The following is a 42047-nucleotide window of genomic DNA, read 5'->3' as shown; positions in this document are numbered from 1 at the left end:
CTCATGCCTTTTTCCTAACAACCTTCAAGCCATACAGCGCCTAGGATCGGCGCTGTGGGACAGGCTCTAAATAGCACTGACCCATGAAAAGCGGCACGATTCTGATATTCTATGGCCTGTTCCTGATTGTTGCCGGAATGGCTGGCTTTCTCTCCAATCCTGAAAAGGCGAAAACCGCCCTCATGTCAGGTGGGACTTTCGGGCTGATCCAGATCGTGGTCGGAACGATTTCCCTCAAAGGATGGAAGCCCGCCCGCAAGCTTGGGATCGGGATCTGCGCCTTCCTCGCACTGACCTTCACCTGGCGCTCCATCGTCAGTTGGATGGCGGTCGCCGGTGGTCAGAGCGAGAAGATCTTCGCCGCCTCACTGATCTCAACCATGCTCGCAGCGAGCATTGTGGCGATCATTCTCCTCATCAAACAGAAACCCAGCGCTGCCTAGAGCAGCCTTTTGCTTGAGCCGATCACTCTTCGCCTGCCGGATCCGGCGGAGCTTCGGTGTATCCACGGAAGAACTCGTCTCCGTCCCGCTGGGTGTGGATCAGGTCGTCGTCGGTTCCCAGCAGCTTGTCGCTTCCTGGCGAGACGATCTCCATCTGCTTTCCAGAAAGCGCATGAAAGTAGTAAGGCGTGCCCCAGCGGTCCATCAACTCGCCTTGGGCATTGAGTGAGGGATGCTTTTCGGAAAAGAACACGAGCGACTTCGGGTTATCCCCCATCAGTGCCGCCATCACCGAAGCATTGTCCGCAGCGACGGGATTTTCCTCGAAAGCCATGCGATAGAACGAAAGGACCTCGCTGAGCTTCTCCAGATCCTGCTCCGGAGACTCCTCGACGTCGCCCATCCCATCCGCGATCGCAATAGACTCCAAGAAAACATGGTTGCCTTCATCCGTGTGTTGCACGCGGGGATCATTTAGAATGCCGGTGTCGTAAGGTTTCCGACCATCAAGCGTCTCGCCTTCCGACCCTTGGCGAACGATTGGCTCCGAGGTCTGCACCCCCCCATTGGCACGCGGGCCGGACGGCAATGCTTCCTCGACCAAGGGAGACTCGCCATCGGACTGCGAGTCACGATTCCTCTCCCAGAAGAACAAGCTCCCAGCCGCCACAATGACGACGGCAACGGCAAGACTGACCTTTCGCCGGCTCAAGTGAGCGAGAGGAAGTCGAGCTCCGCCGAGGTCAATGGATCGGCAAAGCCATTGTTCAGGTTCGGGAAAATGGTCGCCAGATCCGTGCTGGAAACGCCGAACCATTTCGCCAAGCGACCGTAATACTGATCGGTTGAGACCTGTGGCACCCAGCGACCACGCACATTGTTGCCTGGCACATCATTCGCACCACTGATCGCCAGCTCCGGGAAGAAGCCGTGGATCTTGAGATCGGAGAGTGAACCTCCGGGCGCAAGGGCATCCTGAACGGCGCCGCCGCAGCAGAACACGTGGGTTCCCCAGGCATGGTCGGTGCCGGAACTGTTAGGCGTCCAGGTCCGGTTGAAGTCCGAACCTTCGAAAAGCGTCGCCATGTTGATGTCGAAATCCGGCTGGGCATCCGCAATCGCCTGCATTGCCTGCATGTAGCATTCAACCATCATGTCGACATCGCGCAACAGCGCGGGAAGGTTGTCATTGATGTCCGCATGGTTGTCGAAGCCACCCTTGTTGAAGAAGAAGATCTGCCGGTTGTTTCCGAGGCACTTGCGACCGGCGATGAGTTTGCAGATCATCAGCAACTCACGAATATCGCCTGGAAGCCCGCTTGTATTCGTCAACGTCGTACCGACCCGCTGATTGTAAACGTTCAAAAAGATATCCTCGAGATGGCGGCCCGTCGGTGCCGTCACGCCGACCGGTGTCATGATCGCATCGGCCTCCACCGTCGCCGCACCGATGGTCTCCTCGTTGTCACGGGCGCTCTTCACCACGTTGTTGTGACCTTGCTCGATCACATGCTCGTGCTCGTAGTTCATGATCCCTTCAAAGGCATTGAGCCGTCGTCCGGTATCGTTCGACCGATACACCCCACCCGACAAACCTGATCCATAGCCCGAACCATATCCATCAAACGAAACCGCGCCCGACCTCGAAACCGCATACTGGGGAACGCTGCCACCGGGCGCGACCAGCAGGTCGGTGGTTCCCGCCGCCGTCATCAGCATCGATGTCAGACTGTTCTCGTTGATGCCCTGCGTAATGTAGGGAGCTTTCTGAAAAAGGTCCGCCACTCGTCCGGCCCAACCCGAGATGAAGGGATTCTGCGGAATCGAGGAGAACCACTCATTCACCTGATCCGAATGGGAGAACAGTTGAATCGGCTTGGTGAGATCGTCGTATTCACTCTTCGAGATCCCCGGCGCAATTGGAACCGCAAGTGTGCCGCAGTTCGCAATCATCGCCAGCTGGCCGCTATTGAAACGATTCGCCATGAACTGACATTCGGGATGAAGGCCATAGACATTGGTCGGGTAGCTGTCCCCATTCACCTCCTTGACGTTCAGGACGGTCCCCGCAGCGTTGATGTCGGCCTCTGGCACCGCGACGAACTGCCGATCGGCATCGTAGTTCGCCCGGCCCGGATGGTCATTCATCGGGATCAGCAGATTGTTGGCATCACAGCCACCACTCAGGAAGAGGCAAATAAGTGCCTTGTAATCACCCATGCTGCCACCGCTCGGCGCGGCGCTCGCCTGTCCCATCAGTGTCATGTTCGCGATGGTCGAAGCCAGACCACTGAGACCCAGACCCGCGGTGCCGGTTCGAGTCAGGAACTGGCGGCGGTTCATCGCCGTGGGGCGATGGATGTTGAATGAGTGAAAATGCTTTTTCATGGCCTTGGTGGAGTGGGACAGCGGGAAAACGGAAGATGGTGGATGGCGTCTATTTCTTGACGAGGAACTCAGGGCATTGGGACATCAGATAAAGGGCGAGCCTGAACTTGTCGCGACGTTCGGCCGGGGTATCCCCGTCACCATAACTGTCAGCCACCGCGTGGATGATCCATTCGCGCGGATTCCGGGCGTCGTTGAGGTCATTCATCAGATCCCCGTCGTCGGCGAATGGGGCACGCGGCGAGATCCCATCCTTCTCCGGATCCTCATCGTCACTTTCGTCGTAGGGATAGCGTGCCTTCAACAGCCCGGCCGTCATCCGGTGATCCAGCTTGTCGATCAGATCCTCAGCTTCCAACGAACTGGCGCTGCGTCCCTCGGCATCAACCATACCCTCAGCATAGAGCATTTCAGCCCAGCGCTCGAAGTCGATGCGGATGCGATCGTGGTGATCAACATCAGTTCCCTGGCTGTTGTTCGCCGGCACCGTGAGCCCGAAAGCCTCCCGCTGGTTGCGACTGCTACCACCCAGTTCCTCAACATCCTCACCGTCAGTCCGATTGTTCCGGCTCGTGTCCCAGTCCCAGACGTAGTCCCAGATGTAGTTGTGATTGCTCACCACTTCGGTTTCGGTCGCGAGCTGAAGTTCCGGCGCCACCAACGCGGCTGCCTGAACAATGCCGGTGGTGAAATCCGGGAGGTAGAAGTTGAATACCGTCTCCTGCGAAAAAGGAGACATGGAAAGATTGCTGCTCGTATCCCCAATCTGGAAAAGGCAGTTGAGCCGGAAGTTGTCCGCTTGATGCGCCGGGTATCCGTATTCAGCGATGTAAGGAATTTCATTGGCATCAGCGAACGGAGACACGGCATAGGTCCCCGGATCGTAACCGCCATCAACCGTCGGCCAGCTCCCATTGAACGGCTCAAGCGAGAACGGAGGCAGCGTCGGATCTTCCTTCAATGGCAGCAACGAATGCGCCTCAAAGGTGCGAAGTAACTGAATGAATGCCTCCATCGGCGGCTTCTTCATGCCGAAAGAATGGCTCGGCGGCATCTCGCCCGGCCCACTGAAATCTCCATCACCATTCAAATCTCTTCCTTCGACGAACTCCGGATTCCTCGCTTCGGGGTCCAGGAGCACCGCTTTGCAGACTTCGAGCATGTTGCCCTCACTCGCTTTGAAAGCCTCGGAAACCCGATACAGGTATGCCGATGATGGATTGCTGGTCACCATCCGCTGGATCAGACGACGAGCGATGAATGGCGGTGTTGAGGCATGACTCGACGCCGCATCACCGGCCGCGCCGGAGAAATCGGAACTGGCATCGCCATCGACCTTGCCTCCGAACCAATCCATCGCCGCCTCGATATCCGCGACGCCCATATCGATCATGCTCTGATCCGTGAACGAGTCGCCTTCCGGCACCAGCAAACCGGTATTGTCAATGACCCGTCCTCCCGCGATCGTTTTCACACCGAGATCGTGGTAGGGAATCCGTACTCCTCTGACCGTTTCATAACCGAACATCCGCATCGGATAGTTCCACTCATGCCCGACCCAGCGGTTCCCACTGCCCCAGGTGAAGGAGGTGTTATAACCGATGCCATCATCACCATCCTGCTGGTCGCCATCACCGTGGTCGTTGATCGTGTCGAAGACCTCACCAGCATCTGCGAAGGGCCCTGAATCTTCGATCCCCCATCCATACGAACCTTCCCTGAAGCCCTGATTGTTCCACCCGTCGATCGCGCTCCGGTTGTTGTAAGTCCGACGGCTCACATTCTGACCGGTAAGAATCCGGGCAAACTCCTGGATGTCATCATTGGTATAGGTCGAGGAGGCGCCCGGAGGCGTATTCGGATCCCCCGCTGTCTGAAGGCGTAGGCTTCCATCCGTCCACATGTTGAACAGGCCAATGCTGAATAGCTGCATGTCCTCGCGAGCGAGGTTCTCGTCCGGAAAGACATCGATGACCCCGTCACCATCCGTATCATAGGCGGCACGGTTCTTGATGCTGGATAGCCAGTTGCCCATGACCGGACTCCAGTTCACCCAGCCAAGAAGATCCCGAAAATAGACCTGCTCATTGGATTCCAGCGATCCACTGCCGTCGCGATCGCTCGGAAGACCATAGTAGTTGAGCATGTCCATGTAGTTGGAAGCCGCATACTGGCGATCCCGGATCGAACCGAGATTATCCGAAACGACGAGAATCTGCTGAATGGCGAAGCCCCACTTGTGACGCAGCTGATCCTTTGCATTGATCATCATCATCCAACTGGCCCGGCGACGGTTCCGCTCTCTTGGTCCATTGTTCCCGAGGTCGCGTTTGACCTTTCCAGGATCGTCATCCATCCATCCGATCCAGTCCGTATCCGTCGGGAAACGACCGACCGGATACCATTGGTTCGCCCAGAAATGGGGGTGACTACTCGGCATGCCCGGCGCTGGACCATTCGTCAAAGAACGATCGATGTAGGGCCAACTCGCCGGCACCGATTCGACATCCGGCAGGCCATCCGCATGACCGTCCGGTTGACCGGTGGTCCAGTCATTCCATTCGTCGGCATCCCATAGACCCCGGAGATTGAACTCCATGAAGTCCGCCGCCAGATTGTAATCGAGCAAGAAGGTTTGCTGCATCTTGCACTGCTCCTCGATCCACTTCGCGAATTCCTCGGTCCGATGATACTCGGGATTCCCTCCCGTGGTGCGCTCGGTCTCGATGGCATCGCGAATCGCCTCCACTTCTTCCCATGCCGCACCAAAGGTCGCCTGGTTCAGGAAACGGACGATCTCTCGCTCCAGCGCGTCTCCCTCGAGCTTGGCCAGCGGAGCGGGCTCATCGGGTGGCGTCGGGGGATCGATGGATCCCGTCGCAGGCTCAAGAAATGCCATCACCTCCCCCGCCGCGTTGTCATCGGTGTGAAGATTGACATAGATCCGGGTCTGGCCGTTCTGATTGAAGAAGGAGTCGATGATCGTCTGCCGCGACGGCCCACCGGTCGCGGGAATCGGAGTCACCGCCTGGGTTTTCGTGAGGTCCCAATCGTAAGTCAGAAAATGTCCTAACAGCGCTTCTCCGGGACTCTCGACGATGTCGTGGATTGGAGGAGTCCCCGTCTCGGCGTCGATCTCCTTGTGAAAGTGGGTATCCACCTGGGGCGTGGAAAGATTGGCGAAGTTGTCGTTCCGCAGGATGAAGTTCCGCTTGTCTCCCCTCAGATAGCCGCTGACCGAGCCGTTCGCCGAAGTCGATCCCGGAACCGCGTTGAAGTCCTCTTCGTAGGCTCCGACAAAAAGAATGTTCACATCCGACGGCATGTCGACGATCTCCGCCTTGGCAAGAGCCGAACCCGGTGCGGGATCGTAGTCGGGGGAGCCCGCGACGATCGTGCAGCTTACGGTTTCAGGATACTCGTGGATGTTGTCCTTCATCACCGTCACCTCGATCTCCACACTTCCACGGCCCGCTGGAATCGTCACCGTCCCATCGGCATTCTGCGCGCCCGGCATCTCGATGGCCGTGAAGTCGATTCCAATCTCGGCGCTGGCCTCAGTACCATCCCCAACCGTCGCACCTGCGAGGTCGTAAGCCACCGTCACCGGATGCAGCCCTTTGCTGCGGGCAAGCCGAAAACGGATCTTGTCGGACGAGGTCCCGGTTTGAGTCCCCAAAGCCCCCAGATCAACGATATTTCCCGGAATCAACGGTGGATCTAGTAGCTCTACCGCCTGGTCATCCAGAGCAAGAGCCACTACCATTTCCTTGTCGGTCGCTGGGTCGAAAGCGAGCAGCTCAACCAGCCGGTCACCATCATTGCCACTGCCAGTGCCGTTGGCATTGAACGGATCGAAACCAAACGCCGCCAGAGCTTCGTCGGACTCCGTCGCGTCGTCGATTCCGTCGCCATCCGAATCAAAGTCCCCACCACTCATCGGACCGTGAACCTGCACCCGACCGAACTTGGTGGCGCCATCACTGAACAAGGCCGCCGCGTTGTGACTGGCGAATGACTCCGCTGGAGAAAGATGCGCCCCTTCGACCGGGACAGGTGATCTTCCCAAATCGGGACCCGACCATTTCACACCGAAGTGACTCAAGCCGCTCTCATGGACATGCAGTGACTCGAAACGGTAGCGCTGGCCTGAAACAAGTGCGATGCCAAGAGCTGTCTGAGCCGGGTCCACAATGGCACCAGCTTCAAGAATCCCGCTGTCGGAAACGACGCACTCCGCGATCATCTTGTCGGGATTCTCATCGGCAAACAAGCGGAAGACCGAAGGCCCACGGCTCGACAACTCAAAGCTGAAGTCCCCCGAAGCGGGTGGTGTTAGATAGCCGCTGAATCTTGATGAGTAGGCCTCGCCGTCTTCTTCTGCCGTATTGAGCTGCGGCTGCCACTGGGTGCCATCGCCATCGGCATCATCTTCCATCAGCGCCGAAAAATGCGCATCCAGATTCTCCGGGATCTCCGCAAGCCCCTTCCAGATGTGGCGGGTCGCCGCTCCCGTCACCAAAGGTTTCGCTGGATCCGAAAAATCAGCAGTCAGTTTTCCGCCAGTTCCGCGAAGCACCAGCGCTTCGTCAGCCTCCCCTTCGACCTCAGTCCATTCAGACAAGTCGTTGGAGATATGAAAACTGTATTTCTTCGCGAAAGAGGAACTCCAAGTGAAGATCGCCTCATTCGGTTTGAAGGTGAAAGCGACCATCTCAAAACAGTCGTCACGATCGTTCGGATCGGTGTTCGCCTCGGACTCGGCATAATTGTTTCGCCCATCGCCATCCGGGTCAGCGGAAGCAGCCCCGTCAATATGGCTCAAGCCACCGAAGTGCTTGAATTCCCAGGTGTCCGCCAGTTTATCGGAATCCGTATCAAGATCTCCCGGCGCTATCGCTGAAGCGCTATGCAAAGCCATGACAAGGCTGATGGCGCAAGACACGCACGCTGGGTTCCCACTTCGACGATCAATCATGGTATTAGCTGAAAGCTGATTTGGCGCCGGGGGACGGTCGTTAAGATCTCCTACATTTTTCTGCGTGAGGCAATCGAAAAGCAACGAGTTAGAAACTCAGTCCCGATTTTCCGACTTTGGAAATCCCACAAGCCGCTGAGCTTCAGCGAGAAGGGACGCAGGACGCTTGAATGGCGCGTGCCCCCGATCCGCCCAGACCAATCGACCTTCGGCGTCGATCAGGACCGTCGCATGCAGGGGGCCACCCTCAAAATCATCGTAGACGCCAAAGCCCCGGAAGGCGCTCATATCTGAATCCGCAAGCACCAGAAAAGGAAACTCTCCATCCGCTTTGTAAGTCTCACCTTCGCTGAGCTCAATGCTTTGCTGCAGCACTTCCAGCGTGTCCGAACTCACCGCGACAAACTCAATGCCCGCTTTGCGAAAGCTCTCGAAGTAGGGTTTAAAGACGTTCAACTGTTCCAGGCAATAACCGCACCGAACCCCTAAGAAAAAGTTCAAGACGACTGGCTTGCCTCGGAAATCCTCGAGGCGGTGCACGCGCCCAAGGGCATCACGCAGTTCGATCGTCGGCGCCATCGGCGGCTCCCACATCACGGGACCGAGAGCCTCAAGATCCATCACCGGCGGAACGGCTTTCGCGGCGAGCACCCAAGGTTGGGGCAGCTGCATCTCTTCCGCCAGCGGCGTGAGATCTTCAATCACCGGTAGCCCCTTGTCCGCCTTTCCGGCCAGCACTCGAAAACGTCGATCCATTCGAAAAAACGCTTCACGCTTTTGACCGAGTTCGAAAGCAAGCGCCATGTATTTCGCCACGTCGACCACCTGATCCGGGTGCTGCTCCATCGCTCGCGCCGCCAGAACCAAGGCGTCTCGCTTGAGACCCAGTTCGGCGGCCATCGCCATCAGCAGGTCGTGATTGATCCAAAGTTCGTCTTCTCCCACCAGAATCGGCTTCGGATCATCCGCAAGCTTGGTGGAAACACAGATCTGAAGCGACTGCCCGGCACTGGTGATGAGTTCTTCGACTTGATTCGAGACCCCCTCCCCCAGCGCTTCCCGATGCAAGTCCTTCAACGAATCCACGGCTTCCCCGGCACCCGGTTCGGAGTTGTTGAAAAGCCGACAAATCCCCAACCAGAAAAGCCTGCGTGCCCGACTTTCAAAGCCTGCCGTCGCGTCGCTCAACGGACCGTTCTCCAGTTCATCCTCGAGCTGCTTCCAGAGCCTCGCCTTGGCGTAGGCTTCAATCCAGAGTTGATGACCCAGTTCGGGAAGATCCACTTCCTTCGCATCAGGAAAAGACACCGACCCGCGTGGAAACGTCATCAGGTTCCTCGCCCAGCGAACCGCTTCGTCAATTCTTCCCATACCCGTGAGGACCCTGACAAAGGCCTCGTAATTCCGGCCGAAGTTCTCAGCTTCCCAAGGCATGAGAAGATGCTCTTCCAAGTATCTCTGATCCACCCGCAGCGCGGCCTCGTAAAAAGCAAGCGCCTCGTCCGAGCGTCCAGCTCCAACCAATGCCTCCCCCGCGTAACGCCACACTTCAGCCACATCCTCCGCCTGCTCGACGGCCTCCTTCGCAAAGGGCACTCCGCGGTCAGGGCGTTCGCCCAACCAAAGGAAAACTCCGTAGTGCCTCGATGGATGCCCCGGCGCCACTTCCGCCAATTGCTCCACCAGTTGCTCGACGCCAAGTCGCGAGGTGATGGAAACGCCAGCGCGATACTGGTCGAGGACCAACTGCCGGAGCATGAACGCCTTCGCCTCCACGAGTTCGGGATACTCGATCACCAAATCCTCCAACGCACGGATTCGGGCCGCGCTGCGTTGAGTTGTGTCGTCCCCCGCTTCCGAGGCCCGATCATCCCTCAGCCCGTAATAATCGGCGAGGATGCCGACCCATCGCTGCTCCAAGGCCGGACGATTCGCATCGGTTCGGTCAAGGGCTGCCTTGGCGAAAACCCTCGCCCTGCCAGGTCGCAGTTCGTTCGCCATCGCCAGCCCCCAGTAGCCCATCGCGCCATCAGGATCCAGCTGGACCACCGCCCGAAACGCTCTCTCCGCTTCGCGGTACCACAGCGCATGCAGCAGGGCCACGCCGCGATCAAAGTGTGCCTGCACTTCGTCGACCTCGCTCTCAATCGGAAAGGCCACGGCCTGCGCACCAATGCGATCATCATCCAGACGTGGCTTCATCGAACCGGAAGGCCCGGCGAGCAGCGCTTCCTCCAGCGTCTTTGGAGACTCCGCATCGAGGCTTTCAAGAAGCGGGGCCAGGCAACGGAGATTGTAGCGACGGAATGTCGGCTCTTCGGCCATGGCCACCGCACTTGCCGCAATCAGCAGTCGTCCAATCCAAGTTCTCAAGTGCACGCAGTTCATGAAATCCCATGACAAGTCGCACAGCCACGCCTTCCCCACAAGAACACCTGCACCTTACCCGCCCATGGATCTGGGATTTCTGACGGATTCCGTTTCGCCCGGCCCCGGAGGAGGAGACGAGGTGGAAATCTCTCCCCAGGCTCTTTGAAGCGGTGGAAAGTCACAAAACGGCGGCGGAATACTTGCCAGTCGGGCACGCTCGTCCTATGCCCTCCCCCGCATGGCCAAATACCGCGTTCTCGTTTCGGACCCTATTTCGGAAATCGGCGTCGCCGCCCTCGAAGCCCATCCGGACATCGATGTCGATTTCATGCCGGACCTTGGCTCAAAGAATGCCGAGAAAATCCCCGGAATGATCGGCGACTACGATGCTTGGATCGTCCGCTCCCAAACCAAGCCAGATGCGGCCCTGATCGCCAAGGGCACCAAGTTGAAAGCCATCGGCCGCGCCGGCGTCGGAGTCGACAACATCGACCGCCAGGCCGCCACCGACCACGGCGTGATCGTGATGAACACGCCAACCGGCAACACCATCTCGACCGCCGAGCACGCCTTCACCCTGATGCTCGCCACCGCCCGCAACATCGGACCCGCCCACGCCGAAGTGCTCAAAGGCAACTTCAAGGCAGCCCGCAAAGCCTACCAGGGCATCGAACTCAACGGCAAACGCCTCGCCGTCCTCGGCATGGGCCGCATCGGCAGCGAATTCGCCAAACGTGCCCAGTCCTTCAACATGCAGGTCGTCGCCTACGACCCCTTCCTCACCCAGGCCCGCGCCGACCAACTCAAGGTGGAGCTCGCCACCACTCCTGATGAAGCTTTGAAAGGAGCCGACGTCGTCACCCTCCACGTGCCGATGACCGATGAAACCAAGCACATCCTCAACAAGGAACGCCTCGCCCTCATGAACAAGGGCGCGCTGGTCATCAACTGCGCGCGCGGCGGCCTGATCGATGAACCCGCCCTCAAAGCTGCGATTGAAAGCGGACACATCGCCGGCTGCGGACTCGACGTCTTCGAAGACGAGCCGCCCTCCGCCGATCACATCCTTTTCTCTCTCGGCAAACACGTCACCTTCACGCCCCACCTCGGTGCTTCGACCAACGAGGCCCAGGAAAATGTCGGCATCCAGGTCGCCGAACAAATCCGCGACTTCCTCACCACCGGCGAGATCCGCAACGCGATCAACATGCCCTCGCTTGACGCTGCCGCGCTGGCCGAAGTCGGGCCTTATCTCGATCTCGCCGCCTCGCTCGGCAAACTCCTCGCCAAACTCGGCCCGGAAAATCCCGACGCCCTGCGTGTTTCCTACCACGGACCCCTCGCCAAAAAGGATACCGCCCTCGTTTCCCGCACCGCGCTCGCCGCGCTGCTCGAATCCTCCCGCCCGGACGGCCAGGTCAACCTCGTCAACGTCCCCGCGATTGCCGCCCAGATGGGACTCGACCTCGTCGAAAGCACCATCAACGCGAAAACCGAATACAACGAACTGCTCGTCGTCGAGCTGCGCAAAGGGGAAACCCGTTACCGACTCGCCGGCACACTCATCGGGAAAAGCCCCCGAATCGTCGAAATCGACCACCTCTACGTCGATACGAACATCAAGGGCCACTTCCTGATCGTGAACAACGACGACCGCCCCGGCATCGTCGGCGCGCTCGGCACCCTGCTCGGCGACGCCCAACAAAACATCGCCAACCTGTCGCTCGCCCGCAACAAGTCGAACGGCAACGCCCTGACGGTCATCGAGGTCGACGAACCCCTCTCCGAAGCCCTGATGACGGCGATTCGGGCCATTCCGGGGGTGCTCTCCGCCACCGGTGCCACTCTCTAACCCGTCCATTCCGGGCACATTTTGCCGCCTTTCCCAGATATCCCCTCATTCCTGCCACACTTTCACGTTGCCAAGCCCCCGGCCACACTCCTACTTTCTCCACATCGACATGAAAAAACTCCTTATTGCTGCTACAGCCATGATTGCCCTCAGCGGAATTGCTGCCGCTGACATTCAGGCCCCTCCAGGTCACGCCTACAACTCGACCCGCAAGCTTGGCCGTGCGGTAAGTAACATTCTTTACGGACTCATCGAGATCCCTGAGCAAATGGTCCGCAAAGGCAATGCCCAAGGTCGCTACTCCGAGTATTCCTTCGGGATCGTTAAAGGCACCAACAACGCGCTGCAACGTCTGGGCTATGGCTTCTACGAGCTCTTCACTTTCACTTGCCCAACCTATCGCGGTACCTTCAAGCCACCCTATGAGACCGGTGGCATGGACAATCGTCAGGAGATGAACCCGACCGATGGCCTCTCCGAGTTCCCACCAGAGCTTGGTTTCGAGACCTACTTCAGGCACACCCGCTCCCAGACCTACTAAGGCTTCCGGGCACTCCAACTTTCAAAACCCCAGCTGCGGATTTCCCGCAATGCTGGGGTTTTTATTTTCAGCCATACAAACCTCGAAACCTCACTGGAATTCAAAGCTCAACGCCGATTCTCTCCGAGCGCTTCGATTTCTTCAAAGAAAACCGAGCCTTCGGCGTCACTCCCAGTAGTCATGCCTCTTCGAATCCTACTTTGCCTCATTCTCGTCAGTGGACTTCATGCCGAGAATCGCATTTGGAAAAGCGCCGACGGTAGCTCTTCGTTCAATGGCGAATTTGTCTCCATGGATGTGAACCGGGTGACGGTTCTGCGCACCGATGGCAGGTCGGTGACTTTCGACATCGACAAGCTTTGCGAAGAAGACCGCAAGTGGCTGGCCGGCAAGAGTTCAACCGAGGCGCAAGAAAATGCGCCCATGCCCGAAGCCGACGCGGTGTTCGATACCCTCTGCTTTGGCGATAGCCGCAAGGAGGTCGAAGCCAAGCTCAAGGCCAGTGAGATGCTCGAGACCGCCGTCGACGAAACCTTCTTCGGCCGCTTCGGACTCAACGGAACCTTCAGAACGAAAAAGAAAATCGGCGGGCTCTATTGCGAGCTCTTCTTCGATTGGACCAAGGCGGGCAATCTCAAGGAGATCAGTCTCCAAACCAAGCCCCAGGACGTCGGAACCTACGACGATCTCCTCCGCAACAACTGGAATCAACTCGCCGAGCTTCTCATCATGCTTCATGGGAAACCCCTTCAGAGAGCCGAATATCCTGATCACGAGGATCTTCAGAACGATGCTCTGCTCGGGTCCCACCTCTGGCGACTCGAGGGAGGCGGCAGCGTGATCCTTGGCACTTCGATGCAAGCAAACCAATACATGGTCATCGTTCGCTTCACGACCGAGAAAATCGAGCCTGTCCTGGTTCCCTGAAGCTCCCTCAGCCCTGCGGCAGAGGAGATGCGATCTCTCTGAAATTTCCGTCAGCGAAGACGTCCATGCCCTGCCGCCAAGCTTCCCAAGCCATTCGGTCGGTGGATCTGATTCCGTGGGCTGAACTCACCCGCGGCCGTAGAGCGGCCCGAAGTTCTCGCATGCACGGAAGTCCGCTCCCTCACGGTTCTCCGTGCCAAAAGCGGTCCAGGCACTGGGCCGAAAGACTCGCTCCTCCGCAACATTGTGCATGTAGACCGGAATGCGCAGAATGGAAGCAAGCGTGATGAAGAGGTGACCAACGTGACCCGCTGTTAGAACACAGTGATTGGCACCCCAGTGGTTCATCACATCGTAAGTCGAGGAAAAGGCTCCCCTTCCCGTGAGGATCGGCGCAAACCACGTCGTCGGCCAGGTCGGGTTCGTTCGATTGTCGAGGACATCATGGACATTTTCAGGCAACTCCACGGTGTGACCTTCCGCGATCTGGAGACAGGGGCCCAGTCCGGCCACGAGGTTGATCCGGGTCATGGTGGAAGGCATGCCTCCCCGTGTCTTGAAGCGGGTGCTCATTCCCCCACCAGGAAAGTACTCGGTGATCGAGGGATGCCAGGTGGTCGCCTTCAGGCATTTCTCCACTTCCTCATCGGTAATGTCCCAGAAGGGCTTCATGGTCGCCTGCCCTTCGGCCTGCTGTTCGCCGGTCCCATCGAGAGCCGCGGGGCCGGAATTGATCAAGTGAAGCAGGCCGTCCTCCGCATCGCCCTCGAGTTGATACCCATCGCAGGCATCCGCAACCGCGGCCGGGCTCCAGTAGGTCCGGAGATCCGCAAAGATCTGGGCGGTATTGGTGAGCAGGTGACCGAACAACATCGTGGCACCGTTCAAGGCGTCGTTCTCCGTCGCGAGAATGTAAGGAGCACGCTTCCCATTCCAGTCGAAGGAGCTGTTCAGAATCGCCTCCATGAAATCGCCATTCGGGAAGTGATCCGTCCACTGCCGTTGCCCTTGGAATCCGGCAGCGATGGCCTGATGTCCCTGCGCCTGTTCTCCAAGACCCATTTCCGCGAGCTTCGGGTTGCCAACCATCAGGTCGCGGGCGATGAGGGCCATCTTGACGCTGGTCTCCCACTCGCCGTCGAGCTGCTCGCGGGGGCGGGTGGTTTCAGGCGAGTTGTAGTCCTTGCCCTCAGGACACTTGGCCTTCACCCAAGTCAACGCTCGCTCATATTCCTCACCGTCGAACCATCCTTTCTGCAGGCGACCGACGAACTCGGTCATGTCGATGGCTTCAACCCGCATGCCGAGCCATTTTTCCCAGAATGACTGGTCGACGACCGAGCCGGCGATGCCCATCGAGGTGCCACCCATGGAAAGATAGGACTGGCCGCGCATGAGGGCAACAGCGAGGCCGCAACGCGCGAAATCGAGGAGCTTTCCACGCACGTCAGCCGGAATTTCGGACTCATCGGCGGCCTGCACATCGCGACCGTAAATACCGAAGGCAGGAATCCCCTTCTGTGTGTGCCCGGCGAGGACGGCCGCAAGGTAAACCGCTCCAGGACGCTCGGTGCCATTGAAGCCCCAGATGGCCTTGGGCACATGGGGGTCCATGTCCATCGTTTCCGATCCGTAGCACCAGCAGGGTGTGACGGTCAGCGAGACACCAACACCTTCGCGGCGGAATTTCTCCGCACACGCGGCAGTTTCCGCGACGCCCCCGATACAGGTATCGGCGATCACACATTCAATCGCCGTTCCGTCAGGATAGCGGAGTTCGTTGGCGAAGAGTTGAGCGACGGACTTGGCCTGCTGCATGGTCCGCTCTTCGAGGGACTCGCGCACGCCGCCGAGGCGACCATCAATCGTCGGACGGATACCAATTTTCGGATGGGTGGTGAAGGCTGAGAGGTTCATGGATAGGTTTGCGTGCTAAGGATCAATATCGGGTTGATGAGGTTTTGCCGTCCTGGCTGTTAGACTCTGACGGCCTGCTCACCGTGTTCGTGATGAATGCGATAGGTACGGATGCCGTAGATCGCGATGACGACAAAGCAGATGAACGGCAGGATGAAGGAAGCCCGGGTGGATGAGAGCAACTCAAACTGCTGATCCATGATCCAGCCCTGCATCGGTGGCATCAGGCAACCGCCACCGATTGCCATGATCAGTCCGGCAGAGCCCAGTTTTGCGTCGTCGCCGAGACCATCGAGAGCGATGCCGTAAATGGTCGGGAACATGAGCGACATGCAGGCGGACACACCGATCAGGCAGTAGAGACCCGCCATGCCCTGAATGAAGATCGTGCCCAAAACAAGTAATCCGCCGCCAACCGCAAGCCCAAAGAGGAGTCGTCCGGGACTGAAGTATTTCAGGATGTAGGTGCAGATGAAACGTGAGGACACGAAGATGATCATCGCGATCATGTTGTAACCTTGAGCCACTGCGTTGGTGAGACCGAGTTCATTGGCGGCGTACTGGATGATGAAGGTCCAGCACATGATCTGTGCACCGACATAGAAGGCCTGCGCGATCACTCCTTCGCGGTAACGTTTGTTGCGGGTCAGTCGACCAATGGTCGCACCCGCATTCAGCTCTTTATCATCTTCCCCGGCCAGCTTCGGAAGCTTTGCCAGCGCAAAAACGACCAGAACGCCCAACACCACAAGACCAAGGACCGTGTAGGGACCGATGATCACGTTGAGATCGCTCTGCTGGATGGCCGTAAAGGCCTGAGGATCTCCCTCCAGTAGCGTTCGACGCTCGTTCTCAGTAGCGGGATCAAGCCTGGCGAGGATGAAGGTCTTCGCCACAAACATCCCGGTGAGCGAGCCGAGTGGATTGAAGGCCTGAGCAAGATTGAGGCGCCGAGTGGCGGTGGACTCATCGCCCATCGATAGGATGTAGGGGTTCGCGCTGGTTTCCAAAAAGGACAGCCCGCAGGTCATCACGAAATAAGAGATCAGGAAGGCCCAGAAGGCCATCATGTGTCCGGAAGGAATGAAGAGCAGGCAGCCTACGGCATAGAGCGTCAGTCCTGTTAGGATACCCGCCTTGTAGGAGAAGCGCTTGATGAAGAGCGCGGCGGGAATCGCCATGAAGCAGTAGCCACCGTAGAAAGCGAACTGGACCAGCGAGCTTTCAAAATTGCTGATCAGCAGGATGTTCTTGAAGGCCGCCACCATCGGGTTGGTGATGTCATTCGCAAAGCCCCACAGGGAAAACAAACTCGTTACCAGGATGAAGGGGAGAAGGAAGTGGGCTGCGATGACCTTGGTCCTGCTGCCGGGCGCTTGTGAATCGCTCATGGGTTTTGGATGATGGGGAACTCCGAAAAAATCGAAATGGGTTGATTGATGCTTGGCTGGAGACGCCGGCGTGTCGGCACCGCCTCCGGACGGAAACCGTAAACCTTGGAAGCCGATCAGAGAATGGATTGAATTGACGAATAGATGGATATTTCTGACTTTTATTCGTGCCATCCAACACCCCTCACCCACCATTCATTTCAGCTGACACTCACGAGGGACAGTATTTGTTCCTCGATCGCAGACCGCTGGGAAATCCGAGCATGGCACTGGTCTGCGCCGGGCGAGAGGTCTGCAAGCCGGACTACCTGATTGAACGCGCCAGCTTCGAATATCACGTCATTGAGTTCGTGGTCAGCGGCACGTGGACTTTGGAGTGCAGGGGAGGCACCAGGGAGCTGAAGGCGGGAGCACTTTTCACTTATGGGCCCAAGGTCGAATACACGATGGCCGCGGGAAAGCGCGGTGAATGGATCAAATATTTCGCCGCCTTTACCGGAAGCTCTGCCGCGCGTCTGCTCGCTGAATCCGGCCTCACCATGGGCGAAGTACGATATGCACAACCCCGCCGCTGGATCCATCAGTTGTTCGACCAACTCGTCGACAGTGCCAACATGCCCCCGGACGATGCTTGCGAGATCGCCAACCGAATCACGGAGTTGATTCTGCTACGGACCCACTTGGATGGACGGGAAAGCGAGGATGCTTCCGGAGCGAGCGAAAAGACATACGTTCGATGTCGTGCCTTCATTCGAGATCACTATTTGACGGTTGGTTCGGTGGCCGAAATTGCCGCTGGCTGCAATCTCGATCCTGCCTATCTGGCACGCCTGTTCAAACGGCACTCCAAGGAGCGTCCGCTGCAGTTGTTGAATCGGCTCAAGACCCAGCATGCAGCCGACCTCATCATGCGGCGAGGGTTCGGAGTCGCTCTAGCAGGTCAAGCAGTCGGATTCGGCGACCCTTATCACTTTTCGAGAGTCTTCAAACGGGTTCACGGCATTTCACCCGGAAACCTGCGCTCTTCTTCATCATAGGCGTGTGCGAAGGGCTTGGCGCACAGCGGATTCATCCCCACCACCTGCAGCGGGAAACTCCAGTTCCAGCGCTTCGGAAAATCGATCAGCCAATGGAAGATCCCGAGCAGTATCAGTGAGATCCCGCCGGCATAAAGATGGAAGGTTCCCGTCCACGCCGACTTGATCGACGGATAACCAAGCGTCGCACACGTCCATCCCGCGAGGATCAGGCCAGCGCCGATTCCGAGAAACAGCCCGACAGTGCGAAGATGGGGCTCGGCCTGCCGTTTCAGATAGTCCCCGGCAAAGGCCCCGCCGAGCGTCAGCGCCGAGGCGGAAACGATGCAAAGCAAGCCCTCGGGATCAAAGTCCTTTCGATAGAGCTGTCCGGAAAGCAAGTGCCGGTCGATCCACCCGTTAATAGAGCCTTCCGGCGTCAGAACCCCGGCCCCATGGCCGGGAACGGGGACCAGCAGCTGCAGCACCGCGACCCCAAGCATCACCCCCACAAGAATGATCACCCGGGTCGATCGGGTGGCGACAAAGGTCCACACCAGAGCCGCAATCGCATAGGCCACCCCGATCTGACCAAGCACGCTGGCGACCCTCAGCTTGTCGAATTGGAAATTCAGCAGGCCGTTGTAGATCATGCCGAGAAGGACCAGCAAAAAGGCCCGCCGGAGAATCCCGAGGGCCACCCCTTTGCGCGCGGCTCCTCGTTCAAGCTTGTTGCCCACCGACCACGGAATCGCCACGCCCGAAAGAAACATGAACAACGGAAAGATCAGGTCGTAGCCACGCAATCCCGCCCAGGGAACGTGCTTCAACTGAACCACCACCGCATCACGGATCGAGCTGTCACTCGCCTCGGCAAGGCTGCGAAAGACCCCCTCGAGACCGATGATCCAAAGCATGTCGAAACCACGCAAGGCATCGAGCGAACGGAGCCGCCTGGTCTCGTGATGAACGCCCGCCTTCAAGAAGCGGAATCCTAATCTAACATCATCAGAATCAAAACTCGAATCTTCCGAATCCATGCCCCTTCCGGAAGCGTTTCAGACCACGCCCACCACTCGAGTGAACCTTCCCAGGTTGGGATGCGTTCGACCCAGTCAGTTCCGTCAGGCGCTAGTGCTTGACCGCAAATTCCGGGGGAGCCGCCACCGACTCCCGATCGATCAGACGCGAGGGAAACAAGGTCAGCGATTCTTGAGGGGGCTCCTCCTTTGACTTATTCCGAATCCGCTCGAAGAGGATCTTGAATGCCGCCACCGACATCTTCTCAATCGGCTGCTCAACCGTGGTCAGCGGCGGATCCACCAGACCCGACCATGGCTGCTCACCGAAGCCGACCACCGACACGTCATCAGGCACGCGAACCTTCATCCTGCGCAATTCCGCCAAGGACCCGAGGGTGATTTGAGTGCCTAATGGAATAATCGCGGTTGGTCGGGAGCCTACCGGGAGCCTCATCAATTCCGCGGTCGCCCGTTCCGCTGTTTCGACCAGATAATCCGATCCCTTGATCCAGTCTTCGTTCACGCTTAGCCCGCACTCCTCCATCGCCAACCGGAATCCCCGGATCCGCCCGCGGTCGAGATGCGCGGATACCAGCCCGCGGATGCAGGCGATCCGCCGGTGACCTGCCTTGGCCAGATGCAGCACCGCCTGACGCGCGGCATCGCAGTTGTCATTCCCGACCATCGGCAGGCCCGACCCCGGCACCACCCGGTCGATCACCACCGATGGCACTCGCGAATTGCGCAACAGCTCCAAAGCTTCCACAGCCTCTCCAACCGGCGCGAGGATCACCCCATCGACCCGATGCCCGACCATGGTCCGCACGGCGTCCGCTTCCACCCCGGAATCCTCCTGGGCATCCGAAAACAGAATGACGTGGTCGATCTCCCGCGCCATGGCGTCAATGTAGCGCGCCATTGAGGCGAAGAACTGGTTCGAAATGTCGGGCATCACCAAGCCGATGGTGCGGGTCGTTCGCATCCGCAGGGCGCGCGCCATTTGATTGACCACCATGCCGGTCCGGCGTGCCTCCTCGAGGACCCGCTCTTCGGTCTTCTTGCTGATCCGGTACTTCCTTGCCTGGCCGCTGAGAATCCGGGAAATCGTTCCGGGAGAGAGCCCCAATCGTGCCGCGAGGGTTGATAGATCGGGGGTTTCGGAAGAGTCACTCATGGAATGATCGGAGGGCTTTCGGCCCGGCGCACACGGATTCTCATCCGCAGACCTAGCGACATTGAACCGATCACAGGCCGCCGTCTATCCATTGTTTGCCCCCAATCCACGCTGTTTCCGTGAATTCCTCCCCAAGCCACCGCCCTTCAGCAGAACAATCGGCGCGGATTCTCGCTCACCGCCTGCCTGGCCTCCGCCATGGAAAGCCCGGCATCGACGAGCCGCGAAAGCCCGGCGTCGAAGCCCTCCACGACCGGACCATTGTCCATCTGGCCCAGATCGGAACTCAGGATCACATGACCTGCCCCGATCTCCTGAATCTCCGCCACCATTCTCTCCGGAGCGCAGGAGAAACAACCGGGAGTCATCGCCAGCATGCAATGCTCGATCACCGCGCCCAGCCCGGTCGCTTCCCGCTGCATTTCCACCGGCATCGCCGTCACATCCAGCGTGGCATGCGTGAGGACCAGTCGTTCGATCTTTCGCTCGCGCATCGCCCGCGAACTTCACGACACCGTCGAACAAGAACTCGCCGGCATCGGCCTCCAACTCGACCTCGCCCGGGCCCGGGTGGAGCAAAGCCCGGACCGCATCCGCAGCGCCCTCGACCTCGCCCAGAGAATGCTCCGCCGCACCCAGCAGGAAACCCGCAGCTCCATTCAGGACCTCCGCTCCGGTCGCCTCGAACTCGCCGACCTTTCCACCGCGCTCCGCGAAATCGTGCGCCAGATCGGCGAGGAAAAAGACACCTCGATCCGCACCGACATCGACCCGTCACCACCCCACCTCCCGGCGATCGTCGAGCACAACCTGCTCCGCATCGCCCATGAAGCACTGAACAACGCCATCGACCATTCCCAAGCCACGCACATCGATCTGAGCCTGCGCACCAACGACGACTCCCTCGCCATCGAAGTCCGCGACGATGGCCGGGGCTTCGATCCCACCATCATCAAACCCGGCCACTTCGGACTGCAGGGCATGCGGGAACGCGCGCTCAAACTTCGCGCCACCCTTCAGGTCACCAGCGAGCCCGGCAACGGCACGCTCGTCCGCATCGAGCTTCCACTGAAATCCGAGCCATGAGCGATCAAGCACCCTCCCCCACCATCTCCATCCTGCTGGTCGACGATCATTTCATCGTCCGCATGGGACTCTCCGCCTCGCTCGAGGAAGAACCCGATCTTCATGTCATCGGCGAAGCCTCGACCATCGCCGAAGCCCTCACGCTTTTCGAAAAACAGCAACCCGACGTCGGCATCATCGACATGCGCCTGCCGGACGGAAATGGCGACGAACTCGTTGCCACCATCCGCGAACGCTACCCCTCGGTCCGCTGCCTGATGCTCAGCGTGAATCAGGGCGAAAGCGACATCCAGCAGGCCGTCAAGGCCGGCGCGGTCGGCTACCTCGCGAAATCCGTCGAACGCACCGAACTGCTCGAAGCGATCCGCCAGATCGCCGCCGGCGAATCCTATTTCCCCGAAGCCATCCGCCGCGAAATGGCCCGCGCCCAGGCCCGCCCCGAACTCAGCCCGCGCGAGCATGAAGTCCTCCTGCTCGTCGCCGAAGGCCTCCTCAACAAGGAAATCGCCAGCGAACTCGGCCTCGCCGAAATCACTGTCAAACAACACGTCAGCGCCGTGCTCAGGAAGCTCGGCGTCCAGGACCGCACCCAGGCCGCCATCACCGCCGTCGAACGCGGCATCGTCCGCCTCGGCGACTAAGCAGAACTCCTTCCTAACAACCCCAACCACAAACCAAAACCATATCATGTTTATCGGCTCTCCCGTCATGCCAGACGCCCTCTTCAACGACGGCATCGAAACCACTCTCGACGCGATGCGCGAACTCTCCGGCATCAACTGCGTGATGACCTACTCAAACAACTACGCCAGCCGTCAGTACCGCCCGAACTTCGCGCCTCCGATTGACGGGGTCTCCGGCCATGAGGTCACCGACCTCTACGTCCGCACGCACGAGAAATACTACACCGACACGCCGTTGCGCCAGCAGAGGAACCCGGACGCGCTGTGGTCCGACCGCGACCTGATCGACGAACTCTGCGAAGCCGCCAAACCCCGCGGCATGGATGTCTACGCCCGGATCCTCGAGCCCTACGTCATCACCGGAGCAATCCCCGGCTTGGAAGCCTGCGCCGAAATCGATGCCAACGGCGAACCCGGCAAGAACGCCTGTTTCAACCACCCCGACTACATGGCCTTCTGGGAAGCGGTGGTCACCGATCTGGTCGAAAGCCACCCGGAAATGGCCGGCTTCAAGTTCGGCCAGGAACGCGGCGGCCCCTTTCTCACCGCCCTCGGCGGCACCCCGGCCACCTGCTTCTGCGAGTACTGCACCAAGCTCGCCAAACAACGCGGCCTCGATCCCTCCGCCGCCCGCGAAGGCATGCTCGCCCTCCAGAAATACGGCGCGGATCACCGCCAGCCACTCGCCGAGACCAGCGACGACCGCCGCCCGCGCGACGGCTACATGGTCACCCTGCTCCGCCTCTTCAGCCGCCACCCCGGCCTCCTCGCCTGGGAGCGCTTCTGGATGGACTCACGGGAAAACCAGCGCCGGAGAATGTATGCCGTCATGAAGAAAATCCGACCCACCCTGCAGGTCGGCTGGCACATCGATCACGGCATGAGCTGGGATCTCATAACCCGCGCCACCTGGGACTACGCCGACATGGTCGCCCACTCGGACTGGCTCAGCATCGGCCTCTACTTTGATTGCATGGGGCACCGCTCCTTCAGCCACTTCCGCAAAAACTACGAAAGCGTCATCTTCGCCGATGCCCGCCCGGAAACCGCCTACCACATGTATCTCAGCGCCCTCGGATTCGACCCCGAGGTCGAACCCAAATATGCCAGCCAGCTCGAAGAAGCCCTCTCGTTCAGCGCCGAATACGTCTACGCCGAATCCCGCCGGGCGATCGCCGGAGTCAAAGCCGCCAAGGGCAAAACCAAAATCTACTCGCGCATCGGCTTCAACGTCCCCTTGAAACCCACCGTCGAAGTCTCGGAAGAAGAGGCTTACCAAGCCACCACCCGCGCCCTTCAGGCAGGTGCCGACGGCCTCTGGGTGGGCCGCGAATGGGACGAACTCAAACCAGCCAACGCCGCCGCCCTCGGCCGCGCCGCGCGCGACTGGATGAGCAAAAAATAACGCCAAGCTCCGACCGCTCGAATGTGTAGGATCTGACCCAATCGCGATTGGTTCATTCCATCCCTCAGACTTTGATGATGGGCTCCCCTTCCGGCGGTCGCGTCCCCCTGGGATCAACTCCGAATGATTCGCCGCATCCGCCACCCAACTCATTCCCATGAATGTCCTTCTGATCACCGCTGACGAAATGCGAGGCGACTGCACCGGCTACATCGGCAACCCGGACGTCAAAACCCCGCATCTCGACGCTCTGGCTTCAAGCGGCACCGTCTTTGAAAACCACTTCGCCCCCTTCCCCAAGTGCGTTCCGTCGCGCTGCTCGATGCACACCGGCCGCTACACCCACACCGATGGCCTGCGCACCGTCTCCCCCGCCAACCACCTTCCCAAAGGAATGCCAAATCTCGGAGAGTTCCTGCGGACCCAGGGATTCGAAACCGCCGTGCTCGGCATCAACCACCTCTGGGAGGACTCCTGGTTCTACGGCGAAGGCGATCGCCAAAACAAACGCGGAGGCGGCGCCGTCGACTACACCTCCTTCACCGAGGACCTCGCCCCCCTTGCCAAAACCAAGCGCAGCTACCCACCCGGAACCCCACGCTCAGGTCCTCACATCGACGCCCTTGCCGAAGTCGACTACCAAGGCCTCGTCACCGGCACCACCGAAGCCTTCTGCGACGAAAACCGCGCCGATCAGGCCTGCTACTTTCTCAAGCAGGTGCGCGATCCGGCCAAGCCCTTCTTCCTCCAGCTCAACCTCAGCAAACCCCATCCGCCCTATGGCATTCACGAGCCGTTTTACTCGATGTACGACCCGGCTGCCATCCAGCCCTTTCCCCACGGCCTGCCCACCGGAGCCTCCCTGCCCCTTCGCGCCCAGCGCGAGTGGCGCCTCGGCAATAATATCCCGACCGACTCACTCCGGGAACTCCAGGCCATCTACTACGGCATGATCAGCCTCGCCGACGATCTCGTCGGCAAAGTCCTCGCCACCTTGAAGGAAAGCGGCCTCGCCGAGGACACCCTCGTCATCTTCACCTCCGACCACGGCGACTTCGCCGGCCAGTACGGCATCAATGAAAAGTGGGACGCCTCCCTCCAGGACTGCCTCCTTCGCGTGCCCATCCTCATCGCCGGACCTGGTGTTCCCTCCGGCAAACGCATCCAAGGACTCAGCGAACATGTCGACCTTCCCGCCACCATCCTTGAATTCCTGAAACTCACCCCGCCACCCGACTGGGTCTGGCACGGCGAGTCACTCGTCCCCACCCTCGATGGCGGACCGACCAAAACTGCCGTCTTCGCTGACGGCGGTCACGAAGCCGCCATGCGTGCCCGCTTCGACGCCCCGGTCTACAAGGAAGAACATGGCAAACGGGTCAAAACCGTCGGCGGCAAGCAACTCACCTACCAGCAATGCCCCGACGCCATGGCCCGCTGCAAAATGGTCCGCACCGAGGAATGGAAACTCGTCATCCGGGAAACCGGCGGCAACGAACTCTTCCACATCGCCGATGACCCCGACGAAATGACCAACCTCTACGCCGACCCCCAGCACGCCGCCATCGTCAGCGATTTGCAGCTCAAACTCATCGAGTGGTGCCTGCGAACCGACACCGACCGCCCCTTCCTCAAAACCTTCGGCGCCTGAACCACATCGGAGACCGAGTCACCTAACAAGCTCTTCGCACCAGCAGTTATGCCATAGGTCCCACAATTTCATCGAGACCCCGCCTCAAGAAATTCCTCGCGCTAGATCGAACTAAGCTTACGTAGAACGATCCCCGACCCGTCATGAAAACCAAACACATCGTATCACTGCTCCTCGTTCCTTCTCTTACTCACGCCGCCTTGGTGAGCCCATTCGGCGCGGAGGAAATCAGCGCGGAACGCTCAACGCTGAAGAGTGAACGTAATTTGTCGACCTCGATCGAAAGCCCCACCTCATCGAAGTTCCTCCTGATTCCAGCGGGAACCTTCATGATGGGCTCAACACCTGAAAAGCTCGAGATCGCCGCGCGTGAAAAGCCCGAGTGGTGGGACGAAGCAGCCACCAAAAGCCAGCTCGCGCCCGAGCAACCGACGCATCCCGTCACGATCAGCCAGCCATTCTACATCAGTGAAACCCTTGTCACCATTGATGACTACAAGCAGTTTGTTGAAGCCACGGGTTACAAGACCCTTCCCGAGCGCGATGGCAAAGGTGGCATGTATTATCAAAACGGGACCCACCAAGCGCCGGAATTCCTTTGGCATAAGCCGCACCCCGACCACAAATTCACGGGCAAAGCGCCGGTGACCCAGGTCTCCTACGAAGACGCCATCGCCTACTGCAAGTGGCTTTCCGACGAGGGCAAGGCCACCTATCGCCTGCCGACCGAGGCCGAGTGGGAGTACGCCGCGCGCGCCGGAACCGATTCCGTCTGGTTCTTCGGCGACGACCCAGCGGACTTTGACAAGTTCGTCCATCGCGGCAAATTTCCCAGCGACGTTGCACAGAAAAGTCCCAACGCCTTCGGTCTCTACGACGTCCATGGAAACGTTTGGGAATGGTGCTCGGACTGGTTTTCGCCGAATCTCTTCACTGTGGATCCACGCACTGATCCCGTCGGTCCGGATGAAGGAAACAAGCGGGTCCGCCGCGGAGGAACCTACGCCACCGGGCCGACCCAGTCCCGCAGCGCCTTCCGCAAGGGTAGCCCAAGCGAATACCGCGGCCTCCATGTCGGATTTCGGGTCGTGCGCGAAATTCCTTCTGCAGAATAACTCCTAACTTCTCTTTTTCTTCGGAGGTTCGGACCGCGTTTGCAAAGATCTCATGGTCTCGTGCTCCGATCATCAAGCTGAAAATCAGCACCTAGAAGAGCACATGACCGGCTTGGCAAACTTTGCCTTGAGAAAACCCCAATGAAACTTTTCCCGGCCCTTTCGATCGCTCTCGGACTATTTGTCGGCAGCGTTCAGGCGACACCTGTCTCATACCGCTCCATGGCCTTTCCTCGTCCGACGGGATTGGAAGCATGGATGATCGACGAAGGCGCCGCGCTCGGATTCAACGACGTCTGCCTGCACACCGAATACAGCAACCAGGAAAGGCAGATCCTCGCCGCGCGTGACCATCTGGTCGAAACCGGCGCACTCGAGAAGATTGAGCAGCAAGGCATGACGATCAGCCTCTGGACCCGGGAATGGGTCGACGTCGACGAGAGTTGGGGGGACCTGAGCACTGACAACCCGCTGGTGTGGGAGAAAGTATCCGATCGCTACGATCGCATTCTGGACGTCCTTTTCCCGGAAGTGGACTACCTCGTCTTCATCACCGCCGAAACCAAGATCGACCTCGAAGGCGAAGCCTATTTTCGGATGGTGAATCTGGTCCACGAAAAATGCGTGAGCCGTGGCAAGAAGCTGATTCTACGAAACTTCTCACACTCACCCAATGAACTCAATCAATGGCCGGAACGAGCCAAGCGACTGCCGGACGACATCATCATTCAGACCAAGTGTGTGCCGATCGACTGGTCATTGCGTGCCAAGGCCCACCCCTTGATCGGAAAAAGTCCGGGACACATCGAGTTCGTCGAATTCGATGCCGGCGGCGAATACTTCCGTCGTGACCACATGGCGGTTTGCGCCACCGAGTATTTCGAACCGCTCTACAACGATGCCGAACAGCACGGGATGAAAGGGATCTCGATCCGTGTCGAGCGCTACGACCACCACGTCTTCGCGCATCCCAATTTCATCAATACCTACTACTTGTTAGGGCGAGCCACCGGTGCCTTCAAGAATGCGGATGAAGCCTGGAAGGCGTTTACCGAAAGCTACTATGGCAAGGAGATCGCAGCGGAAATGGAAGCGATCCTACGACCCACCGGCGAAGTCTTCGCCGAGTCCATCCATATCCTCGATGACATCTTCGGCAACAGCGCGCGGGATTACCTCGGCGCATGGAAAGGTGACCCGATCATTTCAGAACCCTACGGCTGGAGCTACAGTCCACGCAATTGGGCAAAGCCGTTGTTTCCCGACTATGACAACTCCCACTTCGAAGCCATCGATACCGGTGCCCCCCGCATCGTCGATCTCGAAACCGCCGCCTACAAGACCCAGCTTGAAAGCATCAACCAGAGCATTCGTCGCCTGGAAGCCCTCAAGCCGAAACTCGATGAGAACACCTACCTCCTGCACCAATGGCTGCTTGAGGAAACCCGCTTCCACCTGATCCTGATGGAAGAGGCCACTCTGGCCTGGCTCTACATCAAGCGAATCGAAAGTGGCAACGCCGGGGATATCGACTCCACCAACCAACTGATCGACCAACATCTGGAAAAGATCAAAGCCCTCATTGAGCAGACCAGCGAAGCCATCGACATCCAGTGGCGCGGACGTCACCACAAGGCAACACGTGGCGACTACTACGACCTGCCCCGATTGCTTCGCGACTTCACCGACTGGCGGGTCAAACTGGAAAATCAGGAGAATTGACGGGGCCCAGTTCCTCAACTGCAAAGCCATTTCCCCCCAGACAAACCGTGCTCTTCTTGTCATCATCCGCCCCACATGCCGCAGTTGATCTTTCCCACGACATCCCGATCTTGGAAGGTTACCAATCTTCTCAACAGTGGCATACCATTGGCACACCGAATCTGAAGCTTATCATCCTCCCCAACATAAAAAAGCTGAACAGAAGTGCCACCGGGGGGACTCGAACCCCCACGCTGGTTACCCAGCAACGGATTTTAAGGTCTTTAGGGTTCTATTTGTGCAACTGGCGCTTGCAGTCCTCGCTGTAGCCGTGCCGTCCATAGCGGCAGGTGCGGATCAGTTCCGAGCATTCCGTCAATAAGATCTCATTCGTATCTGCCATAGGTATCGAACCTATCGTGGATATGCTCAGGACTGAAAGACGGGGTCGGTTTGGCGCTTACGTTAGTCAGCGTCTTAGCACTGCTTCCCAAATGGTTGAACACGGGAACAGTGTCCTAAGAAAACTTTGGAAGTTTGCCCGCGGTTTCAGCCTTACTATTTGTTGCGGCGACGCCCATTATCGTAAGACAGAAAACGGCCACTGTAACAAAAGAGCGATGAATGATCTATTTGTATGAGAAATTGGTTTTCATGACCAATCTCCAAGGCGCAGTGGCTTGAGCGTTTGGGCCGCATTCTCTTGAGCCATCTTCTCCGCACCGAAGGCATTCAGCCTTGTATGAGAACCGTTTCTACGCCCAACTAATCGCAGGACGCACAGGACCGTTCCCGGGAAAAAGAGCCATTCAGCGTGTTCCATGGAGAACGCGCCTTGCGCGGCGAGGAGGAAACCAATATGTAACAAGTTGTCCGAGCGCCCCGCTCAGCTTCTCTACCAGAAGACTTTGGCAGGGCCGTTGTAGCGTTGTTTGACGGATTTTCCGTCAACCCACTCAACATGACCATCGATGTAGCCAACGTGCACACCCAGTGGCTGGTTGTCTCGAATGAAATTTCCGACCACCTTGCCGTTGAGAATCCGGCAGAGGTCGGCGAAGAGCACAGGATAAGCCGCCTCCTGTCCAAGGCGCTCGGGCACCCAGCGAACAGCAGTCTTGTTTCCAACTTGGTAAGTCACCCGTTTTTCGATTCGGTCCCAATTGTCAGGCTCCTCGAAACTACCATTGATCCAGGAGTAGTTTGCGTTGTTTTCTGACCGATCGTTGATTAGGCATGTGTAGCCGAAGACTGAGACGTGGTCTTGCCAGTCCCACATGTCTCGGTCTTGGCAATGGTCAAGACCATCGGGCTTCCAACAATCGTTCGCAGCAGAATAGGCATTGCCTTTTGAAATGCCATAGTCATCACGGAATTTTCGTGAGATGAGATAGGGATAGCCGCGGTTTGCGTGGATGTCCACGAAGCGGCCGTGGTTGTCAGAGGCTACTGCGAGGGCAGCAGTGGAAAGATTTCGAATATTATTGATCGAAGCGGCCTTGTGACCTGCGAGCTTGACTCGACCATAGCCGACGAATGCCAATGCGGCGAGGACAATGATGATGACGATAACAACCATCAGCTCAACGAGCGTAAAGCCACGTCTCCAACGTTTATTCCAAGTATTGCTATTTCGGCGCTCAATTTTCATGGGTAAAGCGATAACTCTTTAAACTTAGTTTTGCAAAGAATTAATGGTGTCAACGTATCGGGAAGGAAGCACCAAGTGTTTTGGGTCTACAAAAACTTTGTATATTCATAATGTGCCTTCGGACCTCGATACCGATGCATGTATATTAAACTGCGTTGAGTACAAAATGCGGTGCAAGAATTGTATCGAGGAGGAGCAGGTTTGCTGTTTTTCTCAGAATATCCAGAGGCTGACGGGCGGAACATGCTGATCTGATTTCCGATCAGTATTATATTTGGACTTCATGCGGGAGAGTTCATAGTTGGAGATGCTTGTTGCTCCCGAAAATTTTTCCGTCAGAAACAGATCCGCCGAATCCTGCGGAGCAGGAGCGGCAGAGAGATCCGACCCGTCGCTGAACTAGCGAGCAAGGTGGGAAGAGTGAGAGGAGAACCCGGAATGAGTAAATTAGTTGATCGTCACAAAGAGTCGGGCGAAGAGCTTACCCTCGGCCTCCAGTGAAGTGGGTAGACTTACCGTGACACGATCCACACCTTCACCGAATCCATCTTCGTCTACGGTAATTGTAACGCCCGCCTCTCCATCAACGGCGGTCGTCCAGCCACTAAGGGTGCTTCCATATTGAACAACGATCGTGGTTGCCGGGTCATCATTGGCTAGATCCGTTCGGCGGAAGACGAACTCCAGTCCGGACTCGGTCTGAGTGCTTGTTGGGGCGAGGGAAGGGTTCTCGCTCATCGTAGGATCGCCTCCGACGACATATTCCACACCGGTCTCGAGTCCGTCCTTTTCAAAGTCAACGGATGAATTGGTATCCGTCAGTCCTGCGAATCCGGACGCCCACGTCGCGTAAGAGGAAGCCGAAGTCGCGACGACTTCAATCGAGCCCGTTCCAGTGATGAATCCCTCGGAATTTGCTTCATTGTAAACAACTCCTGCTGCCTTGGCGATGCCACCAAAGCTAAGGGCTGCAACGACATCGGTATCGGAGTGTGTCAGTTCCAGCACTGCGCCTTCGGCGATGGATACGGTCGAGGTATCCGCAAGCTCGGCCTGCGCCAAGCTAAGCGTTCCACCGAGCACCGTGGTAGGTCCCGTGTAGTTGCTTGGCGTGCCGCTTAGATTATTGATGACCAGAATGCCCGCTCCGTCCTTGATCAACACGGTCGGAGTCGCACCGTCGGTGATACGGCCTTGATACTCATCCGTGCCGGAATCCAAGTTGACCGTCAGGGTTCCTCCACCCGTGACGTTGACATCACCATTTATGCCAAGGCTGTTTCCATTTGTTCGCAGTCTTCCGAGGGTCTGATTGAAACCATTGAGATCGAATGCGGCTGTCGAGAAACCCTCTTGGGTCCATCCGAATCTCATGTCTGCATTCGTGGCGAAGGCGTCGTTGACCCCAAGACGAACGTAGCCATCGAAGAATATCGTCGTACTGTTGATTGTGGTCGGCACGTTCAGGTCGATGACATTGCCAAAGTCGAAGCCCGGATCAGCAAAGTTGACACCCGATCCGGCAAAATTGACTCCCGCAGCCGAGAGGTCGAGGAGACCATTGACAGCGATGTCACCAGCGATGGTGGTGCCTCCCGTACCCGAAACCGTTCCCGTGAGGGTCAGCCTGCCCGTCTCGTCGGTTGTCTGGATCCGCGAACCCGACATCGAGACGTCGCCGGTAAGGGTATTGACTCCATCACTGCGCAGGGCACCAGCCTGACCCATCCCATCTCCATTGCCTGTGCCTGAAAGGTCGAGGTTCTCGGCGACGGTGACTCCGCCGCTCAACCGTACGGCTGCACCCGAAGAAACGATGGTGTTGCTGGTGAGGCTTCCTAGGCCGTTGTCGTTGGAAACTTTAACCACTCCCTGATTCACCGTCACCGGTCCTGTGAAGGTGTTTGCACCGCCAAGAGCCAGAGTGCCGACACCTGACTTGTTCAGGCCACGTGAAGAAGCATCCTCACTGACGACCCCTGAGATGCTTATCGTGCGGCGCGCGCCAATGGACATCTCGGCGTCGGCATTCACCAGTTGGATGTCCAAATTGATGAGATCTTCGATGGTCTCGCCGTCCCCGATCTCAACTCCGGAGATTCCTTCACTGATCTTAACCGAACTCCCGCTAATGATGAAGTCATCGCCAGGAATGTTGTTCTCAAACGCGAATCCTTTGTAGGAAAGCCCTTCCGGCAGATCATTGGTGATATCGAGACTGAAGAAATCCTGGAAAACCAAGCTTTCGTTGCCGTTTCCTGTAGGGGCAACACCGTCGACCCAGTTGGTGGCGTTCGACCAAATGTCGTCGTCAGTTTCACTATCACCTTCCCACACCAGAGTGGTGATCGAGGAATCTATCAGCGTCAGAGTGAAGTTGTTTTCGCTGGTGCTCTGCGAGAATTCGTAATCGACCCCTTCTTCTCCGAATCCAGTGATGTTCACAGTTGGCGAAGTGGACGCGACATTGGCGGTCGTAACGAGCTGGAATGTGGCCGGGCTTCCGCCGGTGTAGGCCGTTCCGTCAATATTCACAGTGGCGTTTGCGAGGTGAATGAATCCTGGCGCGTTGATAGGGCTCACACCGGTTTCATCGAAGACGAAATTGATCGTGGCTGGCGGTCTGTTGTTCGTGTTGAATCTGGGGATGTTGATCGTAGCTTCATCTCCGATGATGGACAATTCCAAGGGAGCATCATCATTCGGCCCGTCGTAGTTTCTCATTTGCCCTTGGTTTCCGACGACGCCGAAAGTTCCTCCGCTGATGTTGATTTCCCCACTTAGACCGTAGACTTGTCCGGCCGATGAATAGGGTCCAATTACGAAATTACCGCCGCTAACACTCAGCACCCCGTCAGGGCCCATTGCGACTACAGGGAATAGGGCTCCACTTGGTTCTGGATCTGTCACCGTGACTGATCCGGACAACAAATCAAAAGTTCCTCCTGTGAGGGAGATGGCTGGCGGGCCGTCCACCTCAGGGGCGGTGGTGACAGCGCCTCCATCGATAGTGAAACTGCCGCCCGCAACGGTGAGCGATGAGACGGTGCTGTCCAGCGAGCCACTGCTTACCGTGACCTCGTTCAAAGCGTTGTTTGCCGTGATAGTCACACCTTCTGCATTGAGGTCGCCGCCAAGGATGTTGAGAAATCCTTCGTCATTTCCGGCACCTAGCGTGATCAGTCCAGTGGTCAGCTCACCGCCCGCATTGACATTGATTGTCGCTGAGAATTCGGTGTCGTTAGTATTATTGATCAATACAGGGCCAACGATCGTCGCGATAATCGAGTCAACACTCACGACCCGGCCTTGGTTGATGATAGCGGTGTCATCAATGGTAGGCAGGCGATTGCTCGAATCATCGAGGTCGGTCCACTCGGTGGTGGTGGCCCAGTTGCCGGTCGCAACATTGCGGACGACAGAGGCGCCCTGAATCGTTAATGGGACCGCCAAGCTTGCCACAGCGGGCATCAAAAAGAAGGTTTTTGGGAATTTCATGTTTATGGGTTTCTAATAACGTTTGATATCGGTGCAGTTGGGAATTCAGCGTGAGGTCGCAAGAATTCTACATAAACTAGCTGCTACGATTGATGACTATGATCTGATCCCCGAAATGGTGGCTATCCTCATTTCTTAGGAGGTGCGGACATTTTTGACCGCGGATTGGACAGGACCACAGCTCACATTCTACGATCAGTCGACCTCCTCAGACTGGTTAAGATTCTCGCAACGATCGGGGAAGAGGGAGTAGTGTGTAATGCTTCTTAGATTAGCTCGATTTCGTAAGAAAAGTATGACGAGAAGCTGACTGGAGTACGATTAGAATCGTGAAAAGAAGAAGCCATTCCTGACCAGCTTAACGGTGAGCGTTCTTGCCACTGCCAAGCGGAGACTTTAACGCAAAGCTTCGGGCACTACGCGAATAGTTGGTGCACCGTTCAATCAGCGGATTCGCACTTCTCTTCGATGTGATTCTTGCTGCTGGTTTTCTCAGGGACATTGTTGTCGTTGGACGCTTGGCAAACGTACTGACCCACTACCAGCATGGTCTCGACTTCCACGGCTGCCTGGACGTTGAAGCACTGCTCGAAACTTCCACCGTCTTTCATGATCCGACTCTCGGGGTCGGTAAAGTTATACTGGTCCGCAAGATTAGCTCAATGCCAATTTTCGCTCTCGGTCCGGTCTCGCGCCGATAGCTCCGCTACGCAACTTGCTCGCATCGGCAAGTTGCGGTGCCCGGGTGGGTCATCCCGTAGACTCAGGTTTCTTCCGCGCAGAGCTTGCCGAGCCGTCCGTGGGCGGTGGCGAAGAGTTCCTTCAGAGGGTAGGCGCTGCAGCACTCAATGTGTCCGCGGCGCACGCTGACCTTTATGCGCACGGCTATATTGAAGAGCTTGAAGCGAATTTGTCCGATGGTGGCTCGTTCAAGTGCAGTACCCTTGAGCACACAGGCACGGAGACGGTTCATCAGCAGATGGGCGATGGCGCTCAGCCAGAGCCGCAGTTGGTTGCTCGCCACCCAACGGGTGCTGGTGCGGTCGGCGAAGAGGTCCATCTGTTGCTCCTTGATTCGGTTCTCCATTTCCCCGCGCTGGCAGTAGAGGTCTTCGTACGGGGCTCGGGCCTGGAATCGGCCGGGCCGTGCCGGGCCTTCGTCCTGAAACCCTTCGACGGGGAGGTTGGTGATGATGTAACGGGGATTCCCTCCTTTCACGAGGACTTCAATCTTGGCAACGACATGACGGGGGCGCGACCAACTACTGCCTTTCTGGTAGTAAAAATGGGTGAAACCGCGGGTCGGTAGCGGAAGCTTGTCCTGCCCGGTGTCGTGGCGGAGCTTGCCGAGCTTCGGGGAGATGATTTTCTTGAGTCGGGCATTGGTGGAGAGTCCGAGGTAGTAGTAGACTTCCGGCTGGCTCTCGCACCAGGCCATGATGGCGTCCCGGCAGAATCCTCCGTCGCCACGCAGGATGAGGCGCACCTTTTCTCCGAGGCGTTTGCGGATGAGCGGCACGATCCTTTGCAGGGATTCGACGGTTCCTTGGGAGGCGTCGCGCTTGCAGTCGCGAAGCTCAGCCCAGAGCGGGACATTTCCACAGAAGGCGTAGGGAGGAACGTACCAGTAGTGGCGATAGTAGCCGTTGAAACAGGCTCCTTCCTGGGAGACATGGAGCGGGTCGTCGGTGGCATCGAAATCAATGATGATTGCGCGCGACTTTGCGTGGGATTGCTTTGACTCCTTCCTCGATGAGAAGGGTTTCGATGGCTGCGGATTCGGCGACAATTTTGCGATAGCGGTCGTAGGGGGCTTGCGCGACGAGCTTGAACCGGTTGAGCGTGGCGCTCGCGGCGAGGGCCTTGCCACGATCATTGAAGTCGCGACGCTACGAGCCGAGCGGATCAGCTTTTCCCGCAGCCATCCTGTGGGCTGGATCGAGTCGGAGCGAATCGTGATCGTTGAGATCTTCGTATCCCACCGCCGGGCCTTCGATGCGCTGAGCAAGGAGTTCGGGGACGCTGTGCTCGATGAGTCTCTGATTGCAGCCGTCCTCGAAACAGCGGGAAAGGCGACCTATGATGCCACAACGTGATTCGACCTCGCGCAGGAATAAAGCCCCTCCACCATTACTTGAAAGATGCCCTCCATTGAAGTCAACCTCAACTCGTCGCGACCCCAAGGCTTGAAATTCGAAGCTAGCTTGCTGGCAGTCTGTTTGCGTCATGGCGGTGGCTTGATCTGTTTATTGCTTTAAGCTGCAAAAACTTAACAAAACCATCAGCCATGGCGCACTTCTTTCGGTGATTTTTGCGGACTAGCTCCTAGGGGGCACTGGACACTATCGTCGCCAACACTGCCCGCTACCTTCGACGTCAGAATCAATCCCGGAGGATCCGTGAGCAATGGGAATCGACCATTGAGATGACTACCGAAAAAGCGATCAACTTCCGGCCCTTCCGTTAGGAGCCGAGAGCACAGAAAAAGCGACCGAAAAACTTGAGTTACCTAACCGTACCGAGGTCGGAATACCGAATAATTCCCCATCGCGGAAAATCCCAATCTTTGGCCTGAAACAGCGCCATTCGGGCCAAATGCTCTGGTTCAAACAGAGACCCTAACCGTGCCGGAGGCAAAGTTGTCTCATTAACAGGTGGAATGCCCGGCAATCCGCACACCATTCTCGCCGCTCCCAAATCAGGAAAGGAGGGATTCCCATTAAGCATATCCTTCCGAATCCCAGAAAGGACCATGTCTATCCGCTCTGTGAAACCACATGACTACATAACCTTCGCTTGCGGACCGTTCCCTTTATTGTCGCCCTTTCCGCCAGGTGACCGCCCCTTCCCGCTTCTCGAGATCGACCCGCACACTTGCCTGTTCGAATTCCCGGAGAAAGACCCAACCCTTTGCATCTGGCCGAGTACGAGGCCCTATCGGCTTTCCGAGAGGTCGCTCGAACTCCGGATAGCTCATCAGTGGCCCAGTCCGCAGAAGCCAACCCCAACCATATTGAAAATAGGAATACTCGCACGCTCCGGCGAGGAAGACGGCGAGGTGATAGGAGAGCTCTTTTCGCGCACGCTCCTGGTAGTCAGCATCGGTAAGTTTGGCCGCCTCCAATTTGCCCTCAATCTCGAGGCCGATCCTCCAGACCGAACTCTTGCCTGCACCAGCGATCTGCTCCATCAGCTTCCAGTCCTTGAGAATCGCCTCCTTGGTGAGGGTCTCCGGTTTGTAGTGCTCGAACATGAACGAGTCACCAATTTCGAAGAGCTCCGGAATGTGTGCCCCATTGTTGAGCAACAGGATCTTGTCGGAACCGATCGCCTTCTTTGCCATGCTCATCATTTCGGCCTGTGCTTCCTCCACCTCCCTTCTCTTCTGCGGCCGAAGGAATACGAATCCATGCATCTGATCGACAAATAGACCATCGGCACCGGTATCCTCGACGTATCGGCCGACCTCCGCGGCCCACCACTTGCGAAAATCGGGATTGAGGACGTCGAAAAACGGCACGTTGCCGCGTTGGCTGAATTTCCCGGTATCCGGGTCCGTGATCAGGAAATCCTTGTATTCGGCCGGGATCCGGCCGATCCGGAACATCTGTGATCGGCTTGCGAAAGGATAGGCATAGGCCGAATTGAAATAAAACAGGCAGGTGGTTCCCGGGTCGAGCTTCTTGAACCGAGCAATCTCTCGAGCGGCTCCATGATCAGCCGATTTAAGCACACTGATGGCATGATTCTTCTCGATGCACAGGAAATCCGTGGTTCCGGCGATGTGCTTCAATTCCTCATCCTTGAGCAACCGCGACCCGTCACCGAACATCTCATACACGGGAACCTTATCCCATGAGAAACGGGGCAGCGGAGTCTCGGCGGAGAGTTGCGCCAGGACAGATGTTAGAACAACGAGGATACGGGGCAAAGTCATGTTCATGGGAAAAGGGATTATGGAGTGATTTCCTGATAGCCGGAGCTAACGACGAGGTCACCGCTTTGGGTATTGATAAACCAGGAGGTCGTGCCCTCCGGAAGCGACGCTTCGGCATGCCATGCGCCGTCGTTCCTTACAAGCCGGGCCGGGGACTGGGTCCATTTTCGAGATCCTGTCAGGCCGCTATCGCTGGTTGCAAAGAGAACCGCCCGCTCAAGCATCCTTTCCGTGACGAAGTCGACGCTGGCAATGCCGTTGGCTGATCCTGCATGATCAGCGACGCACCATGGCTTCCCATCATCAACGACGGAACGAGCAAAGGCATAGCTTTCCGGTCGTATCCAACCCGGCCCGTGGCCGTGGCGCATTCCCGGGACCAGTGAAACCATCTGCGGACCCGCAGCCTCCTGGTGACAGCTTGCGAGTTTGTCGAGCGGGAAGTGCTGATCACCTGGCCATGAAAGCCAGAGGATCGGCATCTTCGCACGATCCAAGCGGAGAATCGGATCCCAAAGCTCCTTGTAGATCCTATTGTTTCCCAGCGCCCGCCCATATTGGTTTCCGGCCTCAGAGAGATTTCCGCATCCATAGGTCGGAATCGCGAAGTCAAAACGCGAATCAAGACCGACCACCGTGCTGGTGATGACGCCTCCCCAGGAAATCCCCATGAGACCCACATGATCGGCATCAACATCCGGCAGGGAGCTCAAAAGCGAATTGGCAAGGATTGTATCGGCGACGGCATGATACATCCACTGGTCGGTTAGGCTGACTTGGGAATCGCCATAAATACCGACGCGAGCCGGTCCCCCGAAAGAATGACGATCCCACTGACCACTACCGGGCGCCTTGTTTGAGGTCTGTCCCTCGACTGCTATTGAAATTGCCGCGAAACCCTTCTTGTTCCAAAGCTCCACCCATTCGCGAAACGCAGTTCCCCCGCCCCCATGAACAAGGACGACTCCAGGTACGGGGCCTTTCGTCTTTGCCGGCATTCCCAGCCACGCGAAAACCTTCGTCGCTTTCCCTTGGTAGGGAAGCCCGTCAAAATAAATGGCGCGGACACGATCGTTCGACTCAAAACCCGGGGCATCCTCCATCGCAGGCGGTGTGGTGAGCTTGGCTAGACCTTCAATCATCGCCCGCTCATCCGCGTCGCGGTCGCTCAACGCAATCAAGGCATCACGACCTGTCAGCGTGCCTTCTGACCTAACCGCTTCCTTGACTGCTTCATCGGCAGAAGCCAAGCCAAGTGAACCGAGTGCCACGAGTAAAAAAGTTCGAAAGTAATTCATGATATTTGGGAATAATTCGTCGCCAATAAGGAATTCTTTCGACTCCTCCAATACCAACCACCGACTCAAAAAGGTCGATCTCAGCAGGTCTCATCGGCACCCGATTAGCGCAACTCTTATGCTCTAATACCACCTTCAAGGCTTCCCTTCTTTCACCCGAAATTCGGCATTTTCTGACGGCAGCCCGGGCACCCAAGAAATCGCAAAGTACCCTACGAAATGAGGATATCCAAACCCACTGGCCGGGCTAGAGTGTTAGTACTGTTCAAGAATCTGGGAACGCTCGCCTCCGACTTTTTCCGAAGATCTAGATCGCACAACAATGAAAATCCGAAAAAACCTGCCAATGCCATGACTTCTTCTCACTACACGAAACAGTTTCTTTGTCTCTCATCAGCCGTAGGCGTTTGCCTTCCTGCCTACGGGGCCCTCTTCGCTCCAGACATCGCCTCGAATCAGTCCATGGAATGGGCGGCAGGGAACTGGGCAGTTGGCGGAACCACTCAGCCCGACAACCCGGATCTCGTCGGTAACGACAGCGCCTTCATCAACGACGGTAAAACCGTCAATGTAAACGCTTCGGTTCCCAAAGTCGATTTGATCAATATTGAGAACATCAATAATAACGGATCGACCGTTAACGTCAACTCGGGCGGCACCCTGGCCACCAACAGACTCGACTTGTCTGAAAGAAATGCGAGCGGTACTTTGAACATCCTGACTGGCGGAAGCTTTACGGTTTCCGATCGGACTTTGGTTGGATTCAGAGGCGGGTCTGGCGGTGGATTCATCAACATCAACGGGGGCAGCTTCCTTAATGATGCGACGGGATCGCGGGAGATCATTGTCGGCCGCTCGGGAAACATCACTTTGAATTCGGGAAGCTTTACCGCCACCGGAAGCTCTGCTTCCCACACACTCCAGTTCGGAGGAGGTCTCGCAGGGGCAACTTCTGGCACTGGCGCGGGAGGAACATTGAGCATCAATATCAATGGAGGCACCTTCAATGCAGGCGGTGGCCAGGTGCTCATGTCGTCGCTCACGACAGTCAACGTCACCGGATCCAACGCGATGATCACCATGGACCGCTTGAGCTTGGACACAGCAAGCCGGGCTGCGACCATCAACTTCGATTTCGACAGCACTGGAATCAGTACGATTCAAGGCAATGACTTCCTCCGACTTTCCAATGCGGGTTTGAACATCGACGGTACTGACTATGCGGGTGGCAGCGATGTGTTCGTCCTGTTTTCATCAACAGATCTACAGTCGATTTCCTCGAACGTAACGATCACTGGTTTTGACCCGGGCGAGTATACTGCAGTCCTGACGCAGGATCAGGGCGGATCGGAGGATGTTTTTCTAACCGTTACGGCGATTCCCGAGCCATCAGTTGTCAGTTTCGCGCTAGCCGCACTGGGTTTCGGCTTTATTCGACGCCGTCACTGAAGGCTTTCTCGTCCTCTTGAACAGAAGAAATCCTGAGACCCCCGGCCTCACAACGGAAAGTGGATCAACCTCTCCCTTGTGGGGCCTTTTTCGATCTTTTCATCCAGCTTCGCAGGGATCCCGACCCTGAAGATGTCTTGGCCCTGTTATCAAATAACTGAGCCCCCTCAATGAAACCATTACCTGAGTATCCCAGGTGAAGAAAATGCCTTCGAGTATCCATTTCGGCGCGATTCTGCTCAGTGTCGCCTTCCTCAGCTCCTCCACCACGACGCTTGCCATCGTCGATGCCAACGACAATGGCATGAGCGATGTGTGGGAGGCCGTATTCTCCGCACGCAACATCGATCCACTCGCTGACTCCGACGGCGACGGGAGTTCAAACCGGGATGAATCCGTTGCGGGCACCAACCCCTTCGATGCAGCATCTGTATTGCGTTTACAAATTGATCCTTTGAACGGCGGGTCATTCACGATCAGCTGTCCGCTTCCCAACGCAAAGAAGTACGATGTATTTCATACCGAAGACCTCGCCAATCCCGATTGGCAGCCAATCGCGAGCATCGTTACCGACGATCCCTTCACTTACACCGATCATGTCGATGCTTCACGTGGGTTCTACCGGGTCAGGGTCAGCGATTTCGACCAAGACGACAACAACCTCTCCGACTGGGAAGAGGCCCGCACCATTGTCGATACACAGAGCGGCATCCTGAGGGTCCTCTCGACCGGTGAATCCGTGATCCCAGAGGGCAGTGCAGGCAATCCGTCGACCGTTTACAAGATCGCGACGCTCAGCAGGGTGACTAACAAAGCATGGCCTGTTCCCGCCACGGTAAGGATCTCGCGGGAAGGCGATGACCTTGGCCAGAAAAATGTCTTCCTCGGCTTCTCCGAGCCAGCCTATGGGTCACCGGACTTCGACCTGACGTGGAAAACCTCGGGAATGTCGGCCGTCAATTACGGCGGGAGCAACTACCGAATCACCTTTCCGCAAAATGTGCGGGATGTCTATTTTGAGATCACTGCAAAAAGCGGTACAGGCGGAAGCGATATTCTTCTGAACATCGAGGCCTATGGCGGCGGCCTGACCTACGAGGCTCCCGACAGAGTCGGAGTCTACATCCTAAATGACGACGGCAGCTTCCTGGAGAACCTCGACGGCAACATGGCTTCACGATTCCTTTCCCAAGCCACTTTCGGCGCAACCCGCGGCGAGATCGATCACGTCAAACAGATCGGAATCCCCACGTGGATTGACGAGCAGATCGCATTGCCGCCCACTCTTCACAAGACCTACACCGACGAGCTACTCAGACCCTACACCTACGACTCGAACGGCAACCTTCTGCCGCAGTCGAACATTGCAGCGCGCGAGACGACCTATTTCTACATCTGCAAGCGCACCACCCACACCGCCTTTTTCGATGCGGCGGTCCATGGTGATGACCAACTCCGTCAGCGGGTCGCCTGGGCACTCGCACAGATCTTCGTTATCTCCTTCAACGACGGCTCCCTGCAGCCCTACCACGAAGGCCGCGCGATCTTCCACGACATCTTCGTCAGAAACGCTTTCGGGAACTTCCGCGACATCATCGACGAGGTGAGCTACAATCCGATGATGGCCCAATACCTGACCTACATGCGCAGCCGCAAGGCGGATCCGGCCACCGGCAGCGCCCCTGATGAGAACTACGCCCGCGAACTCATGCAACTCTTCACCATCGGCCTCTGGGAACTCAATCCCGACGGAAGCCGCATTCTCGACGAAAATGACGATCCCATACCCACCTACGACAACGACGACATCACCGAGCTGTCCAGGGTCTTCACCGGGATGACCTGGGGCGGCCCTCTTGTTCCTGCCTGGCATAGCGCGAATCTTAACCGATACACTGTAGAGGACGGTTCCTCGGCCCCCGGAGACAACTACTATTTCTTCGAGAACTACGCGCCAGGCTTCGTGATTCAACCCGAACAGAACCCGATGGTTTTCTTCGACGGCACGAAGCAGACCAATGGAACCTACCGGGGCTACCTCAAGAGCGGAACACGCATTCATTACTACGATCACGCAGCGAAGACCCTCTTCAACCAAGGCTTCCGTCCGGGACATCCGGTATCAATTCCCAAAAATATTGGTGCGGAGGCCTCACTCGACATCGCACTCGACGCCCTCTTTAACCATCCCAACACCGGTCCCTTCATCTGCCGCCAGCTCATTCAGCGGCTCGTGAAATCGAACCCGTCGCCGACTTACATCCAAGACATCGCCGGGGTTTTCGCGGACAACGGCTCAAGTGAAAGAGGCGACCTCGGCGCTGCAATCACCGCGATCCTGACTCATCCCGAGGCCCGATCCTTCTCCGATTTTTCGAATCCCGAGGGCGGAAAGCTTCGTGAGCCCTATATCAGGCTCACGAACCTCGCCCGCTTGCTGTCATTCGACTCGACGGACCCCGAGGGCCTCACGCTCTTCACGGCCGTTGGGGGTAGCCTCGGCCAGGAACCCGGCAACTCCCCGTCGGTGTTCAACTTCTACAGCCCCGACTAC

At 57.5% G+C, this 42047-nt stretch carries 26 protein-coding genes and 2 pseudogenes; 13 read left to right on the top strand and 15 right to left on the bottom strand.

Going from position 1 to position 42047, the window contains the following annotated elements:
- Positions 1-83: 83 nt before the first annotated feature.
- Positions 84-443 carry a TMEM14 family protein gene (locus tag WBG04_RS14155; protein WP_424315101.1) on the top strand — a complete coding sequence of 120 codons (360 nt, stop codon included), beginning with the start codon at positions 84-86 and terminating at the stop codon, positions 441-443.
- Positions 444-465: 22 nt separating this feature from the next.
- Here the strand turns inward: WBG04_RS14155 and WBG04_RS14150 are convergent, their stop codons facing one another.
- The 4 genes from WBG04_RS14150 to WBG04_RS14135 form a co-directional block, all read right to left on the bottom strand.
- Positions 466-1155 (bottom strand): type II secretion system protein GspG, encoded by a 690-nt coding sequence (locus WBG04_RS14150; RefSeq protein ID WP_424315100.1) that lies wholly within the window; start codon positions 1153-1155, stop codon positions 466-468.
- Positions 1152-2831, bottom strand: a complete 1680-nt coding sequence (locus WBG04_RS14145) for a DUF1501 domain-containing protein (RefSeq protein WP_424315099.1) — start codon at positions 2829-2831, stop codon at positions 1152-1154. Before WBG04_RS14145 ends, WBG04_RS14150 begins: the two co-directional genes overlap by 4 nt.
- Before the next feature lie 49 nt (positions 2832-2880).
- Complete coding sequence (locus WBG04_RS14140; protein WP_424315098.1) at positions 2881-7752, bottom strand: DUF1800 family protein; 4872 nt, start codon at positions 7750-7752, stop codon at positions 2881-2883.
- A 153-nt stretch (positions 7753-7905) separates the two neighbouring features.
- Positions 7906-10197: a redoxin domain-containing protein gene (locus WBG04_RS14135; protein WP_424315097.1), complete on the bottom strand. Its 2292-nt coding sequence runs from the start codon at positions 10195-10197 to the stop codon at positions 7906-7908.
- Between the two features lie 220 nt (positions 10198-10417).
- Between WBG04_RS14135 and serA the strand changes: the two genes are divergently transcribed.
- The 3 genes from serA (at position 10418) to WBG04_RS14120 (ending at position 13499) form a co-directional block, all read left to right on the top strand.
- On the top strand, positions 10418-12031 hold the full coding sequence (gene serA / locus WBG04_RS14130) for a phosphoglycerate dehydrogenase (protein ID WP_424315096.1): 1614 nt from the start codon (positions 10418-10420) through the stop codon (positions 12029-12031).
- A gap of 109 nt (positions 12032-12140) precedes the next feature.
- Positions 12141-12572: an exosortase system-associated protein, TIGR04073 family gene (locus WBG04_RS14125; protein WP_424315095.1), complete on the top strand. Its 432-nt coding sequence runs from the start codon at positions 12141-12143 to the stop codon at positions 12570-12572.
- A 180-nt stretch (positions 12573-12752) separates the two neighbouring features.
- A complete protein-coding gene (locus tag WBG04_RS14120) occupies positions 12753-13499 on the top strand; it encodes a hypothetical protein (RefSeq protein WP_424315094.1) in 747 nt (248 codons plus the stop codon).
- Positions 13500-13625: 126 nt separating this feature from the next.
- On the opposite strand, the gene WBG04_RS14115 is transcribed toward WBG04_RS14120, so the two are convergent.
- Both WBG04_RS14115 and fucP read right to left on the bottom strand, forming a co-directional pair.
- Positions 13626-15416: an L-fucose isomerase gene (locus WBG04_RS14115; protein ID WP_424315093.1), complete on the bottom strand. Its 1791-nt coding sequence runs from the start codon at positions 15414-15416 to the stop codon at positions 13626-13628.
- A gap of 59 nt (positions 15417-15475) precedes the next feature.
- On the bottom strand, positions 15476-16807 hold the full coding sequence (gene fucP / locus WBG04_RS14110) for an L-fucose:H+ symporter permease (protein ID WP_424315092.1): 1332 nt from the start codon (positions 16805-16807) through the stop codon (positions 15476-15478).
- Between the two features lie 263 nt (positions 16808-17070).
- Here fucP and WBG04_RS14105 point away from each other — a divergent pair, with 263 nt between their 5' ends.
- On the top strand, positions 17071-17844 hold the full coding sequence (locus WBG04_RS14105; protein WP_424315091.1) for an AraC family transcriptional regulator: 774 nt from the start codon (positions 17071-17073) through the stop codon (positions 17842-17844).
- Here WBG04_RS14105 and WBG04_RS14100 read toward each other — a convergent pair.
- The 3 genes from WBG04_RS14100 to WBG04_RS14090 form a co-directional block, all read right to left on the bottom strand.
- Positions 17802-18863, bottom strand: coding sequence for an acyltransferase family protein (locus tag WBG04_RS14100; protein ID WP_424315090.1), 1062 nt, complete (start codon positions 18861-18863; stop codon positions 17802-17804). The two genes, WBG04_RS14105 and WBG04_RS14100, sit on opposite strands and share 43 nt — an antisense overlap.
- Positions 18864-18954: 91 nt before the next feature.
- Positions 18955-20019 (bottom strand): LacI family DNA-binding transcriptional regulator, encoded by a 1065-nt coding sequence (locus WBG04_RS14095; protein ID WP_424315089.1) that lies wholly within the window; start codon positions 20017-20019, stop codon positions 18955-18957.
- A 146-nt stretch (positions 20020-20165) separates the two neighbouring features.
- Positions 20166-20513: a hypothetical protein gene (locus tag WBG04_RS14090; protein ID WP_424315088.1), complete on the bottom strand. Its 348-nt coding sequence runs from the start codon at positions 20511-20513 to the stop codon at positions 20166-20168.
- On the opposite strand from WBG04_RS14090, the gene WBG04_RS14085 reads away from it, so the two are divergent.
- From WBG04_RS14085 to WBG04_RS14060, 6 genes are all read left to right on the top strand, one after another.
- Positions 20479-21105 carry a sensor histidine kinase gene (locus tag WBG04_RS14085; protein ID WP_424315087.1) on the top strand — a complete coding sequence of 209 codons (627 nt, stop codon included), beginning with the start codon at positions 20479-20481 and terminating at the stop codon, positions 21103-21105. The two genes, WBG04_RS14090 and WBG04_RS14085, sit on opposite strands and share 35 nt — an antisense overlap.
- Positions 21102-21746: a response regulator gene (locus WBG04_RS14080; protein WP_424315086.1), complete on the top strand. Its 645-nt coding sequence runs from the start codon at positions 21102-21104 to the stop codon at positions 21744-21746. The genes WBG04_RS14085 and WBG04_RS14080 overlap by 4 nt, the downstream gene beginning before the upstream one ends.
- Positions 21747-21792: 46 nt before the next feature.
- A complete protein-coding gene (locus WBG04_RS14075; RefSeq protein WP_424315085.1) occupies positions 21793-23193 on the top strand; it encodes a hypothetical protein in 1401 nt (466 codons plus the stop codon).
- A gap of 157 nt (positions 23194-23350) precedes the next feature.
- On the top strand, positions 23351-24844 hold the full coding sequence (locus WBG04_RS14070) for a sulfatase-like hydrolase/transferase (RefSeq protein ID WP_424315084.1): 1494 nt from the start codon (positions 23351-23353) through the stop codon (positions 24842-24844).
- Between the two features lie 143 nt (positions 24845-24987).
- Positions 24988-25959: a formylglycine-generating enzyme family protein gene (locus WBG04_RS14065; protein ID WP_424315083.1), complete on the top strand. Its 972-nt coding sequence runs from the start codon at positions 24988-24990 to the stop codon at positions 25957-25959.
- Positions 25960-26100: 141 nt separating this feature from the next.
- Positions 26101-27681, top strand: a complete 1581-nt coding sequence (locus WBG04_RS14060; protein WP_424315082.1) for a hypothetical protein — start codon at positions 26101-26103, stop codon at positions 27679-27681.
- Positions 27682-28555: 874 nt separating this feature from the next.
- Here the strand turns inward: WBG04_RS14060 and WBG04_RS14055 are convergent.
- The 6 genes and pseudogenes from WBG04_RS14055 to WBG04_RS14030 all read right to left on the bottom strand — a co-directional run bounded on the left by WBG04_RS14055 (position 28556) and on the right by WBG04_RS14030 (position 38044).
- Positions 28556-29311 (bottom strand): type II secretion system protein, encoded by a 756-nt coding sequence (locus WBG04_RS14055; RefSeq protein ID WP_424315081.1) that lies wholly within the window; start codon positions 29309-29311, stop codon positions 28556-28558.
- Between the two features lie 447 nt (positions 29312-29758).
- Positions 29759-32809, bottom strand: a complete 3051-nt coding sequence (locus WBG04_RS14050; RefSeq protein ID WP_424315080.1) for a beta strand repeat-containing protein — start codon at positions 32807-32809, stop codon at positions 29759-29761.
- A gap of 506 nt (positions 32810-33315) precedes the next feature.
- A pseudogene (locus WBG04_RS14045) lies at positions 33316-33456 on the bottom strand (IS5/IS1182 family transposase); the annotation flags it as partial.
- A gap of 116 nt (positions 33457-33572) precedes the next feature.
- Positions 33573-35037, bottom strand: a pseudogene (locus tag WBG04_RS14040) (IS1380 family transposase).
- Positions 35038-35621: 584 nt separating this feature from the next.
- Positions 35622-36752: a putative glycoside hydrolase gene (locus WBG04_RS14035; RefSeq protein WP_424315079.1), complete on the bottom strand. Its 1131-nt coding sequence runs from the start codon at positions 36750-36752 to the stop codon at positions 35622-35624.
- Positions 36753-36763: 11 nt separating this feature from the next.
- Positions 36764-38044 (bottom strand): alpha/beta hydrolase family protein, encoded by a 1281-nt coding sequence (locus tag WBG04_RS14030; RefSeq protein ID WP_424315078.1) that lies wholly within the window; start codon positions 38042-38044, stop codon positions 36764-36766.
- A gap of 351 nt (positions 38045-38395) precedes the next feature.
- Here WBG04_RS14030 and WBG04_RS14025 point away from each other — a divergent pair, with 351 nt between their 5' ends.
- Together WBG04_RS14025 and WBG04_RS14020 are read left to right on the top strand one after the other, a co-directional pair.
- On the top strand, positions 38396-39493 hold the full coding sequence (locus WBG04_RS14025) for a hypothetical protein (protein WP_424315077.1): 1098 nt from the start codon (positions 38396-38398) through the stop codon (positions 39491-39493).
- Positions 39494-39698: 205 nt separating this feature from the next.
- The coding region (locus WBG04_RS14020) for a DUF1800 family protein (protein ID WP_424315076.1) at positions 39699-42047 on the top strand (2349 nt) is incomplete at its 3' end.

Origin of the sequence: Haloferula sp. (assembly GCF_049672945.1) — a bacterium.
In the GTDB taxonomy this organism is placed as follows: domain Bacteria; phylum Verrucomicrobiota; class Verrucomicrobiia; order Verrucomicrobiales; family Akkermansiaceae; genus Haloferula.
This window is presented reverse-complemented; position numbering and strand designations above follow the sequence as displayed.

Coding starts and splice junctions, on each gene's coding strand:
- WBG04_RS14155 (WP_424315101.1), top strand. CDS start 84: ATGAAAAGCGGCACGATTCTGATATTCTATGGCCTGTTCCTGATTGTT.
- WBG04_RS14145 (WP_424315099.1), bottom strand. CDS start 2,831: ATGAAAAAGCATTTTCACTCATTCAACATCCATCGCCCCACGGCGATG.
- WBG04_RS14140 (WP_424315098.1), bottom strand. CDS start 7,752: ATGGCTTTGCATAGCGCTTCAGCGATAGCGCCGGGAGATCTTGATACG.
- WBG04_RS14135 (WP_424315097.1), bottom strand. CDS start 10,197: ATGAACTGCGTGCACTTGAGAACTTGGATTGGACGACTGCTGATTGCG.
- serA (WP_424315096.1), top strand. CDS start 10,418: ATGGCCAAATACCGCGTTCTCGTTTCGGACCCTATTTCGGAAATCGGC.
- WBG04_RS14125 (WP_424315095.1), top strand. CDS start 12,141: ATGAAAAAACTCCTTATTGCTGCTACAGCCATGATTGCCCTCAGCGGA.
- WBG04_RS14120 (WP_424315094.1), top strand. CDS start 12,753: ATGCCTCTTCGAATCCTACTTTGCCTCATTCTCGTCAGTGGACTTCAT.
- WBG04_RS14115 (WP_424315093.1), bottom strand. CDS start 15,416: ATGAACCTCTCAGCCTTCACCACCCATCCGAAAATTGGTATCCGTCCG.
- fucP (WP_424315092.1), bottom strand. CDS start 16,807: ATGAGCGATTCACAAGCGCCCGGCAGCAGGACCAAGGTCATCGCAGCC.
- WBG04_RS14105 (WP_424315091.1), top strand. CDS start 17,071: ATGGCACTGGTCTGCGCCGGGCGAGAGGTCTGCAAGCCGGACTACCTG.
- WBG04_RS14100 (WP_424315090.1), bottom strand. CDS start 18,863: ATGGATTCGGAAGATTCGAGTTTTGATTCTGATGATGTTAGATTAGGA.
- WBG04_RS14095 (WP_424315089.1), bottom strand. CDS start 20,019: ATGAGTGACTCTTCCGAAACCCCCGATCTATCAACCCTCGCGGCACGA.
- WBG04_RS14090 (WP_424315088.1), bottom strand. CDS start 20,513: ATGCGCGAGCGAAAGATCGAACGACTGGTCCTCACGCATGCCACGCTG.
- WBG04_RS14080 (WP_424315086.1), top strand. CDS start 21,102: ATGAGCGATCAAGCACCCTCCCCCACCATCTCCATCCTGCTGGTCGAC.
- WBG04_RS14075 (WP_424315085.1), top strand. CDS start 21,793: ATGTTTATCGGCTCTCCCGTCATGCCAGACGCCCTCTTCAACGACGGC.
- WBG04_RS14070 (WP_424315084.1), top strand. CDS start 23,351: ATGAATGTCCTTCTGATCACCGCTGACGAAATGCGAGGCGACTGCACC.
- WBG04_RS14065 (WP_424315083.1), top strand. CDS start 24,988: ATGAAAACCAAACACATCGTATCACTGCTCCTCGTTCCTTCTCTTACT.
- WBG04_RS14060 (WP_424315082.1), top strand. CDS start 26,101: ATGAAACTTTTCCCGGCCCTTTCGATCGCTCTCGGACTATTTGTCGGC.
- WBG04_RS14055 (WP_424315081.1), bottom strand. CDS start 29,311: ATGAAAATTGAGCGCCGAAATAGCAATACTTGGAATAAACGTTGGAGA.
- WBG04_RS14050 (WP_424315080.1), bottom strand. CDS start 32,809: ATGAAATTCCCAAAAACCTTCTTTTTGATGCCCGCTGTGGCAAGCTTG.
- WBG04_RS14035 (WP_424315079.1), bottom strand. CDS start 36,752: ATGAACATGACTTTGCCCCGTATCCTCGTTGTTCTAACATCTGTCCTG.
- WBG04_RS14030 (WP_424315078.1), bottom strand. CDS start 38,044: ATGAATTACTTTCGAACTTTTTTACTCGTGGCACTCGGTTCACTTGGC.
- WBG04_RS14025 (WP_424315077.1), top strand. CDS start 38,396: ATGACTTCTTCTCACTACACGAAACAGTTTCTTTGTCTCTCATCAGCC.